The organism is Burkholderia sp. Bp8998 (assembly GCF_003854235.1).
Lineage (GTDB): Bacteria > Pseudomonadota > Gammaproteobacteria > Burkholderiales > Burkholderiaceae > Burkholderia.
In genome coordinates this window covers 169,976-226,868 of sequence record NZ_QTQF01000005.1, presented here as the reverse complement: position 1 = coordinate 226,868, position 56,893 = coordinate 169,976, and the positions used below count along the sequence as shown (strand labels likewise).

Below are 56,893 nucleotides of genomic sequence, written 5' to 3'. Positions count from 1 at the left end.
CATGCCGATTACGAAGAAATCCTGAAGTGGCTCGGCACGATGCAGTGCGCGCCCGTGCGGACGTTCATCACGCATGGCGAACCCGCCGCCGCGGATGCGTTGCGCCGGCGCATCTCGGAGAGCCTGCATTGGCCGTGCGAGGTGCCGACTTATGCGCAGTGCGTCGATCTGGACGAGATCGAATCACCCAACACGCAGGAGCCCGCCGCGCTGTCGTCCTGACTGGCGGCCATTGGGGCGCAAACGCCGGACGCGCGTGACGGGAAGCGGAAGCCCTACCCGGTTCCCGTCACGCGCCGCCCGGCCAATCAGGCGACTTCGATGATCACCTTCAACGCATGGGTTTGCGCGGCACTCCCGAACGTGTCGTAAGCGCGTTCCACGTCGTCGAGCGAGAACCGGTGCGTGATCAGGCGCGTCGGATCCAGGCGCCCGGCGCGCACGGTCTTCAGCAGCATCGGCGTGCTGACCGTGTCGACGAGCCGCGTCGTGATCGCGATGTTGCGATCCCACAGCTTCTCGAGGTGCAGGTCGGCCTTGACGCCATGTACGCCGACGTTCGCGACCACACCGCCGGGCGCCACGAGCGACGTGCACATCTCGAACGTCGCCGGAATGCCGACCGCTTCGATCGCGCAATCCACGCCGACGCCATCGGTCAGCCGCATCACCTCCGCAACCGGATCGCCGCCGTGGCCGTCGAAGCAGTCGGTCGCGCCGAAGTGCCGCGCGACCTCGAGCCGGTTGCTGTCCGGGTCGATCATGATGACCTGCGCCGGCGAGTAGAACTGCGCGGTCAGCAACGCGGCCAGCCCGATCGGGCCCGCGCCGACGATCGCCACCGAGCAGCCCGGCTGCACCTTGCCGTTCAGCACACCGCACTCGAATCCGGTCGGCAGGATGTCGGACAGCATCACGAGTGCGTCCTCGTCCGCGCCGGCCGGAATCCGGTACAGGCTGGTCGGCGCATGCGGGATGCGCACGAACTCGGCCTGCGTGCCGTCGATCCGGTTGCCGAGAATCCAGCCGCCGGTCGTGCAGTGCGAATACAGCCCGCGGCGGCAGTACTCGCAGCGGCCGCACGACGAGATGCAGGAAATCAGCACGCGATCGCCCGGCTTGAACGTATCGACCGCGGCGCCGACCTGCTCGATGATGCCCACGCCTTCATGGCCGAGAATGCGGCCCGGTTCGCAGCTCGGCACGTCACCCTTGAGGATGTGCAGATCGGTGCCGCAGATCGTCGTGCGCGTCACGCGGACGATCGCGTCGGTCGGCGACTGCAGTTCCGGCATGGGCCGCCGTTCGAGCGCCTTGCGCCCCGGCCCCTGGTAGACGAGTGCTTTCATCAGAATTTGCTCCGAGAAACCCCGCCATTTCCCCCAAGGGGACTTCCTTCGGGGCGAATGGCGGGAAGGAAAGGAGTGCTGTTGACAGGCAGCTTCTTCCACGGGTTAGGATCACCAGCATGATCGTTGTCTACCGCTACCGGGTGAAGTCGCTCAACGGACTGCTTGACAAGCAGAGCCGCGCGGTGAACTACGTCTGGAACTTCTGCAACGATACGCAGAAGCACGCGCTCAAGTGGAGCAAGAAGTGGCCGACGGGTTTCGACTTGAATGTGCTCACCACCGGCAGCAGTAAGGAACTCGGTATCCACTCCGGCACGATCAACGCGACGTGCGAGCAATACGCGAAGTCGCGCAGTCGGAACCGTCGGCCCTACCTGCGCTATCGTGGCAGGAAATCGCTGGGCTGGGTGCCGCTGAAGGGCCGAGACCTGAAGCGCGAGAGCGATGCGTTTCGCTTTGCCGGCAACACCTTTCGCGTATTCAATAGCCGACCGCTTCCCGACGGAAAGATCAAGGACGGAACCAACTTTGCGCAAGACGCACGGGGCAACTGGTTTCTCAACATCGTGATCGAGATGCCCGATGTTCAGGCGCGCCCGATCCGTTCCGGCGTCGGTATCGATCTCGGCCTGAAAGACTTCGCCACACTTTCGACGGGCGAGACGCTGCCTAACGATCGGTTCGGCCGACGCGCGGCCGAGAAGCTCGCGAAGGCGCAACGGGCGCGAAAGCACAAGCGACATATCGCGAAGCTGCACGCCAAGGTCGCGAATGCCCGTGTCGATTTCCAGCACAAGCTCGCGCTCGATCTGGTCCGTCGCTTCGATTACATCGCGGTCGGCAACGTGTCGCCCGCCAAGCTCGCCAGATCCAGGATGGCGAAGAGCGTCTACGACGCATCCTGGTCGTCCTTTCGGGACAAGCTCCGTTACAAGGCGATCGCGCACGGAGCCACGTTCGAGGAAGTCGACGAAAGCGGTTCCACCCAGTCCTGTTCGGCGTGCGGGTCGAAAGACAGCACGACGCGGCCGAAAGGTATCGCGGGACTGCGAGTAAGAGAGTGGGTTTGCAGTGACTGTGGTGTCGTGCATGATCGTGATACCAACGCTGCTATGAACATTCTCCGATGCGGACGTGCATCGCCAGGTGTGGGAATCCTCCGCCTTTAGGCGCGGAGGAGGACGTCAATGCGGTTCCTCCATCGAAAGGGTGGCCTGTTCAACCATCGGGGCGGCGTCATGCCGAACCTGTGCCAGCAACACCGCGAGCGCACAGGAAGCGACCCGGACGGCGACGCCGTCGGCGCGGCTCGTCAGCACGATCGGCACGCGCGCGCCCACGACGACGCCCGCATTCGCGGCACCGCCCAGGTATTCGAGCTGCTTCGCGAGCATGTTGCCCGCTTCGATATCGGGCACGACCAGGATGTCGGCGCGGCCGGCAACCGGCGAATCGATCCCCTTCTCGCGCGCGGCCCGCAGCGAAATCGCGTTGTCGAATGCGAGCGGACCATCGACGATCGCCCCCGTGATCTGCCCGCGCTCGGCCATCTTCGCGAGTGCCGCCGCGTCGAGCGTCGAACGCATTGCCGGATTGACCATCTCGACCGCGCACAGCACCGCCACGCGCGGGCACGCGACGCCCAGCGCATGCGCGACGTCGATCGCGTTCTGCGTGATGGCCGCCTTCTGCGCGAGATCCGGTGCGATGTTCACCGCCGCGTCGGTCAGGATGAACGGTCGCGGATACGCCGGCGCCTCGATCAGGAAGCAGTGCGACATGCGCTTGTCCGTGCGCAGGCCCGATTCCGCGGCGACGACCGCGCCCATCAGCTCGTCCGTATGCAGGCTGCCCTTCATCAGCGCGCCGACCCGGCCGGACGACGCGAGTTCGACCGCGCGGGCCGCCGCCGCATGGCTGTGCGGTACGTCCTCGATCGTCCATTTCGCCAGATCGACACCCGCCTCGTCCGCCACGCGCAGCACCTTCGCGCGCGGCGCGACGATCAGCGGCGCGATCGATGCGCCCAGCGGCGACGCGTTGATCGCGGCAAGCGCGACGAGGCTGGCCGTGTCGCACGGATGGACGACGGCGACGGCAAGCGGCGGCGCATGGCGCGCACGCTCGATCAGCGCGGGCAGCTCGCCGTCCGCACGCGGCAACAGGCCGGGCAGGCACGCGCCGCCGGGCGGGTCGGGAAGCAGGTTCCTGTTCATGTCTCGAGCACGTAGCTGCCGGGCGCCGCCGCGAAACCGGCGGCCGGCACGCGTGCCGGCACGGCACCCGACGAATGCGCGTGCAGCCAGTCGCGCCAGCACGTCCACCACGATCCGTCGACCGCGGGCGTATCGCGCACGAAGTCGTGCCGGCTGCGGTAAGGCGCGCCGGGCTCGCGCGTCGCGCAGCGATAGTGGCGGCCCGGATGGCCGGGCTCGGACACGATCCCGGCATTGTGGCCGCCCGACGTCAGCACGAAGGTCAGCGCGTGGTGCGTGAGCAGATGGAGCTTGTAGACCGAACGCCACGGCGACACGTGATCGCGCTCGGTCCCGACCACGAAGGTCGGCACGTCGATATCCGACAGCGCGACCGGCCGCCCGTCGACGCAGTAGCGACCGGCCGCGAGATCGTTGTCGAGAAAGAGCCGCGTCAGGTATTCCGTATGCATGCGATACGGCATGCGCGTGGTGTCCGCGTTCCACGACATCAGGTCGTTCGGCTTCGTGCGCGTGCCGAGCAGGTATTCGCTCATCATCCGCGACCAGATCAGGTCGCGCGCGTTCAGCAGCTGGAACGCGGCGGACATTTGCGCGCCGTCGAGGTAGCCCTGCCGCCACATCAGCGCGTCGAGCGCGGACAGTTCGCTGGCGTCGACGAAGAGGCCCAGTTCACCGGGTTCGCTGAAATCGGTCTGCGCCGCCAGCAACGTGATCGAGCGCAATGCGTCGTGCTGCCGCCCGTCGCGCGCGAGCGCCGCCGCGCCGATCGCCAGCAGCGTGCCGCCGAGGCAATAGCCGACCGCGTGGACGGCCTCGCCGCAGATCGACCGGGCGGCGTCGAGCGCCGCCATGCAGCCGTCGCGCAGATAATCGTCGAGCCCGCATTCGCGCGCTTCCGCGCCGGGATTGCGCCACGACACGGCAAACACCGTATAGCCGGCATCGACGAGGAAGCGGATCAGCGAATCGTGCGGCTGCAGGTCGAGGATGTAGTACTTCATGATCCACGACGGGACGATCAGGATCGGCTCGCGTGCGACGTCGGCCGTCGCCGGGTCGTATTGCAGCAACTCGCACAACGCGTTGCGCCAGACGACGCGGCCCGGCGTGATCGCCACGTCGCGCCCCGGCAGATAGGTGCGCGCGTCGCGGGCCAGCGTGCCGCCCGTGCGGTCGAGCAAGGCGTTCGCGTCGTCCAGCCAGTTCCTGAAACCGGCCGCGAGATTCGCGCCGCCGCTGCGCATCGTCGCATCGAGCACGACCGGGTTGGTCGCCGGGAAATTGCCCGGCGAGCACGCGTCGAGCCACTGTCGCGCGGCGAAGCCGACCAGTTCCTCATGGTGCCGTTCGACGCCCGGCACGCCGCGCGTCGCGTCGCGCCACCAGCGCTGGATCGACAGGAAGCCGTCACGGTACATGTGAAACGGCCATGCGGCCCACGCGGGCGCGGCGAAGCGCGGATCGGCTTCCCCGGCGTGCACGGCCACGCCGGTCGTGTCCGCCTCGTCGGCCTCGCCCGCGCGCTGGCTGGCCGCCGGTGCAACGGCAGCCAGCCATGCCTGCATCGCGAGCTCGAAGCATTTTCCTGGCGCCACCGCCAGATGCGCGCCCCAGTCGAGCATCGCCAGCGCCATCGACACGGGCGACAACCCGAAGGTCATCGCGGCCACGTTCGCATGGGCGGCGCGGTTCCACTGTTCGGCGGGCGCCGGACGAACCGGCGCGCATTCGGTCGCGCCCGGCACCGGTTCGACCGTGCGCGGCGGCCGCCTCGATTCGCGCACGAACGGTGTGCGGATGACGGGCGCTTTCATCGCATGTGCATCCCGCCGTTGACGTCGAATTCCGCACCGGTCGCGAATGCACCCGCGTCGGAGCACAGAAAGGCGACGAGCTCGGCGATTTCGCCGGGATCGCCAAGGCGACCGACCGGAATCTGCGGCAGGATCTTCGTGTCGAGCACGTCCTTCGGCACCGACTCGAGCATCGCGGTCGCCAGGTAACCGGGCGCGACCGTGTTGACCGTCACGCCGTGGCGCGCGAGCTCGAGCGCCAGCGCCTTCGTGAAGCCATGGATGCCCGCCTTCGCGGCCGCGTAGTTCGCCTGCCCGTAAGCACCGCGCGAACCGTTCACCGAGCCGATGTTCACGATCCGTCCGAAGCCGGCTTCGATCATGCCCGGCACGAACGGCTTCGTCATGTTGAACATGCCGTCGAGATTGGTGCGCAACACCGCATCCCACATGCTCTTGGTCATCTTCACGAAGGTGGCGTCGTGCGTGATGCCGGCGTTGTTGACGAGCACGTCGACGCGCCCGAACTCGGCCAGCACGCGTGCCGCGCAGTGCTGGCACGAATCGTAGTCGGCCACGTCGACCTCGAACGCATGGAACGTCCGGCCCGCGTCGCGTTCGTGCGTGAGCCACGTCGCGACGTGGTCGTTGCGCTCCGTATGCGACACCGCCACCGTCATGCCGGCCGCGTGCAGGCGCCGGCTGATCGCGGCGCCGAGGCCGCCCATTCCGCCCGTGACGAACGCGACACGCTCAGCGTGCATGGTCGTTCTCCCGTGCATCGGTCATGCCGTTCAGGCGCCGCGGCGCGACCGGCGCCCCGTCGTTCGCGCCCTCGATCCCGCGCTCCAGTGCCGTCATCCAGTCGGCCCACGGCATGCTGGCCTCGTTGATCACGGCGAGCCGCTCCAGATCGGGCAGCCAGTCGATCTGATAACGCGACAGCGCGCCGGCGCCGTATTCGCGCAACCAGCCGCGCCACGCGCCGGCGCTCTCGAATTGCGCACGCATGCACAGCTCGGCGGCGTCCTGCCAGAGCGCGACGCTCGCGAGCGCATAGTCGCGCATCACCTGCCGGGTGGCGTCGCCGAAGCCCGTCCACTCGGTCGTGTCCGCCAGCGCCTGCTGCAGCTGGCGCACCGCGGCGCGGTCCCGCTCGATGCGCCGCCCTGCCAGCGCATGCCATTCGTGCTGCCAGTCGCGGTTCAGCGCGGCCGTGCGCAGCGCGAGATCGCAGCCCGCGCGGCAAACGTCATTCGGTGTCGTCAAAGCGTACGTGCTCATCGGCTTCCCTCCTTCGATCCGATCCATGGTTGGCATCCCGCCTCATGCCGCCTGCCCGTGACCGGCATCGCGACTGCTTCACTGTGCGGGCATCGCGCGCGGCAGCCGTTGATCTGAGTCAAGCGCGCGGAAACCCTGCTTCGTAGACTGGATGGCACTGGCGGATCACCCGTCGATGGAGCGATTCCGATGAGCTACAAGAGCATGGTCGTGCACCTCGATACGAGCGTCCGCGCGCATTCGCGCCTCGAACTCGCATTGCGGCTCTCCCGGCGCTTCGGTGCGCATCTGACCGGCGTGTACGCGGTCTACACGCCGGAACCGCATTCGTTCTACGTGATGGCCGGGTCCGCCGATTACTTCCGTGAGCACCGCGAGCAGCGCGACGAACGGCTCGCGGCGCTGGAACGCCTGTTCCATGCGGAGACGGCACGCGCGAAAGTGCCGGCAGCCTGGGTGCATGCCGACGAGCGCGCGAACCTGGCCGTGCCGCGCGCCGCACGTCTTGCCGACCTCGTGATTGCGGGCCAGAGCGACCCGAACGATCCCGAGACCTATGTCGACGACCAGTTTCCGGAGACCCTCGTGTTGTCCGCGGGCCGCCCGGTGCTGTTCGTGCCGTACACCGGGGAATTCCCGTCGATCGGCGAGCGGGTGCTCGTCGCCTGGGACGGGAGCCGGGAAGCCGCCCGCGCCGCGCATGACGCGATGCCCTTTCTCGAGCATGCGAAGCGCACGACGGTCGCCGCCGTGGTCGACGGTGATTCGGAAGCGGCGACCACGCGGATTCCGGCCGCCGATGCCGCGCTGATGCTGGCGCGCCATGCACGCGACGTGACGGTGCTCGACATCGATACCGGTGCCGGCTCGACGATCGGCGACACGCTGCTGTCACGGGCGTATGAAACGGGTTCCGACCTGCTCGTGATGGGCGCCTACGGCCATCCGCGCTGGCGCGAGCTGGTGATGGGCGGCGCCACGCGCACGGTGCTGGCGTCGATGACGCTGCCAGTGCTGATGTCGCACTGAGCCGGTCGATGCGTACGCTCGCGCTGCTCGTCGTCAATGCCGGTTCGTCGAGCGTGAAGTTCGGCGTCTTTGCGTATCCGCCGCACGGCGATCCCGCGCGGCGGCCGCTGCACGACGGCGAAGCGGTCGCGACCGGCGACGGCGTGTCGATCCGCTTCGACGCCGAGCCGGGCGATTCGCTGCCGCGGGTCGCGGGCGACCCCTACCGCGCCGTGCTCGCGCGGATCGCGACGTGGATCCGCGAGCAGCTGCCGCACGTCACGCTCGGCGCGATCGCGCATCGCGTCGTGCACGGCGGCGCGCGGTACGTGGAGCCGGTGGTCGTCGACGACGCCGTGCTCGACGCGCTGCGCACGCTGACGCCGCTGGCGCCGTTGCATCAGCCGCACAGCCTGGACGCGATCGACGCGCTGCGCGACGCATTTCCCGATGTCCCGCAGATCGCCGTGTTCGACACGGCGTTTCATCGCACGCTGCCGCGTGTCGAGCAACTGCTGCCCTTGCCGCATGCGTGGTTCGACCAGGGCGTGCGTCGCTACGGGTTTCATGGGTTGTCTTACGAATACCTGGCCGTCGCGCTCGAAGAGTCGTTCGGCGCGCGCGCGCACGGCCGCGTGATCGCTGCCCATCTCGGCAGCGGCGCAAGCCTGTGCGCGCTGCGCGACTGCCGCAGCGTCGCGACGACCATGGGCTTCTCCGCGCTCGACGGATTGATGATGGGCACCCGTTGCGGGACGCTCGATCCGGGCGTCGTCCTGCACCTGCTCGAGGTCGGGAAGCTGTCGGGCGACGACCTGGGTCACCTGCTCCATCACGAGTCGGGGCTCAAGGGCGTGTCGGGCGCATCGGGCGATCCGCGCGTGCTGCTCGCGCGCGAGGCGGCCGGCGACATGCCGGCCCGCGATGCGCTGGCGCTGTACGTCCATCGCATCGTGCGCGAGACCGGTGCGCTGACCGCGCTGCTCGGCGGCCTCGACATGCTGGTCTTCACGGCCGGCATCGGCGAACACTCGGCGGCATTGCGCGAGCGGATCTGCGCGTCGCTCGGCTGGCTCGGAATCGAACTCGACGCGCGCGCGAACGCCGCCGACGCGCATGTCGTGTCGTCTGCATCGAGCGCGGTCACGGTCGTCGTGGAGCCGACCAATGAAGCGTGGGTCGCCGCGCGCGCCGCGGTGCGCGTGCTGCGCGGCAACCGCGACGGTTGATCCAGATCAGCGCGATCGGCGCGCATGCGCCGATGATGATTTCATCGATATCCGTTGAAGGGAAACACCATGTACTCGAACATTCTGGTTGCGCTCGACGGCAGCGACACGTCGTCCCGCGCACTCGACGCCGCGCTGGATCTCGCGTCGGAGACGGGTGCACGGCTGACCCCCGTCTACGTCGTCGATTTCCTGGTGCCGGCCTACGACACGTACGGATACGATCCGTCGATCCTGATCGACGCATTCCGCGAGGAAGGGCTGCGCGTCACGGAGGACGCGGCGAAGCGCATGAAGGCGCGCGGCGTGGCCGGCACGCCGCAGATCTCCAATGTCGCGCCGTCAGGTGAAGACGTCCCGCAGCGAATCGTCGTTCTCGCCGGCGAGATCGGTGCCGACCTGATCGTGCTCGGCACGCACGGCCGACGCGGCTTTCAGCGCCTCTTCCTCGGCAGCGTGGCCGAGCGCGTGCTGCGTCTTGCCACGCGCCCGGTCCTGATGATTCCGGCGAGCTGCGCAGTGAAGGCATCCGCCGAGACCACCGCGGCATCAACCGAAAAGGAGCCGTCATGAGCTACAAGACCCTGCTCGTCCATCTCGACGACAGCGAGCGCTGCAAGACGCGCGTCGATCTCGCGCTCGAACTCGCGGGCCGCTGGAACGCCCATCTGATCGGCCTCTACGTGGTCTGCCAGGACCTGTTCGAACCGTTGCGGCGGCCTGACGAGCCACTCAAGCTGGCCGTCTACGAACGCCTGTGCGAGCAGCGGCGCAAGGAAGCGGAAGAAAGATTCCTGATCGCCGCCGAACGCGCCGGACGCAACGTCGAGTGGCAGGCGCCGGCCGGCGACGCGACCGAGGCCGCGATCCTGCATGCGCGCCACGCCGACCTGCTGGTGCTCGGCCAGGAGGACCCCGACGACCGCATGACCTACGTCGCACGTCATTTCATCGAGGATGTCGTGATGGGCAGCGGCCGGCCGGCGATCGTCGTGCCCTACGCGGGCGACGTGCGAACGCTCGGCGAGAACGTGCTGATCGGCTGGGACGGCGGACGCGAGGCCGCGCGCGTGATGGCCGATGCGCTGCCGCTGCTCGCCCGCGCGCGCTTCGTCAACGTCGAGACGGTCTCCCGCGGGCAGCCCGATCCCGACAAGACGCCGGCGGGCGTCGATGTCGCCGCGTATCTCGAACGTCACGGCATTCGCGCGTCGTTCTCCACCACGCCGCGCGAACGGTCGGTGAGCGTGGGCGCGACGCTGCTGAACCGGGTGACCGATCTGCATGCGGATCTGCTGGTGATGGGCCTGTACAGTCATACCCGCATGCACGAACGCGTGCTGGGCGGTGCGACGCGCACGATCCTCGAGACGATGACGGTGCCGGTCCTGCTGTCCCACTGAGATCCCGCCGAGCGCATGAAAACGGGCAGCCGCCTGCGGCTGCCCGTTTCTTGTGACGCCCCTCCGTCACGACCCTCACAACATGCAGGCGCACGCGCCCGGCCCTTCCCGTACGACCAGCACCGGCCGGTCCGCGATGCGCACCAGCGATTCGGCGACGCTGCCGAGCAACGCCCGGCGCACGCCGCGACGGCCATGCGTGCCCATCACGATCAGGTCCGCATTACATTCGGCGGCGGCGCGCGCCAGCACGTCCGAAATGTCCTCTCCGCACGCGTCGATCGTTTGCGCGATGCCGCGCACGCCGGACAGCTGAAATGCGGTTTCCGCGTCCGAGACCGCGATCGCGGCCTTGTCCGCGTCGAGTCCGGCCGGGTCGCGCTGGTCGATATAGCCGCTGTCGACGTCGGCCAGCCGGGGCGCATCCGATACCACGCACATGGCGATGACCAGGCTGCCCGAATCGCGGGCGAGCGAAATCGCCTCGTCGAGCGCGAGCCGCGCGCCGCGGCTGCCGTCGAGCGCCGCGAAGATCCGTTGGTACATGATGCCTCCCTGCCGTCGTCCGGATTCGATGGGTTCGTCAAGCCAGTCTGATCCCGGCGAACGCCTTTTCGTTGACACGGGTCAAGCCCGCACGGCGGCGCCCGTACGCATCGGTCCCGATTGGCGGGCGTCGTCAAAACGCGCACAATCCGGACAACATCGCAGTTCCGGCCCGCCCCGCTTTTCGTGCCTCGCGTCCGGCCCGCCGCCAGTCCGCCAGCCGCCGGCGAAATCCGTCAGGATGAACGGCAATGACAGTGAATGCGCCCTCCTTCGAGGCCGGGCCGGCTCCGCACCGGATCCGGCCCGGCCGATACGCAGCCGTGGCCGCGCTGCTGATGCTGGCGCTGGGTCTGGCCGCAACGTTTGCGGCATCCCGGCTATTGCAGGAAGAGACCCGACAAGCCGCCCAGGCCAGCTTCGAGCAAACCGCGACACTCGCGACCGCCGACCTCCGGCGCGGCCTCCTCGGCGCCGCAGCCGTATTGCACGGTGCGCGCGGCTTCGCGTCGACACTGGCCCCCCCGCAATCCGGGCCTGCGTGGCGCGGCTATCTCGGTAGTCTCAATCTGGACGGATTGCAATCTCCCGTCCGCAGCCTCGGCAGAATCGAACCGAGCGCCGCCATCGACGATCAGCCGACCCGGCACGCGCTGCAGCGGGCGGTGGAAACCGGCAAGGTCGCGATGGCCGCGAACGCGACCCAGGACAGCACCGACGCGTCGATCGCCCGGACGGAACTGACGCTGTACCTGGCGATTTACGCGAAGGCTGACCACGGGGCGCTGTCCGGGCCACGGCACGCGAGCGCGACCGGATACGTTTACGCGTCGCTGAACCCGGACCGTCTCGTCGATTCGTCCCTACTCAACCGCCTGCGCATGGAAATCATGGCCGACGATCCGGCGGCCCCCGTCTATTCAGGCGGCTTCGGCGGCGGTGACACCTCCTCCGGCGCACGCGATACGTTCAGGCGAATCGATTCGCTGACCTTCGGCGGCACGCCGCTCTCGCTGCACTACAGCGCGCCGCACCCCGCCATGTCGGGCACCGCGCTGGCCGTGCTGCTGGCCGGCGTCGCCCTGTCGCTGACGCTGGCCACGCTCGTGCGGCAACTCGCCGCGAAGCGCGCGCACGCCGATATCCACGCGGGCGACACCGCCCCCACCGAGGCCCGGATGATGGGCATCATCCGGTCGTCGATGGAGGCCATCATCACGGTCGACGAAAGCCAGACGATCGTGATCTTCAACCCGGCCGCCGAACAGGTATTCGGCGTCTCCGCGATGGAGGCGGTCGGCGCGCCGCTGTCGCGCTTCATCCCCGAGCGTTCTCGCGCCGCGCACGCGCGACACGTCGAGCAATTCGGCGTGACCGGCGTGTCGGAGCGCCAGATGGGGCGGCAACGCGTGCTGTTCGGCTTGCGCGGCGACGGCACCGAGTTCCCGATCGAGGCGTCGATCTCGCAGATCCGCGACGGCACCGGCAAGCTGTACACGGTCATGCTGCGCGACGTCACCGAGCGGGTGCGGGCGGAAAACGCGCTCAAGCAGTCGCGCGAGGAACTGCGCGACCTGTCCGCCAACCTGCAGAACGTGCGGGAGGAAGAGAAAACGCGGATCGCGCGCGAATTGCACGACGACCTCGGCCAGCAACTCACCGCGCTCAAGATGGATCTCTCCGCCGTCGAGCTGGGGCTCGCCGGCATCGTCGCCCCCAACACCGGTGTGCGCGAGCAACTGGGCGGCATGCACCGCCTGATCGATTCGACCGTTGCGTCGGTTCGGCGCATCGCGGCCGATCTGCGCCCGGTGATGCTCGACGACCTGGGCCTCGTCCCGGCGATCGAATGGCTTGCAAACGATTTCACGCGCCGCTACCGGATCACGGTCGAGCGCGCCATCGCGCCCGTCGATACCGCGTTCACCGGCGCCGGTGCGACCACGCTGTTCCGCATCGTGCAGGAGGCGCTGACCAACGTCGCGCGGCACTCGGACGCGACGAACGTGAAGCTGTCGTTGAAAATGGAAGACGGTTATTGCATGCTGCGCATCGAGGACAACGGTCACGGCGCGCAGGAGCCCCCCCGCGGCAATGTGCAGGAGCGCCCGTCGTTCGGCCTGATCGGCATCCGCGAGCGCGCGCACATGCTCGACGGCACGGTGACGATCGACAACCGGCCGGGAACGGGATTCACGATCACCGTGGCGCTGCCGCTTCACGCCATCCAGCAAGGAGATGTGCATTCATGATCAGGGTACTCGTCGCCGACGACCACGCCCTCGTCCGGGACGGCCTGCGGCACATCCTGCAGAACGCAAGCGGCTTCGACGTCGTCGGCGAGGCGCAGGACAGTGCGTCGACGATCGCGCTCATACGCGACAAGGACGCGAACGTGCTCGTGCTCGATCTGTCGATGCCCGGCCGCAACGGTGTCGAACTCATCAAGCAGATCAAGGACGAGAAGCCGGCGTTGCATATCCTCGTGCTGACGATGCATGCCGAGCAGCAGTACGCGGTGCGTGCATTCCGCGCGGGGGCCTCGGGGTACATGACCAAGGAAAGCGCCAGCGCGGAACTGGTCGCGGCGCTCACCAAGATCGCCGCCGGCGGCGTCTACGTCAGCCTGACCATGGCCGAGCAATTCGCGCAGAGCCTGAACGAGCCGACCGATCTCCTGCCGCACCAGCGCCTGTCCGACCGCGAGTTCGACGTGTTCCGGCGCGTCACCACCGGCGAGTCGATTTCCGAAATCGCGCAGGCGCTCTGCGTGAGCGTCAAGACCGTCAGCACGTACAAGACGCGGATCCTCGAAAAGATGCAGATGCCGAACGACACGGCGCTCGTGCGCTACGCGATGCGCCACAAGCTGTTCGAGGACCCAGACGAGCTCTGACGGCGGACGGCATCGGGCACGGTCGAGTTCCCGCCCCGCCCCGCCCGCCGTCCGTATCCGGCACACGCCAGCGACGATCGCGACAAGTTGCCGCGCCTCTGTAGGAAACGTCCTACAAGACTTCCCTCTCTCCTACCGCAAGTTCAATTCCGGCTGATTTTCTTGACGTCGCGCAACATCCATACTGCAGATCAGAAAAAACGAGCAAACGTGCCTCCCGGAGCAAGGACAGCATCACCGTCGAGACCGGCGTATCGGTCCCCCTGCGCGTCCGATGAGGCTTTCCCGACACGAAGGCGGCAGAAACCAAGGCCGCCGGTACAACGGCCAGCGCGACCCCGCCCGATGGCGAGCCGCCGCTGTCCCCAAACGGAGCCGATCATGCAGAGCAGTGCCGAAGTCTCGACGACCATGCCGTCACGCCCGTTCATCCCGCTGCATCCGGTCGAACCGGCGGATCAGCCCAAGCGCGCCGCGTCCCGCTGTTCGACGTGCGCATTGCGCACCGTCTGCCTGCCATCCGATCTTTCGACCGACGACTTCGCGCGCGTCGACGCGATGATCTGCACGACGCGCCACGTCAAGCGCGGCGAAACGCTGTTTCGCGCGGGCGACGCGTTCAACAGCATCTACGCGGTGAGAACCGGCTCGTTCAAGACCATCGTGATGCATCGCGACGGCGACGAGCAGATCACCGGCTTCCAGATCGTCGGCGAGTCGCTCGGGCTCGACGGCGTGCACACCGGGCACCACAACGGCGACGCGATCGCGCTCGAGGACAGCACGGTCTGTATCATCCCGTTCGGCCAGCTCGAGCAGATGTGCCGCGAAGTGCGGCCGATGCAGCATCACGTGTACCAGATGATGAGTGGCGAGATCGTGCGCGAATCCTCGCAGATGCTGCTGCTCGGCACGATGACGGCCGAGCAGCGCGTCGCCGCGTTCCTGCTGAACCTTTCCGCGCGCTTCAAGGCGCGCGGCTACTCGGCCGCGGAATTCGTGCTGCGGATGACGCGCGACGAGATCGGCGAATATCTCGGGATGAAGCTCGAGACGGTCAGCCGCATGCTGTCGAAGTTCCAGCACAAGGGGCTCGTCGCGGCGCAGGGCAAGCAGATCCGGATCGTCGATTCGGAAGGCCTGCGGCAGATCTGACCGCGCCGCGGATCCGTCGAGCCGAATCCGTCGAGCCGATCAACCGCGCATGCCCAGCACGGCGGCGCCCGACACGCGCCCGCCGCGCAGGTCGTCGAGCGCGCGGTTCGCATCGGCCAGCGCGTAGCGCACCGCCTCGACCCGCAGCGGCATCGCGGCCGCGATCCGCATGAACTCGACCGCATCCGCACGCGTCAGGTTGGCCACCGACGCGATGCGGCGCTCGCCCCACAGCGACGCGTACGGAAAGCCGGGGATGTCGCTCATGTGAATGCCGCCGCACACGACGATCCCGCCTTTGTCGAGCGCGCGCAGCGCGGCCGGCACCAGTGCACCCACCGGCGCGAAAATCAGCGCGGCATCGAGCGGCTCGGGCGGCGCTTCGTCGCTGCCGCCGGCCCATGCGGCGCCCAGCGACAGCGCGAGCTGCTGCGCGACCGTATCGCCGGGCTTCGTCAACGCAAACACCTTGCGTCCCTCGCCATGCGCGACCTGCGCGACGAGATGCGCAGCTGCGCCGAAGCCGTAGATGCCGACGCGGCGCGCGTCGCCCGCCATGCGCAGGGTGCGATAGCCGATCAGCCCGGCGCACAGCAGCGGCGCGGCTTCCAGATCGGAATAGCGCTGCGGCAGATGCACGCAATACCGATGGTCGGCGACGGCGCACTCGGCATAGCCGCCGTCGATCGTATAACCGGTGAATCCCGGGCTGTCGCACAGGTTTTCGCGGCCGGCCCTGCAATACGCGCAATGCCCGCACGTCGAGCCGAGCCAGGGCACGCCCACCCGGTCGCCGACGGCGAAGCCCGTCACGCCCTCGCCCAGCCGGCGCACCGTCCCGACGATTTCGTGCCCCGGAATCAGCGGCAGCTTCGGGTGCGCGAGCTCGCCGTCGACGACGTGGAGATCGGTCCGGCATACGCCGCACGCATGGACGTCGATCAGGAGCTGGCCCGCCCCGGGCGACGGATCCGGCACGCGCGCCTCGCGCAAATGCGGTGTCGTGCCGTCAAACATCATCGCAAGCATGCTCGCCTCCCCGCGCGATCGTGTTCGCGCGCTTCGCTTTCCAAGGCTACGCGTCAGTCTCGGCGTGCGTTCGTCCCGATGACACGCGCTTGATGTGGGTCAACGGCCACCGAACGGTTGCTGACACGATGAAGTGGCGTTGCGCCGCCAGAGCGGCGACCTGGAGATGATCGATGATATCCGTTCCCCCGCTTGCCGCAAGCACCCGCCCCGACCATGATCTGAGGTCGCTGCTGGGCTACGCGGTGCTGGCGCCGTCCAGCCACAATTCCCAGCCATGGCGCTTCCTGGTCAACGGCGCCACGATCTCGGTGTGCGCGGACCGCATGCGCGCGCTGCCCGTGGTCGATCCGTTCGATCGCGAGCTGATCATCAGCTGCGGGGCCGCGTTGCTCAATCTGCGTGTCGCGCTCAATCATGCCGGGCTCGCGCACACGATCAGCACGTTTCCCTCCGAAGTCGATCCCGATCTCCTGGCGCAGGTGCGGATCTGCGACGACGGCTATTTCGACGCGTCCCTCGGCACGCTGTTCAACGCGATTCCCGATCGCGTCACGACACGCGCACCGTTCGAATCGACGGCTGTTCCGGACGAGATCCAGCATGACCTGATCGCAGCCGGCGTCGCGGAAGGCGCCGACATCGCGTGCGTCGATTCGATCGCGCATCGTGCACGCGTCGCCGAGCTGGTCGCCGAGGCCGATCGTCAGCAGTTCGCGGACCCGCGCTTCCGGCGCGAACTGGCGAGCTGGATCGATCCGCGCCGGCACGTCGACGGCATGCCGGCATTCGCGGCGGGCGTGCCGGCGTTGCTGGATTTCGCGGCACCGGTCGTGACGACGGCGGTACGGACCTTCGATCTCGGCAACGGGCTGGCCGCGCTGCATCACCAGCTCGTCGGCGCATCGCCGCTGATCGTGTGCATCGCGACCGTGCGCGACGATCGCGAAGCCTGGCTCGCCGCCGGCCAGGCGCTGGAGCGGATCCTGCTCGTCGCGACGCGCGCCGGTTATACCGCGTCGTACCTGAACCAGCCGATCGAGACGGCCGGGCTGCGCGCGCATCTTCGCCACATGCTCGGGCTGCGCGGCGAGCCGCAGTTGCTGCTGCGTGTCGGGCGCGGTCCGCATACGCCGCATTCGCCGCGTCGCCCGCTCGACGACGTGATCTCCTTTTCCTGATCCCGACGAGGAAACGACCATGAGCATCATGCGTTGCGCCGCCCTCTGCGTGATTGCCGCGACGGCCGGCATGGCCGCCGCGCAAACGACCGTGCCCGAGCCGACCGAACTCGTCAACGCGCAGCACTGCATGTTCTGCCATACGCCCGACGTGACGTTCCTCGGGCCGTCATTCCACGAGATCGCTGAACGCTACCGCGGCGATCCGAAGGCCGCCGCGCAACTGGAGCGCAAGCTGCGCGTCGGCGGCCGCGCGCACTGGGGCGACACGCCGATGCCGTCGGCGATCGATCGCGGCGGCCCGCTGTCCCGCGACGACGCGCATCGGCTCGTGCAATGGGTGTTGAGCCAGTAACCGGCGCTCGGCCCGTCCGTTCATGTCGACCATCATCAAACGCATTTCCACGGGTGTTGCGACGGGCCACGCACTCCCCCGTACCGTATCCGGCGGGTCGGCGGCAAAGACGCGCGGCAAGCGGCTGCGGACACGGCCGGATGCGATAGTCGCCAACGACGACAGCCGGCGCATCCCGCGTCGCACACGGCGCGTCGCCAGACGCCCGAGCCGCCCCCCTGTCGCTGACGACGCAACGCTGCTGCAGCGCCCGAGCATGCGGGGCATCCGGCTGCAACTGGACTACTGGAAAGCCGAAGAGCGCCTGCAGATCGAACGCATCGGCTTCAATATCGAGCTGCCGCGCGAACAGGCGCCGAATCCGTACCTCACGCCGGATCTCTGCTTCCGGTTTCACTACTTCGCGATCCGCAAGCTGCACCTGCTCGAGCGCGCGAAAGCGGCGGTATTTTTTCCCGGCGGCTACGGTACGTTCGACGAGCTGTTCGAGGTGCTGACGCTGCTGCAGACGCGCAAGATCGCGCCGTTGCCGGTCATCCTCGTCGGCGAGGCGTACTGGCGCCGCGCGGTCGACCTGGCGTTTCTCGCGGACGAAGGGATGATCGACCGCCGCGATCTGGAGCTGTTCACGTATTGCGAATCCGCGGCCGAGATCTGGCACGCGATCGGAAGCTGGTATGCCCGCCGTCGGGAACGTGCGCCGGCACGCTGCCGCTAATGCTTCTTGGGGTGCCCTCAAGAAACGGATTTTTTCGTACGCTAAGACCGCCCAGTCGATTTTTTGACGCGCAGCGGCCGGAATCGCCCCTTGGCGACGCGTTTGTTGGCGTGCCACACGTAGTCGCCGGTGAGGTTAATGTGATTCCAGCCGAGCGGCGCGACGTGCGAGATCAGGCTGTCGTCGATTTCGCGCTGCTGCCGTAGGGCGGCAATCGACCGCTCCAGGTACATCGTGTTCCAGAGCGTAATCGCTGCCACCACGAGGTTCAGGCCGCTTGCCCGGTAGCGCTGGTTTTCATACGAACGGTCACGAATCTCGCCCAGCCGATAGAAGAACACCGCCCGCGCGAGTGAATTACGAGCCTCCCCTTTGTTCAGTCCGGCGGATACGCGGCGCCGCAAGCCCGGGTCCTGCAACCACTTCAGCGTGAACAGCGTACGTTCGATGCGGCCGAGCTCGCGCAGGCCGACCGCAAGACCGTTCTGCCGCGGATACGCGCTCAGCTTGCGCAGGATCAGCGAGGCGGTCACCGTGCCTTGCTGGATTGATGCGGCCAGGCGCACCACGTCGTCGAACTCCCGTTCGATCAGTTTGCGGCAGATCGAACCGCCTATCAGCGCCGACAACGCCGGCCAGTCGCCCGGTTTGCCTGGAACGTACAGATTCTTGTCGGCCAGATCGGCAATGCGCGGCGCGAACTCGAAGCCGAGGAAGTGGCACAGCGCGAACACGTGGTCAGTGAAGCCGGCAGTGTCGGTATAGTGCTCCTCAATACGCAGCTCGGATTCGTGATACAGCAAACCGTCGAGCACATGGGTGGCGTCCCGCACCGGCGAATTGATGACCTTGGTGTGAAACGGCGCGTACTGATCGGAGATGTGCGTATAGAACAGCACACCCGGTTCGTTGCCGTACTTCGCATTCCGATACCCGCCGGCCTGACCATGACCGCCGGCGCGGAAGCGCTGGCCGTCCGATGACGAGGTGGTACCCTCGCCCCAGTATGCAGCAAAGGGCAGGCGATGCTGATAGTTGACCAGTTCGGCCAGTCCCTTCTGATACGTCTCGTCGCGGATGTACCAGGCAACCAGCCACGACAGCTTGGCGGCGCTGGTCCCCGGACAGGCGTCGGCCATTTTTTCAAGGCCCAGGTTAAAGGCGTCAGCGAGGATCGCGGTCAGCAACAGAGTCCGGTCAGGCGGCTCCGCATCGCTTTTCAGATGTGTGAAGTGCCGCGTGAAGTCGGTCCACTGGTCGACCTCGAGCAGCAGATCCGTGATCTTCACGCGCGGCATCAGGTCATAGGCCTGCTGCGTGAGCTCGTCGGCCTCTGCCGGCGTCGCGTCATCCAGTGGCGTGATCTTGAGTCCCTTGTCGTTCAGTTCAACGTCCGGCAACTCGCCCGCTGCCGCGAGCCGGGCTGTCTCCTCCAGCGCTTCGCGCAGGCGCTCGATGCGCGCGTCGAGATAGCTTGCCGCCGACGTTTCCACGGCGAGTCCCAACCGGCTCTCCCGATGCTGCTCGTCATACGTTGCGCGCGGCATCAGGTATTCATCGAAGTCCCTGAACTGGCGGCTGCCGATGACCGACACATCACCCGAGCGCAGCGCGTTCTTCAGCTCACTCATCGCGGCCAGTTCATAGAACTTGCGGTCGATGCCGCCTTCCCTGAAGACGAACCGTTCCCAGCGCGGCTTGACGAAGCCCCTCGGTGCGTCGGTGGGTACCTTGCGCGCTTCGGTACGGTTCAACTCGCGCAGCTGAGCGATCGCGTCCATCAAATCCTGGCGGGCCGGTGCGGCGCGGAAATCGAAGGTGTCCAGGAACGTCGGGGAATAACGCCGCAACTGCGTGTAATGGTCAACGAGCAAAGCCGTCGAATCGAATTCCGCGTCACGCGCAAGCTGCTCCGCTTCACGTACGCTGGCCGTGAAGGTTTCCCAAGGCACGGTGGCTTCGATGGCCTGGAATGGATCGGCGCCGGCTTCCTTTGCGGCGATCAATGCCGCGCCAACCTTCGCGTAGAGACGCACCTTGTCATTGACCGCCTTGCCCTCCGCCGCAAAACGCTTTTCGTACTTGTGCTTCGCCTTGGTGAAGAACGAGCCGATCAGCCGGTCGTGGAGGTTCAGAATCTCATCAGTCAGCGTCGCGGTCGTGTCAAGCAGGATCGCAACGAGCGTGGCATGACGCCGGTCCGTTTCATATTCCTCGATCTGATAGACGGCCGTCTGTCCGCCTTCCCGTGCCAGACGCAGTAGCCGGTTCTGATGGACGTTGCGGCCGATGTCCAGCGGCAGGTCGAGCGCGCGGATCGCCTGCAAGCGCTCGATATGGGCCAGCACGGCCTTTGCGCTTGGCTCGCCTGGTGATTGCCGCAGCCAGGCCAGCTTGCTGATGGGCCGGCCGCTGAGCGGCAACAGAAGCTGATCGAGCGCCGCGCGCTGCCCAGTCGTCAGCGGCTCGGTGAGCAACCGATACACTTCGCGCTGCGCGCGCGTGGCGACGGCGGCGCATAGTTTTTCGAGCGCAGCAACCGGTGGCAGCAGCACGTGCCGGCGCCTGAGTTCATCGACAGCGGCCTGGGCAAGCACGATGCCTTGCGTGGTCTGCATCGCCACCGGCAACAGCAGCTCGACCAGTGCACGATAGTGCTGCCGCCCGAATTGCGTGAGGCCGAGTCTGGCCAGCAGTTCTTGCAAATGTTCGCGGCGGGTTTCGTCGCGCGCCGCGTACAGGTCCCACACCGCCGGTGTGACGCCTAGTTGGGCAGCCACGATGCCGATGATCGGCGCATGTGGCTTCTCGGCCGGTCCTAATACGCGGCCTGGGTAGCGCAGATAGATCATCAGCACCGCAATGCCGAGGCGGTTGTGACCGCCCCGGTGCTGACGCACGAACGCGAAGTCCTCCGCCGACAATGTGGCAAGGCGGATCAGCTCGCCTTCGTCGTCCGGAAATGCGAACAATTGAAAACGCTGCGCAGGCGTGAGCAGTTCGCGGCGGGGCATGGTTCACCTTGCCGAGCGAAGATACTGGTACAGCGTTTCGCGGCTGATGCCGTAATCGCGCGCGATCTGTGCCTTGCGTTCTCCGGCCTCCACGCGACGCCGCAGATCCGCGACCTGCGCGTCGGACAGCGCGGGTTTGCGGCCGCGATACGCGCCTCGCTGTCGCGCGAGCGCAATGCCCTCGCGCTGGCGCTCGCGAATCAGTGCGCGCTCGAACTCCGCGAATGCCCCCATCACGGACAACATCAGGTTGGCCATCGGCGAGTCTTCGCCCGTAAACGTCAAGGATTCTTTTGCAAATTCGATCCGCACGCCGCGATCGGTCAGCGACTGGACGATGTGACGCAGATCATCCAGGTTCCGCGCGAGCCGGTCCATGCTGTGCACGACCACCGTGTCGCCAGCACGCACAAAGCCGAGCAGCGCATCGAGCTGCGGGCGTTTCGTGTCCTTGCCCGACGCCTTGTCGGTAAAGACGCGATCCAGCGCGACGCCGTCGAGCTGACGCTCGGCGTTCTGCTCGAACGTGCTGACCCGCACATAGCCGACCCGTTGACCATTCATGACGGACGCCTAGTGAAATGTCAGCTTGAAATCTATGACGTTAGCGGCAAGGCGTCAAACAAATGAGAAGACGGCTCTATCCTGACGGTTCTGACAGAGCTTACCTGACGTCAGGATGGGGTATGCCTCAACTGGACGACAAGCTGGGTTGCAAAGCGGCATTTGGCCCGGTGAAGACGCACAGTTGGCTATTCGCCGATGGTCGCGGACGTTGCCGGTACATAAACCACCCCGTCAGAAAGACAAAATCACTCGTCTTAACAAGAGTCTAGAAAACCTTACCTTTAAAATGCCATTGTCGAACAAAAAAGATTAAATTTCACCTGCCTGTCGCCCTGAAACTGATGGCCTTTGAACGAGGCGCGACATGCATCCTTACGAATTCGCAGTTCTTCTTCTGGCTGGCTTCTGTGGTGGCGTCGTGAACGCCGTCGCGGGCGGCGGCAGTTTCGTTACGCTGCCCACGCTACTCTTCTTTAACGTGCCTCCCACTATCGCGAACGCCACGAGCGCCGTCGCCGCATGGCCGGGTTTGATGACGGCAGCATACGGTTATCGGCGCCGCCTGCTAACCGATCCTCGTACGCTCACGCGCTACGCCGCCACCAGTCTCGCCGGCGGCATGACCGGCGGCGCTCTGCTCATCCTGACACCAGCTGCCGCCTTCGCACGGGCTATCCCCGTGTTAATGCTGTTGGCAACATCACTGTTCCTATTTGCACCTTGCATGCCTGGCTCCGCCCGAAGCAACAACGATGTCCCTGACGCGAGCCACCGCCGCACCGCGCTTAGGCGAACATTGATCCTGGTTGGCGCGAGCGTAATGGTCGGCTATTTCAATGCCGGCAGTGGAATCGTCGTGATGGCTGCCCTGAGTCTGTGTGGGATGCGCGAAACCCAGCTGTTGAACGGCTTCAAGAATTTGCTCGGCGCGATGGCGGCAGGGGCCTCGATCACCGCGCTCGCGATCGGCGGACAAGTTGCATGGACCTCGGGGGGCTTGATGATGGTCGGCTCGTTGGCTGGCGGCCTGTGGGGCGCGCGCGTCGCTCAGCGTATCGACGCCGGACTTCTGCGTGTTCTTATCCTCTCTTTCAGCCTGCTCATGACCGTATATTTTTTCTGGAAATTCTGGTAGTGACATCCCCTTTGGTAACCAACCCAATCCACTCCAATCAGCCACGGAGATCTGGCATGAAATTCATCGTCGCATTAGCATTGTCATTCGCGCAGATCGCTGCGTACGCACAGGCTCCCGCTTCCACGCTAACGCGTGTCATACAGAGCGGCGTCCTGCGCGTGTGCACAACCGGCGACTATAGGCCTTTCAGTTTTCAGCGTTCGCCGGGCGAATTCGAAGGACTGGACATCGATCTGATGAACTCTCTTGCAAGCGAACTCGGCGCGAAGCCCCAATTCGCTAAGACGACATGGGCGAACCTTCTGCCCGACTTCGTTGCGGGCAAGTGCGACATTGCCGCCGGCGGCATCTCCGTTTCGCTCGAACGCCAGAAGCAGGCGTGGTTCAGCACTCCCTACATGGTGAATGGCAAGACGCCCATTACACGCTGTGAGAACGTCGCGAAGTATCAGACTATCGAAGCAATCGACCAGCCGAACGTCCGCGTGGTGGTCAACCCGGGCGGCAGCAATGAGCGCTTTGCAAGGGCGAGGTTAAGCCATGCGCAGTTGATGATCCATTCCGATAACCTTACGATCTTCGATGAAGTCATCAAGGGCACCGCCGACGTGTTCGTCACCGAGGGGGCCGAAGCGATCGTGCAGAGCAGGGTCCACCCGGAACTGTGCGCGGTCAATCCCGACAAGCCGCTGCAATATGGAGAAATGGCTTATTTGTTGCCGAACGGTGACGAGATCTTCAAGAGTTTTGTCGACCAATGGCTGCATTTGAGTTCGGCCAACGACGAGTATGCAAAGTCGCATGCGAAATGGCTCGGCAAGTGACTAGCTCTTCGCGGGCCGGCACCGTCAGCGCCGCATGACAGAGGATACTTTCGTCGTCAATTGTGTACGTCAGTTTGTTTCAGGTTCGACGCGGTTGGTGGACCATCGCGTCCGAATCGGATGTCACGGAATTTGCCGATCTGCGGGCAAAGATCGTCCGGTCGATGCCGACGTGCCGCTCAAAGTATCGACTCGACCACCTCATTCGACTCGGCTCGCATCTTCTTGATCCGTGCCGTAGAGCGCCCTCTATTCACCCGACGCTAGATTTCTTGAGAGACCGCTGTTTAGGGGAATATCGGTGAGGAATCGAAAATCCTGGCCGCCCCTCGTATCGGCCGCGCGCGGCCTCAATATTCACACTTGTACTGAGGATTACATATGTTTTCACATGTCCTACCCTTTCCCGGCGATCCGATCCTTGGCCTCGTGGAAACGTACGCACTTGATCCACGGGCACAGAGAGTGAATCTCGGCGTCGGCATCTACTACGACGAGACAGGCTGCATTCCTGTACTGCCGTCGGTGCGCGCGGCCGCAACGCGCGTTTTCGAAACGAACGCCTCGACCTCGTACCTTCCAATAGAAGGCGATCAGGTGTACCGCGCCCACGTGAGTGAATTGCTGTTCGGCGAGCAGTTACCTTCGCCTTGCGATTCCCTCGCCATTGTGCAATCGGTCGGAGGAAGCGGCGCATTGGCGGTGGGTGCCAATTTCCTGAAACATCATTTCCCCACAAGTACCGTCTATGTGACGGATCCGACCTGGGATAATCATATCGGCATTTTTGAGGGGGCGGGTTTCACAGTTGGCCGCTACCGCTACTACAGTGCGTTGTCCAAGGGACTCGATTTTCAGGGAATGATGGCCGATCTGCGGAACATGAAGCCGCGGGACATCGTCCTTCTGCATCCGTGCTGTCACAACCCGACCGGCGTCGACCCGACTCGCGAACAATGGCTGCTGATCCTCAACCTGATCGAAGAGCGCAACCTGATTCCGTTCGTCGACATTGCCTATCAAGGATTGGGAGCTGGTCTTGAGGACGATGTTTTTGTTGTGCGAGACCTTGCGCGCCGACGTCTGGACTTCCTCGTCAGCAGCTCGTTCTCGAAAATTTTTTCGCTCTACGGTGAACGATGTGGCGCGCTGACTGTTCACTGCTCCGATTCGGCGCACACAGCCAATGTGCTCGGGCAGCTAAAGCTCACGATTCGCCGCAACTACTCCTCGCCACCGACGCAGGGGATGCGCCTGATCTCGACAGTGCTCTCGGATAGCGTGCTGCGGCAGCAATGGACTGATGAGCTGGCGACAATGCGCACGCGTATCGTGGCGATGCGCCAGAAACTGCATTCAGCGCTGGCAGCCACCGTCCCGGGACGTAACTTCGACCACATCGTCAAACAGCGCGGCATGTTTGCATATACCGGTTTGACCACAGAGGAAGTCGCGGCGCTGCGGACGGACTTTGGCGTCTACGCAGTGTCGACAGGCCGCATTTGCGTCGCAGGCCTCAACGAATCGAATCTGGACTATGTTGCGGATGCGTTCGCCAAGGTCGTGCGGTAGCCAGCGCGCTGATTTCCAGATGGGGGGCGAAATCACCCGGATGTCGAAGCCGACGGCTACGGAAGATAACTGCCCGCCGTTTATCCGGACCGAATATCCGGTCCGGACGATTGCCGACTTACGGAAGCAGTGCGTGATTGACGACAGCTTGATCTCGCACGTCGCGCCGCGGATCTAGAGCCACGCGAATCTGACGGGCGTTTGTATGTGGTTGCCAACAAAGGCGCAGCCACGGAGCAATTGCGGCCGCTGCGTGGCAGGAGATCGACCGTGACCCCTTAGCGTACGAAAAAATCCTTTTCTTGAGCGCACCCCCATCTGAGCAAAGTTGAAATGTCGTAGTTCGAGGGTTTCGGCGCATGCTGGCGGCAGTTCGAACTGCCGGAGCGCATCGTGGGCCAACCTGGACTGATCACCATGAGCATGCGGGAGCTGGATCGTCTGAAGGTCGTGGAAGCCGTGATCGAGCAGCGTCTGATGCCTTGGCGAGCCGCGGAGCGGCTCGGGATCAGTCGACGGCAGATTGAACGGCTGGTCGCCCGGTATCGGGTTGCTGGCCCGGCCGGGCTGCTTTCGCAGCGCCGTGGTCATGCGAGCAACCATCAGTTGCCCGAGGATTTGGCGCATCGTGCCTTGAGCCTGATTCGGGATCGCTACGCCGATTTCGGGCCGACACTAGCGTGCGAGAAGCTTCGGGAATGCCACGGCATCCAGCTCGCCAAGGAAACGGTACGGCGGCTGATGACGGAAGCTGGTTTGTGGGTGCCACGCCGGCAACGACCGCCGAAGGTCTATCAGCCACGAGCACGGCGGGCGTGCCTGGGTGAACTGATCCAGATCGATGGCAGCGACCATCGGTGGTTCGAGGAACGGGCGCCGGCCTGCTCGCTGCTGGTGTACGTGGACGACGCGACGAGCCGGCTGATGATGCTGCATTTCACGCAGACGGAATCGACGTTCAGCTACTTCGAGGCGACACGGGCATACATCGAACGCCATGGCAAGCCGGGGGCGTTCTACAGCGACAAGTACAGCGTGTTTCGTAACGTGAAGCCGGGCTGCAGGCAGTACGACCGGCTGGCCGAGATCGATCAAGCCGCCGTTGTCGAACACAAGCGCCTGAGTCACGTGCTCCAGGTCGCGCAGGCGATCCAGGCACAACGCGATAGCAGTCGAATCGGTAAAGCGCCGTCTCGAACGCATCGAGGCGACGCGACCCGGACCAATCGAAACGAGGCCGAACCGGCCAAAAAGAAGCAACGCAAGATCACGCAGGCCGACGTCGAGCATGTGATCGTGGATCTGGCTCAACGTCGGCAAACCGCAAAGCCAGCAGACAAACCTCGCCGTCGGTCTGCAAAAGCTGGGGAAACGGACGCGAACGCCCTGCCCGTTCAGGCGCCGACCTTCGACACTGCGTAACGGTCAAGACGAGAAAGCAGAAGCAGCAAAACCAACCTAAAAACCGGACATTTTTAAATAGCTGGACGGTGGACATCTGAATCCGGGTATGACAGCCGATTATATCGTTGAGTATATTAGCGCCACACGACGGCCATGCATCTATTGCAGTCGGGTGTCGATATGAACGTGATCGCGCTTTGGCTCGGCCATGAGCATCTCGACACGACACACATCTACATGGAAGCCGATCTCGCACTGAAGGAGAAGACGCTGAATCGGCTACAGCCGGCGGGGCAGACTGCTCCGCGGTTTCGCGCGACCGACGGGGTGATGGCATTCCTCGAGAGCCTGTGATTATATTCACCGCGGCGGTCCAAGACGTCCGTCACTCAATACGTTCCGGCCGCCGCTGTGCATAATCCGGCACTGAGCATAATCGTGAATATGCGAAGCTTCACATATTAGTGAATCCCGGCCGGCCCTCTAGCGTGCGCTCGTCAACTTGACAGAGCCATTTCGTCTTCTTCATCGCTTCATTCTCCCGCCGCCTCTTCACCAACTTGACAGAGTCTTTGCGTGGCTTTCAAGAGTTGGGCGGCAAGAAAATCGATAGTCGTGCTCGCATCCCCGCACCGAAAAGATTTCAATTAGATTTCAGGCGATTCGATCATGCGTCATTGTTCCGCATTGCAGGCCGCCGGCGCCCGGTCGTCGGCCGGCCAGCCGAAACACCGGCAACAACCTACCCCTGCGTCCTTTCAAACTTCCGCAAACGTCTGCGTATTGACCTATCTTTAATGGGATGAAAAAGCATCGCTCAATGCGTAAAAAATTCGATTGCGATCAGACGCGCCGCATGACAGCATGCGGGGCGTCGGCAATCCGACGCCCATCCGGAACGATTCGATCGATCGCGCCGACCCGCGACTGAATCGTTTTCTCTGCACTTCGCGCCGCCGGATCCAGACGACCCACGCCCTACGGGAGATAGACATGGCCACTGTGACGCCCCGCGCCGGCACACCCCCTTTGCCCGCCATGCTGCGCGGCGGACGCTTCACGCTCGGCACGCGCATCGTGCTCAGCTTCGGTGCGATCTTCGTGCTGATGCTGGTCATGGCCGTGATTTCATACACCCGATTGACGGCGATCGACGCTGCTGCCGACAGCCTCCAGCGGGATTCGGTGCCGGGCCTGTACCTGTCGACGTCGCTGCGCACCGCGATCAATCAAAGCTATACGGTGGTCGAACGCGCGATCTTCATCGACAGCGATGCGGACGGCACGAAGCGCGATCTCGACCGGATTCCGGAAGCGCTGCGGCGTTTCGACCAGGCGTCGACGCAATACGAGGCGACGCTGTTTCGCGACGACGACAAGGCGCGCTTCGCCGCGCTCCGGGCCGCATACGACCAGTACCTGCCGCTGTTGAACGACGCGGCGCATGCGGCGGCGAGCGACCGCGCGGCTGCGCAGGCCAACTTCGCGCACGTGACGACGGCGTGGGAGAACGTAGTCCGTGCCGCGGACACGCTGGTCGACGAAAACCGCAGCGCGGCCGACGATTCGGCACGGCAGATCCGCATGTTGGTCAACACGGCGGAAGCGACGCTCGCGACCGCGCTGAGCATCGTGCTGCTGGTCGCGCTCGCGACCGGCTATGCGCTGTTCCGCGCGATCACGGGGCCGATGGCGCGGCTCGTCGAGGTGCACGACGCAATGCGCACCGGCAACCTCGCGCAGCGGCTCGACCTGCGCCGCAGCGACGAATTCGGCACGCTGCAGGACGGCTTCAACCGAATGGCCGAACAGCTCGCGAGCCTCGTGTCGCAGGCGCAGCAGTCGTCGCTACAGGTGACGACGTCGGTTGCCGAAATCGCGGCGACATCGCGCGAGCAGCAGGCGACCGCGAACGAAACCGCGGCGACGACGACCGAGATCGGCGCGACGTCGCGCGAAATTTTCGCGACGTCGCGCGACCTGCTGCGCACGATGAACGAGGTGGCCGGCGTGGCCGAGCAGTCGGCGACGCTCGCGGGTGTGAGCCAGAGCGGCCTCACGCGGATGGGCGAGACCATGCGCAGCGTGATGGACGCGGCCGGCTCGGTGAACGCGAAGCTCGCGATTCTCAACGAGAAGGCGCTGAACATCAACCAGGTCGTCGCGACGATCACCAAGGTAGCCGACCAAACGAACCTGCTGTCGCTGAACGCGGCGATCGAGGCCGAAAAGGCGGGCGAGTACGGCCGCGGCTTCGCGGTCGTCGCGACCGAGATCCGCCGCCTCGCCGACCAGACGGCCGTGGCGACCTACGACATCGAGCAGACGGTGAAGGAGATCCAGTCGGCCGTGTCGGCGGGGGTGATGGGGATGGACAAGTTCTCCGAGGAAGTGCGCCGCGGCATGCTCGACGTGCAGCAGGTCGGCGGGCAGCTGTCGCAGATCATCGCCGAGGTGCAGACGCTCGCGCCGCGCTTCCAGATGGTCAACGAAGGGATGCAGACGCAGGCGAACGGTGCCGAGCAGATCACTCAGGCGCTGTCGCAGTTGTCGGAAGCCGCGCAGCAGACGGCCGAATCGTTGCGCCAGTCGTCGCAGGCGATCGACGACCTCACGCTCGTCGCGAACCACCTGCGCACCGGCGTGTCGCTCTTCAAGATCGACGGCTGACGCACGCGGCCTTCGGGCAGACGACACGATGCTCTTCCTTCTTTTTGAACTCGACGGCGAACGCTATGCGCTCGATGCGACGCGGATCGTCGAGGTGCTGGCGCTCGCGCCCGTGAAGTCGATGCCGGGTACGCCGCCATGGCTCACCGGCGTGATCGATCACCGGGGCACGCTGGTGCCGGTGATTGACGTGCCGCGGTTCGCGCTCGGGCGCGCGGCGCACGCGCTGCGATCGACGCGGCTCGTCGTCGTGCGCTATGCGCAGCAACACGAGGCGGACGGCGCCGATCGATGGCTCGGGCTGATCGTCGAGCACGCGACGCAGGTGCGCGAGTTCGCGCCCGCGCAATTCGCCGACAGCGGGATCGCGATGCCGCACGCGCGCTGGCTCGGGCCGGTCGCCGCCGACGCGACGGGATTCGTGCAGCGGATCGACGTAGAGCAGATGCTCGATGACGACGCGCGCGCATTGCTGTTTCCGCCCGCGCAGGCGCTTGCCGGATGATGACCGTGATGAACGCCAACGACCCTCGATTCGAAGCGTGGCTCGCGCGTGAAACCGGGATGGACGCGGCGACGCTTGGCAATCGTGCGCTCGCGCGCGCGGTTGCCGAACGCGCACGCGTCACGCAGCCCAATGCACCGGACGCGCCCGACACACCGCTGCCCGCCGGCGGCATGCCGGGCGACGTCGCCGAGGCCGCCGCTGGCGCCGTGATCGATGCGTACTGGCAGCGGCTGAATACGTCCGCGGACGAACGGCAGGCGCTGATCGAAACGCTGGTCGTGCCGGAAACGTGGTTCTTCCGCGACCGCGAGGCATTCGTCGCGCTTGCGCGGATCGCCGACGCGCGGCTCGTGCGCGAGCCGGCGCGCACGCTACGTGTGCTGAGCGTGCCGTGCTCGACCGGCGAGGAGCCGTATTCGATCTCGATGGCACTGCTCGACGCCGGCATCGGCCCGTCGCGCTTCGCGATCGACGCGATCGACATCAGCGCCCGCGCGATCGAGCGGGCGCGGGTCGGCGTCTACGGACGCAACGCGTTTCGTGGCCACCCGCTCGAATTCCGCGACCGCCATTTCAGTGAAACGGCCGGCGGCTGGCAACTCGACCCGCGGGTGCGCGAACCGGTACGCTTCGTGCAGGCAAACCTGTTCGACCTGCCGCTCGACGCGGACACGCGCTACGACTTCATCTTCTGCCGCAACGTGCTGATCTATTTCGACCGACACGCTCAGGACCAGTCGATCCGGCTGCTCGACCGGCAACTCGCGGACGGCGGCACGATCTTCGTCGGCCCGGCCGAGACGGTGCTGATGATGCGGCATGCGCTGGTGCCCGCGCGCATTCCGCTCGCGTTCGCGTTCCATCGCGCGCCGCCGGTTGATGCTCCGGCTGCGGGCGTGAACGGTGGCGAGCGGCTGTCCACCGTATCTGCGGCATCTGCGAAACCGGTGGCGCCGCGAACGTTGCCGCTCCGGCACCCGGTCGCGGCGCCCTCCACGGCAAACCATTTCGCAACGGCAACCCTGTACCGCCCGCCGGCCGTGCCGCAGCGGCAGCCGGCGACACGCATCGCGCACGCGGCGCCCGATGCCACGGATTCCACGCCGAGCGCACCCGCCGCCCCGGCGCCCACGCTCGCCGACGCCCGCCGGCTCGCCGACACGGGCCGCCTCGACGACGCCGAGCGCGCCGCGCACGCGTTCGCGCTCGCGCACGGCCCCGACGCGGACGCGTTCTACCTGCTCGGCCTGATCGCCGATGCGCGCGGCCTCGATGCGGACGCGCAGGATTTTTATCGCAAGACGCTGTATCTCGACCCGGCTCACTACGAGGCGCTGACCCATCTCGCCGCGCTGCGCGACGCGGCAGGTGACGCGGCAGGTGCGCGGCAACTGATGCTGCGTGCGCAGCGGGCAAGCGCGCGACGCGGCGCGTCAGCCGTGCCGACGGCGGACCGGACCAGCGAACCCGGGAGGAACCTATGACCCACGCCGCTCGTGACGACCGCGCTCCGGCGAGGGCCGTCGACGATTGCTGGAATCGCATCGGCACGCGAGGTGACGGCTCGTGCCCGCGGCTTGTCGAGCACACCCGCTGCCTGAACTGCCCGGTGTTCGAACAAGCAGCCGGGAAGCTGCTCGACCGGCCGCTCACCGACGCGGATCTCGCCGAAACGGCGCGCGCCGCACGCAGCGCGTCGCAGCCAGCCCCTGCGGACGCACGACTCACTGCATCCGCCGCATCTGCCGACGATGCGCAAGCGCTGCAGTCCGCGCTCGCGTTCCGCGTCGGCGACGAATGGCTCGGCCTGTCCGCCGCCGCGCTGCGGCAGATCGACGGGCCGCGCCCGATCCATTCGCTGCCGCACCGGCGCGACGGCGCCGTGCTCGGGCTCGTCAACGTGCGCGGCACGCTGACGATCGCAGCATCCCTCGGCGTACTGCTGAATCTGGAACGCAACGCAGCCGGACCGCACGAGTCGCGCAACGCGTATGCGCGGATGCTGGTCGTCGAGCATCGCGGCGACGCGGTCGCGCTGCCCGTCGACGAGGTCGAGGGCGTGCTGCGATTTGCGGTGCACGCGCTGCTGCCGGTGCCGACGACGCTCACCCACGCGACCGCGATGCACACGCGCGGCCTGCTCGCGTGGCGCGATACGACGATCGGCGTGCTGGACACCGAGCGCGTGTTCGACTCGCTTGCGCGGAGCCTGCGATGAGCACCGACGACGACCTGATGCGCCTGTCGCTGCTCGACCTGTTCCGCGACGAAGCACACACGCAGACGCAGGCGCTCGCGAGCGGCCTGCTGACGCTCGAACATGCGCCCGGCGACGCGCCCGCGCTGGAAGCGTGCATGCGCGCCGCGCATTCGCTGAAAGGCGCCGCGCGCATCATCGACCTGCAGGACGGCGTCGACGTCGCGCACGCGATGGAGGAATGCTTCGTCGCCGCGCAGCGTGGCGAGCTGACGCTGACGACCGCGCACATCGACGCACTGCTGCATGGCGTGGACCTGCTGCTGCGCGTCGGCAACGCCGATCCGGCGGCGGCGGTTTCGCGCGCGGACATCGAGGCGCTGGCCGCACTGGGTCCGACCGACGCGTCGGACGAGAGCGCCGAACGCGCGGTGTCGCTCACACCGCTTACACTGCCCATACCGCCCGCGCCGGAACCAGGCGCCGCAGCGCCGCACATCGGCTCCGCGCCCGACGCTGCCGCCTTTGTCTCAATATCGCCGCGCACCGGCGACGGCCCCCCGCGCCACCCGCCCGCCGATCCGTCGCCGGGCTTGCATGCCGTCGCGCCCGACGCCCCGCCTTTGCACACCCAACCGCCCCCCCGGCACGATCCGCAGCGGATGCTGCGCGTACGCGCCGAGCAGCTCGACCAGCTGTTGAGCCTGTCCAGTGAATCGCTCGTCGAATCGCACTGGCTGAAGCCGTTCACGGGCTCGATCCTGCGCATCAAGCGGATGCAGCGCGACGTCGCGCGCGCGCTCGACATGCTCGTCGAAACGCTCGCGGAGCGGCTCGACCCGCCCGCGCTCGCGTCGCTGAACGATGTGCGCCAGGGGCTCGGCAACCTGCAGCTGCAGCTCGGCGCGCGCCTGGACGAGCTCGACCGTTTCGACCGCCGCAGCACGCATCTCGCGCAGCAGCTTTACGACGAAGCGTTGCGCTGCCGGATGCGGCCGTTTGGCGACGCGACGCACGCGTATCCGCGCATCGTCCGCGATCTCGCACGTTCGCTCGGCAAGCGCGTGCGGTTCGCGATCGTCGGCGAAACGACGCAGGTCGATCGCGACATCCTCGACATGCTCGACGCGCCGCTCGGCCACCTGCTGCGCAACGCGCTCGACCACGGCGTCGAGACGGCCGACGAGCGCATCGCGCGCGGCAAGCCGGCCGAAGCGAGCGTGACGCTCGAAGCGCGCCACAGCGCGGGTCAGTTGCTGATCTCCGTCAGCGACGACGGCGCCGGCATCGATCTCGACGCGCTGCGCGCAGCCGTCGTGCGGCGCCAGCTCGCCGACGCGGACACGGCCGCGCGGCTGTCCGACCACGAGCTGCTCGACTTCCTGCTGCTCCCCGGCTTCTCGATGCGCGACCGCGTCACCGATGTATCGGGCCGCGGCGTCGGCCTCGACGCGGTGCACGACATGGTCAAGGCCGTGCGCGGCACCGTGCGGATCTTCACCGAGCCGGGCCGCGGCGCGCGCTTCGTGCTGCAACTGCCGCTCACGCTGTCGATCGTGCGCAGCCTGCTCGTCGAGGTCGGCGGCGAAGCGTACGCGATCCCGCTTGCGCACGTGCGCCGCACGCTCGAACTCCCGCGCGCCGACATCGACACGCTCGAAGGCCAGCAGCATTTCCGCTTCGACGGTCGCCCGGTCGGGCTCGTCACCGCGCACCAGCTGCTCGGCGCACCGCCGCCGGAACAGGCGCGCGACAGCGTCGCGACTGTCGTGATCGGCGACGAATGGGAGTCGTACGGGATCGCCGTCGACCGGTTCCGCGGCGAGTGCATGCTGGTGATCCAGCCGCTCGACCGCCGGCTCGGCAAGGTCAAGGACATCGCCGCGGCCGCGCTGATGGAGAATGGCGAACCGGTGCTGATCATCGACGTCGAGGACTTGCTGCGCTCGGTCGACAAGCTCGTGCGCGGCGGCCAGCTCGCCAAGGTGCAGCGCGCGCAGCAGACGGCCGTCGCACGGCGCCGGCACGTGCTGGTGGTCGACGATTCGCTGACGGTGCGCGAACTGGAGCGCAAGCTGCTCGAAAAGCGCGGCTACGCCGTCACCGTCGCGGTCGACGGGATGGACGGCTGGAACGCGCTGCGCGGCGCCGATTTCGATCTCGTCGTGACCGACATCGACATGCCGCGCATGGACGGCATCGAGCTCGTCACGCTGATCAAGCGCGATGCCGCGCTGAAATCGCTGCCGGTGATGATCGTGTCGTACAAGGACCGCGAGGAGGACCGCCGTCGCGGACTCGACGCGGGCGCCGACTACTATCTGGCGAAGAGTAGCTTCCACGACGAAACCCTGCTCGACGCCGTACGAGACCTGATAGGAGAAGCCCGTCCGTGAACATCGGCATCGTCAACGACCTTCCGCTCGCCGTCGAGGCGTTGCACCGCGCGGTGGCGCGGCGGCCCGAGCACCGCGTGCTGTGGGTCGCGACCGACGGCGTGCAGGCCGTCGAGTTCTGCGCCGCGCAACCGCCCGACGTCGTGCTGATGGACCTGATCATGCCGAAGCTCGACGGCGTCGAAGCGACGCGGCGGATCATGTCTTCGGGCAAATCGTGCGCGATCCTGATCGTGACGAGCAGTATCGGCGCGAATGCATGGCGCGTGTACGAGGCGATGGGCGCCGGCGCGCTCGACGCAGTCGATACGCCGCGGCTCGGCGCAGGCGCGAACGGCGACACCGCGCAGCTGTTGCTCGCGAAGATCGACCAGATCGGCCGGCTGCTCGACAAGCCGACGGGCGCCGCCCGCCCCGCCGGCGCGACGGCGCGCGGCGACGGCGGGCCGCTCGTCGCGATCGGCGCGTCGGCCGGCGGCCCGACCGCGCTTGCGTCGATCCTCGGCGCGCTGCCCGCCGATTTCCGCGCGCCGATCGTTATCGTGCAGCATGTCGACCAGGCGTTCGCGGACGGGATGGCGCAATGGCTCGACGGCCAGACGCCGCTCAACGTGCGCATCGCGCGCGAAGGCGACCGGCCGCAGCCGTCGTTCGTGCTGCTCGCCGCGACCAACGACCACCTGCGGATCACGCGCGCCGGCACGCTCGAATACACGCGCGAGCCGGCCGAGACGCCGTACCGGCCGTCGGTCGACGTATTCTTCAGCAGCGTGACCGAGCACTGGCCCGGCGACGTGATCGGCGTGCTGCTCACCGGGATGGGGCGCGACGGCGCGATCGGGCTGAAGGCGATGCGGATGAAGGGCTACCATACGATCGCGCAGGACCAGGCGACGAGCGCCGTCTACGGAATGCCGAAAGCCGCCGCGACGCTCGGCGCTGCGCGCGCGATCCTGCCGCTCGAGCGCATTGCGGGCGAACTGGCGGCGCTCGTCAGGAACTGAATGAAATGGACTTGCGTGACAGCAATGGCAACAACAGGTGTCGACATGACGAGTGACTCCACGCGACGCCCGGGCCACGATAACGGCACGTCCGCCGCGGACGGCGCGGGCGCGGCGCTCGAAGCCGCGCGCGCGACCCTGCAGGCGCCGCCGGCGACCGACGTGCCGGTGATGGTGCTACTGGTCGACGACCAGACGATCGTCGCCCAGGCCGTGCTGCGCGCGCTTGCCGACGAGGACGGCATCGACTTCCACTACTGCCCGCGCTCGGACGACGCGCTCGCCGCCGCAGTCGAAACGCGGCCGACCGTGATCCTGCAGGACCTCGTGATGCCCGGCACCGACGGATTGAGCCTCGTGAAGGCGTACCGCACGAATCCCGTGATCCGCGACGTGCCGATCATCGTGCTGTCGAACAAGGAGGAACCGGTCATCAAGAGCGCCGCATTTGCGGCCGGCGCGAACGACTACCTCGTGAAGCTGCCGGACCGCATCGAGCTCGTCGCACGGATCCGCTACCACTCGCGCTCGTACGTCAACCTGCTGCAGCGCGACGAAGCCTACCGCGCACTGCGGCAATCGCAGCAGCAATTGCTCGAAGCGAACCTCGAACTGCGCCGCCTCACGCATTCCGACGGGCTCACCGGGCTGTCGAACCGGCGCTATCTCGACGAATACCTGAACGCCGAATGGCGGCGCGGCACGCGAGAGCGCAGCGAGCTGTCGCTGCTGATGATCGACGTCGACAACTTCAAGCTGTACAACGACACGTACGGACACGTGTCGGGCGACGACGTGCTCAAGCGGGTCGCCTCGACCGTCGAAAGCTGCCTCGGCCGCCCGGGCGATCTCGCCGCACGCTTCGGCGGCGAGGAATTCGCGGTGGTGCTGCCGGGCACGTCGCCGGGTGGCGTGCGCCTGCTCGCCGAGAAGATTCGCCTCGCGATCGAAGCACTGCGGCTCGAGCACGTGCATTCGTCGACCGGCCGCTACGTGACGATCAGCATCGGCGGCGCGAGCGTCGTGCCGGCGGCCGGCACGCCGATGACGTCGCTGATCGAAGCCGCCGACCGCGCGCTGTATCGCGCGAAGCACCAAGGCAAGAATCGCGTCGCGATCGATGCGGGGCCGGCAATGGCGAGCGACGGCGGCGGGCAACCGGCCTGATCCGTATGCGGCAGCGTCTTGCTACGGCTATGTCAAGTTGACGAGCGCAGGCTACGTGCTTTCCTCAAGAGTCTTATCCTTATCAGATCACTTCGTTGGCTGCGGGAGAGACAGTCCAACCATGCCATGTGGCGAGGCGTTCTTTGAGTATGGCGCGATGACATACCGCGTTCATCTGATGTCTGGGCAACGCGAAGTGCTGCCGGATCGGGCCGAAGCATGAGAGATCGAACTGCAGCGTTGTAGAGATCACGACGCTGCCGGCGGTCGCCGTCGTTCGCTCGCCCTGCTTCCTCACGACCGGCTTCACGTTCAGTCGGTACACCGCTTCCGAGGCGACCGCGCGCAGAGGCTTCAGCGTGATGGTCTTGGTCTGGCCCGGCGCGAGACTGAACCGGAATGGATACGCATACAGCGCCGGATGCGCGCTATCGCCGACCTCCTCCAGCCTTTCGTCTTTCAGGGGAACGCCAGGATCGAGCAGGCGCGACAACGAAATCTCGACATATTCGGGGTGCCAGCCATGGTTGACGACCCGGGCAAACACGGCTTTGTCACGAACGACCGCCTCCTACGGGATCAGATCGATTGCCCCCGCCAGCGTGACGGTCGGCGGCTGAAACACCAGACTGTCGTTCGCCTGATTGCGAATCTGCAGCGGCTCATCCAAGCGACCCTCGAATCGGGCGGCGCGTGGCCAATTACTCAGTCGTTCGGGGCAGCCTTTCCAGCTCGCGATGCACCGCGTCCGTCCGGGCCGTAACCATCAGTTTGCGATTTGCTCTCTTGAGCAGCGACGGCAGCTTCTGCTGAAGCGATATTTTGCGGATAGGCGTAAACGTCTGTTGTGCCGGGGAGATAGCCAGCTTTCTCCACTTGCACCAGCTGCGCACGGACTTGAGCGCGCGTCAGCGGCTGGCTCGTCTGCGCAAATGACGTGGCCGGCACGATGATAGCAACCGTAACAGCAACGGCGTTGATGAGTCTGTTCATGATCAGTGGCCTCCAGAGGTAGACGTCGCATTCGCGAAAGATTGTGTTCGAATCCTATGAATACAGTCTATCGAAGCGGCAATACCAGGGAGAACACACAAGTCGGCAACTGGACGTTTCATTACCTGAAACAGTGATACCAGCCTGCACCGCTGCGAACTGGCGACATGAAGTGATGTTGCATCGCCGACTTGATGCAAGAGTTGATGGGGATGAGCCACATGCGCGCCAGCCCTAATTCGATTTCCACCGATCACGTGGCGTCAAAAATCTGCTTCTTGTACCAGGACGCAGCATCCAGGATATCCGCCTTCAACGCCGCACTCGCTGCTTCTGCATCGCCCTTTGCCAACGCAGCGAGTACATTGAAGTGATGCATCGCGCCGCGGTCGTGCAAGGCTTCCGGTGAGGCCTGCATCCGATTCATGACCGCTGCAATGTATGGTCCGCTTCGCAACCATAACCTTTCGATGATCGAAATCACAAGGTCCGATTGCGCTGCGCGATAAATTGCGAAATGCATTCTCTCGTTCGCCATCACCGCTGCAGGCACATCGGCCGAGTCGACCGCGCGGCTGTAGATTTCGTTTGCAGTCTTGATGGCAGAGAACTGAGCACGGGTCATGCGCTCGGCTGCCCTGAATGCAGCGTGAGATTCAATTGCGATCCGTGCGTCGATGAGTTCGTCGAGTCCCGCGATCGATACCACCGGAACCCGAAGCGACCGATTGGGCAGCATCTCGAGCGCGCCCTCCGTGACAAGTCGGCTGACGGCTTCTCGAACCGGCATTGTGCTGATGCCCAACGAAGCGGCGAGTCCCCTGATCGTCAATGTTGTCGCCGGCGCAAAGCGCCCTGAGCGCAGCGTATTGCCAAGTTCAGCGTAGACGCGCTCACGTAACGCAACCACGGTCAGGCGCGGCACCGCCGGAGCGCCGGCCTCAGCAGCGTCAGCATTGTCCGCGGTATCCGCGAGTCTGGTCTTCAATGAGTTCTCTCCCTCGAGCAAACGGTCGGTGTGTCGATGTGCAGACTATCGACGCGACGTGTTGTGATCACGCAATTCATATCGTGGCCGCGAGTTTGCGTAAAGACGGGCATTCGCCCCGCCACGGCAGGCCAGCGAGCAACCGGGCCATCACATTGGCAGAACCGGAGCAAAATCAAGAAAAAACGCGATTTCTCGCGAGTTGACATACGCACTTGCAACCGATGACCGGCAACCAACGTCCTCATCGATCGGCAATCCTCACAGCGAAGGTGACTTCCCGCATAGTATACTCTGTGATCACAGATCGCACATATTGCATTCTGATGGCTTCCCCCTACGTCCGGGCGCCGGATTCCAGTCCTCCGGCAGTGGTTGCATCGAGGCCAGCGCCGGCCGGCCGCAGGGGCGCACGTGTGTATCCAGTGGCTTCACCATGCAAGGTCAAAGTTGCCCGGAAACACGCACGGGCAAGACATTGCGTTATTTCATTCGCAGCAAACTGTACGAGGAATCGATTGGACCGACTGTTCACCATGCGGGTATTCCTGCAAGTCGTCGATAGCGGGAGTTTTGCGAGCGCGGCCCGGACTATGGAGCTCTCCAGGCCGACGGTGACACGTGCGGTGGCGCAACTGGAGGCGCATCTGAGAGCGCGCCTTCTCCAACGCAGTACCCGCAAAGTCACGCCAACCGAGGCAGGCACCGAGTATGCCGAACGCTGTAGAGAGATACTCGCGGCGACTGTCGAGGCTGATACCCGAGCGGGCCTCGAACGAAACACACCTTCCGGCACGTTGCGTGTTGCGATGCCATCTGCGCTCGCGCTTGCCCTTCTTGCGCCACTTGTTGCGACCTATTGCAAGCAGTATCCCGATGTGTCGATCGATATCACCCTCGTAGACCGACCAATCGATCTCGTCGAGGAAGGCATCGATGTTGCAGTCGTTGTCGACAACATGTTGAACAGCGATGACGTCATCACTCGCGAGGCAAGCGGCAGTCGGTTTGTTGCTTGCTGTACGCCGGCCTACCTGCAAGGTGCGCACCCGAAGAACTTTGCCGAATTGCGTGAGCAGCGGATCCTGTGTCTGAAGCGCTTTGCCAGGAGACTCTCATCGGCCGGATGCATGAATCTTCATGTCACGACGAACACGGCCATGCTGAGATTGCTCGCGCGTGAAGGACTGGGAATCGCGATCCTGCCCGAGTTCCTGATCAGCGGCGATCTCGTCGACGGCAGCCTGCTCAAGGTGCTTGAAGACGAGAAACTCGAGCCGATTGGCATACAGGTGGTCTATCCAACCCGGAAATATGTCCCGGCCAAAGTGATGCACTTCGTCGACATGAGCCTTGCTCGGCTCGCCACGCTCAATCCGGACGGTCGGCAGCGAGCGTCGTGAGACTGTCTACCCGGTTGCCACTGCTTCCGACATGGAAAATACCGATGCCGCCAGGCGCATGCGTGCGGACGCGAATTCGGTCGACATGAGAATCAGGGCCGTGATGCTCGCAACGCGCGGCAGCCAAAGTCAGCGGGAGAAGGTCATCGTGTCGAGTGGAAAAGTTGACCGAGGCTGCGCGATGTCGACCCGGCTGCGGCGCGAAGGCTTCAACGCCTTCGCGTACCGCGCCCGCCAACAGTCGAAGACTTATCGTGGCGGCCTCAGCTGCATGATTTCCCGCGCCTCGGCAGGCGTAGCGACCGACATGCCGAGATGATCAATGATGGTGCGTGCTCGCTCGACCAGTTGGCCGTTGGTCGCGAACACGCCGCGGCTCAGGTACAGGTTGTCTTCAAGGCCGACGCGCACGTTGCCGCCGAGCAATGCGGACTGGGCAACCATCGGCATTTCGTCGCGCGCGATACCGAACGCCGCCCACTGCGCGTGCTCCGGCATCAGGTTGCGCTGATAGAGCATCGTTTCGGTCGTGGCCGGTGCACCCCAGAGGACGCCCAGCACCATCTGGAACAGTGGCACGCCGTCGATCAAACCATCGGCGATCAGCGATTTGCCGAACAGGATGTCGCCGGCGCTGAAGACCTCCAGCTCGGGCTTGATGCCAAGTTCCTGAAAGCGCCTCGCCATGGCGCGCAACGTGCGGGTCGTATTCAGGTAGACGAACTCCAGCTTGCCTTCGACCTGGTTGCCGGTCGTGATGTCGAGCGACGCGATTTCCGGCAAGCACTCCTCGAGGTGACGCACCCGCTCTGCAACCGGGATGACGTCGCTTTCGGGCAGCGCGCGTGCCTCGTCTTCCGGGTCCGGCAGGAAGAAGGCACCGAGACCGCAGGTCAGGTTCAATACGATATCCGTGCCCGACTGACGCACGCGGTCGACGACTTCCTTGAAGAGCCGCGGGTCGCGACTGCCGCCGCCCGTTTCGGGATCGCGCACGTGGATGTGCGCCACCGAAGCGCCCGCCTTCGCTGCTTCGATACACGCATCGGCGATTTGCGCCGGGGTGATCGGCATCGCGGGATGCTTCGGGTTGAAAGGCGCATTGCCGGTGACCGCACAGGTCAAGATGACTTTTCTGGACATATCAGATTTCCCATTCAACATTGCCGCTGACGGCGATCAGTTCGCCCGTGACCTTCGACGCTGCACGGGAAGCGAGGAACAGGACCATCTGGGCCAGATCGTCAGGCTGCACCTTGGAGCGCAGCGAGATGAATTTCAGGTAGTCGGCCTCGACCTCATCGGCGGTACGTCCGCTTTCCGAGGCGATCTGGGCGACGATGCGCTGCATGCGCGCGTTGTCGATCATGCCCGGGAGGATTGCATTGCAGCGGACGTTGAACGGCCCGAGCTCCCGGGCGGCATTCAGCGTCAGCGATTCGACCGCCGCCTTGGACACGACATAAGCGGTCCGCATCGGCAGGCGCGTACGGGTCGAGCCGGTGGAAAAATTGACGATGGCGCCGTGACGGTTGCGCTTCATCGCGGGCACGACATGTTTCATGAACTGGAACATGCCGCCGAGGTTGATATCGAACGTCTCGCGCCAGGCGTCGTCGCTGATGTCCTCGAGCGCGGCGCGGGGCCCGGCGACGCCCACGTTGTTGACCAGCACCGACGCGTCGCCGAAGGCGCGCCGGGCATCTTCGACGACCTGCGCGACCTGCGCCGGATCGCCGACATCGGCCACGGTCCCGGTCATGCCGGGATTTGCCGCAAGTGTGGCCAGGACGGCGTCGGCACGCACGTCGCAGATATGCACCCGGTCACCGCGTGCGACGAACTGCTCCGCGATCACGCGGCCAACGCTGTCCGCGCCGCCGGTGACGATCACTGTTTCCTGCATGGACATCCTCTCGATCCAGGGCGCTCGCCACGTTTCCTCAGGCGGGCGCCGTTGTTCATTCACGTCGCGATCCGCTGCACGCGCATGGCTCATGGCAGCGACCCTCGCGTCATCGATATTCAGAGACCGGCGGAGATGCCTTCGTCCATCAGCAGGCAGCTACCGTGCATCGCTCGCGCGGAATCGGAGGCAAGAAAAGCGATGGCGCCAGCGATGTCCGTTGGCTCGGAGAAGGTCCGCGTGCTCGGCGTGCGGGCCGCCATGAAGTCGCGCAGGCCTTGCATCCCGGGATCATTGCGAATGTCATCGTTCATGCTGGTCGCGGTATTGCCGGGTGCGACGCAGTTCACGTTGATGTTTTCGCGCCCGAGTTCGCAGGCAAGCGCGCGGGTCATCATCACAATGCCGGCTTTGGTCGCGCAGTAGATCGCGTAGGTACCAAAACCCGTAAGCCCCGCAACCGATGCGATATTGACGATCCGGCCGCCGCCATTCGCCTTCAGGCGAGGTACCACGGCGTTGATCGTGTTCCACGTGCCACGCAGATTGATGTCGATCATCTGGTTGACGTCCTGCAGCGCGGCGCTGCCGGCCGGCGTCGGCTTGAACACGCCTGCGGCGTTGACCAGCACGTCGATCCTGCCGAATGTGTCGACGACGCTGTCCACCAGGCTTTGTACCGCCCCGGCATCGCGTACGTCGCAGGCAAAGCCGCTTGCATTTCCCCCTTCCGCACGAATCGCGGCTGCAACCTTCTCCGCCTTCGTCACATTCGAGCTCGACACGACCGCCACGCGATAGCCGTCGCGCGAAAGACGATGCACCACCGCTTCGCCGATTCCGCCGGATCCACCCGTCACTACCACCACCTTGCCTTCAACACTCATCACTTGCCTCCTCCCGGTTCAGGCGATGACATCGACCGCCGGACGCATTCGGGCGCAGCGGTCACTTGCCGAAAGGCTATGCGTTTTGTGATCACAGATCAACATAATTTTTTCTCAAACACAGAGCCGTCACACATTTACCGGTGTTTTATGGGGGATTACCCCAACAAATCGCGTAGGACATCGATTTCCACTTGTGATCACAAAAAACAAAAATTATGCTTTGGCGCAATGACGGTCGATCGGCGCCCAAGACGATCGACGAATCCGCAATTTGTCTATCAGGAGAGGCTCATGCGTTTTGCAGTCGACACCGGTGGTACGTTTACCGACCTTATCGTCGAGGATGACGACGGTAGTCTTCACATGTTCAAGTCGCCGACGACACCGGCGGACCCGATCAGCGGCGTGCTCGACGCCTTGCAGGTGGCCGCCGACGGGCTCGGGCTCGATCGCATGACGATGTTGCGCCGTGGCGAGATGTTCATCTACGGCACCACCCATGCGATCAACGCGATCATCACCGGCAACACGGCGCGTACAGCGTTGATCGTGCCGGCCGGGCACCGGGACATCCTGACGTTGCGCGAGGGCGGACGACTCGAGCCGTTCAACTTCACGGTCCCTTACCCCGAGCCGGTCGTGCCGCGTGCACTGACGTGGGAAGTGCCGGGCCGGATGCGGGCCGATGGCAGCGCGCTGCACCCGCTCGACGAGAAGGCGCTCGAGAAAATCTGCGCCGAGATGCGGGATGCCGGCGTCGAAGCCGTGGCAGTCTGTCTCTTGTGGTCGGTCGTCAACCCGGCGCATGAACTGAGAGTCGGCGACTTGCTCGCGAAGCACCTGCCGGGCGTGCCATACACGCTGTCACATCAGCTCAATCCGATTCCCCGCGAGTTCCGTCGCGCGTCGTCTGCCTGTATTGATGCGTCGCTCAAGCCGATGATGCGTGCCTATATGCACACGCTGGTCGACCGTCTGGGCAAGGCCGGCTTTCCGGGGCGAGTCGTCGTCGTCACGTCGCAGGGCGGCGTGATCGACGCCGCCCACGTCGCCGAAGCGCCCATTCACCTGATCAACTCCGGGCCGTCGATGGCGCCGGTATCGGGCCGCTATTTCGCCCAGGCTGATGAGCAGAGCGACACGGCCATTATCGCGGACACCGGGGGCACGACCTACGACGTGAGCCTCGTGCGACGCGGGCGAATTCCATCCTCACGCGAGACCTGGATTGGCGCGCCCTACCGCGGCATCATGACGGGCTTTCCCTCCGTCGACGTCAAGAGTGTCGGCGCAGGCGGCGGTTCGATTGCCTGGGTCGACGATGGCGGCATGCTGCACGTTGGACCGAAAAGCGCGGGTGCCGTGCCTGGCCCCGTGTGCTATGGGCGCGGAGGCACGCAGCCGACCGTGACGGACGCGTCGCTCGCGTTGGGCTACATCGATCCTGACTTTTTCCTGGGCGGCTCGATGAAGCTCGATGCCCAGGCATCGCGCGACGCCATCGAGCAATTCGTGGCGACGCCGCTGGGCCTGTCGATCGAAGAAGCGGCGGCCGCGATCATCACGATCGCAACCGAGAACATGGTGCAGGCGATCTTCGATATCACCATCAACCAGGGTATCGACCCGCGCGACGCCGTGTTGATCGGCGGCGGCGGAGCCGCGGGTTTGAACTCCGTGCTGATTGCCCGGCGCCTCGATTCTCCGCGTCTCGTCATCCCGCAGGTGGGGGCAACGATGAGCGCCGCCGGCGCGATGATGTCCGAATTGACATCGCAGTTCTACGCAACGCACTTTGCCCGTAGCGGCGCATTCGACTATGACGGCGTGCGCGAGGTGTTGGCGGGTCTCCACGCCAGGTGCGTCGAATTTATCGAGGGTCCCGGCGAGGGCTCGTTCGAACAGACGATCACCTTGCTCGCCCAGGCACGTTATCCGGAGCAGGTGTGGGAACTCGAAGTGCCGCTGCGCGGCTTCACGATCGAAACCGCGGAAGATGTCGACGCGCTCATCGAAGGGTTCCACCAGGCTCACGAAGAAGTCTTCGCCATTCGCGACAGCGGTTCCCAGATCGAAGTCGTTGGCTGGAGCGCAAACGTCTCGTGCCGGATTCGCAAGCAGGAAGGTGCCACGCTCGCCAACTCGAGCGCGAAGGCTATCTCGATTCCTCGGCGCAAGGCCTACTTCGCCGGCAAGGGTTTCCTCGACAGCGCCGTGGTCCGGTTCGAGGCAATGCAGCCTGGCGAGCCTGTATCAGGACCCGCCATCGTCGAATCGTCGTTTACGACGGTGGTCATCAATCCGGGATCGATTGCGGAGCGCCGCCAGAGCGGCAGCCTGTCGATCATCCCCGGGCGCGATTAATCGAGGAGAACACACATGAACCAAGCGAACCAACGACCGACTACCGATGGCGTCCAGCTCGCGCTGCTGACCAATCGCCTGGAGGGCGTCGCCCGCAAGATGGCCAACACCCTTCTACGCAGCGGCCGCTCGGGCGTGTTGAACATCGCGCGCGACTTCTCGTGCTGCATCGTGACCGCCGACTGCCAGTTGCTGGCGGCAGCGGAAAGCCTGCCCATCCACGTGCTGTGCGGCCCGGACATGATGGCCGCCTCGATGAAGTCATTCCATCCGGAACTGCGCCGCGGCGATGCATATCTGCACAATTCGCCGTACCACGGCTGCTCGCACGCTGCGGACCACACGATTCTCGTGCCCGTGATGGACGACGACGGCGTGCATCGCTTCACGGTTGTCGCGAAGGCCCACCAGGCGGACTGCGGCAATTCCGAGCCGACCACGTACATGGGGTCCGCGCGCGACGTATATCACGAAGGCGCACTGATTTTCCCGGCCGTGAAGGTGCAAGAGAATTACAGGAACATCGACGACATCGTGCGCATGTGCAAGATGCGGATTCGCGTGCCTGAACAATGGTGGGGCGACTATCTGGCGATGATGGGCGCGGCCCGCATCGGCGAGCGCGAACTGATGAATCTCGCTCGGGAAATCGGCTGGGACGCGCTGGACGACTACGCGCGCGACTACCTCGACTATTCCGAGCAACGTATGATCGGCGCGATCAGCAAGCTCGCCTCGGGACGGGCGACCCGCTCCAGCACGCACGACGCACTGTTCCCCGGCATGCCTTCGGAAGGCGTTACGATCCAGGCCGCCGTGGTGGTGGACGCCGAGAAGGGTCGCATACAGGTCGACTTGCGCGACAACCCGGACTGCCTGCCCTGCGGGCTGAATCTGAGCGAAGCGACCGCACGCACGGCGGCAATGGTCGGCATATTCAACAGTGTCGAGCACACCGTTCCGAAGAACGCCGGGTCGTTCCGGCGCATCGACATCCTGTTGCGCGAAAACTGCGTCGTGGGCATCCCGCTGCATCCGACGTCATGCTCGGTGGCGACCACCAACATGGCCGACCGTGTCGCCAATTCGGTGCAGACGGCAATGGCTGAAATGGACGACGGCGCGGGTCTCGCGGAATGTGGCGCCGTGATTCCACCAGCCATCGGCGTCATCTCGGGTATCGACCCGGCGACGGGCCACCGCTTCATCAACCAGCTCTTCCTCGGCTTCACCGGCGGCGCCGCCGGACCGCGCGCGGATGCGTGGCAGACCATCGGGCACGTCGGGAATGCGGGCCTGTGCTTTCAGGACAGCGTCGAACTCGATGAAATGCGCCACCCGCTTCTCGTCCGGACCCGCAGCTTCGTGCAGGATAGCGAGGGCTCGGGCCGCTACAACGGCGCTCGCAGCATGTACGTCGAATTCGGCCCGGTCGGTTGCGACATGGAAGTCGGCTACGTCAGCGATGGCACGATCAATGGCCCCAGGGGCGTGCGAGGTGGCCTGTCGGGCGCGCGCTCCAAGCAGTTCAAGCGGCTTGACTCCGGCGAGCTCGTCGAGCTTCCCGGTGGCGCCATGCTTCACTTGGCGGATGGAGAGACGGTCCTTTCGTATTCGTGTGGCGGCGGCGGTTACGGGCGCCCCGAATCCCGCGATCCTGAGCGAGTTCGCCACGACGTGGCGGAGGGCTACCTGTCGCGCGAACGAGCCCGAGCCATCTTTCAGGTGGTCCTCACGCCCGCCGGCAAGGTGGATGCCGGAGCAACGGCCGCATTGCGCGCCGCCGCGCCCGAATCGATCGCCGCTTCCACCGGGGCATGACAATGATGCTGACTTATCAGGGCGTCGCACCGACAGTCGGCGCGGCATGCTTCGTGGCGCCGAATGCGATCCTCGTCGGCGCCGTCCGGGTCGAAGAGAAAGCGTCGGTCTGGTTCGGGGCGGTCCTGCGCGGCGACGTCGCGGCGATTCGCATCGGCGCGGCCAGCAATGTGCAGGACGGAGTCATCATCCACGCCGATCCGGGGTTTCCCGTCGATATTGGTCGGGGCGTGACCATTGGCCATGCGGCGAAGCTGCATGGCTGCACGGTGGAAGACGGCGCGCTCATCGGGATCGGGGCGACCGTGCTTGATGGCGCCGTGATCGGCAAACAGGCGCTGATCGGCGCGAACGCGCTCATTGCGCCGGGAAAGGTCATTCCTGAGCGGGCGCTCGTCATGGGGTCACCCGGCAAGATCGTCAGAATGCTGACGGAGGATGAAGTCAAGCAGCTGGCATGGGCCGCGGAGGAATATGTACGCACCTCGGCGGATTACTTGTCGGCGCCGGCCGTGCCGCTTGCCTGATACCTGATGACGGCCGGCGCCATTCAGCGCCGGCTTGCTCCACCTCCCGCCGCGGTTCGCAAGTCCGACGGCGGGATCTACTTGCGTTTGCGCGACTTGGCCAGTACGGGCTCAAGCGCGCCCTCGACGAAGAGTTGGCGCTTGTACCACTCCGCGGCATCGCGGATATCGGCCTGCACTGCGGAATTGGCGGCATCCGGGTCCCGCTTTGCCAGGGCCGCCAGGATGTTGAAGTGGTGCATCACACCACGGTCATGCAACGAGTCCGCGGCGACGCTCATCCCTTTCATGACCGCCGCCAGGTAGGGGCCACTCTGGAGCCACAACGTTTCAATGATCGACAGCAGGAGTTCCGACCGGGCGGCACGATAGATGGCGAAATGAAGCTGCTCGTTCGCTGCCACGGCGGCGACCATGTCGCCCGCGTCCAGCGCGTGACCGTACGCTTCGTTGGCCGCCTTGATCCGCGAGAACTCCGCAGGGGACATCCGTTGCGCGGCAAGCGCGGCCGCATGGCCCTCCACGTTGGCGCGTATGTCGATCAGTTCATCGAGCTTGTCTGACGAGATGATCGGCACGCGCAGGGTGCGGTTCGGCAACATTTCCAGCGCGCGCTCCGTCACGAGCCTGCTGACGGCTTCGCGAACCGGCATGGTGCTGGTACCCAGCATTTCTGCAAGGCCACGGATGGTCACCATCGTTGCCGGAGCGAAGCGCCCCGCACGCAGTGCATTGGCCAACTCGTCGTAGACGCGCTCGCGCAGCGCGACGTTGCTCAGTTTTGATACTGCAGGCTGGTCGTCTTCATTCGACGCAGGCGGCTTCTCCTTGTCGGTAATCAGACTGTCCATATGTGCTCCATTAGTGATCTTCAATCACGCATGACTGCCGTCAAAAGACAATCAGGCGGCTCGCGCGACGCCTGATCTTACCTGATTTTGTGATCACATGGAGTTGAGCGGCCGTTTGCGGCGCAGGAGCAGGGCCGCCTCCGCGGCAGCGTCGCAAGCCGGTCGATCCGTGGCGACGCAACTTGCCCGGCGGCGCGCTGCCCCTTGCGCCGCCATGCGCGGATTCATTTACGCAAGCAGCTGGCGGCCGGTCGACTCCAACATTGATCGATACAGCCGACGCACCGGACGGCTGTTCTCGTAATTGCGCTCCTTGATCGCGCCAAAGCCACGAATCGATGCCGGCACCTGCAGCAACGCGATGGCCGTCTCGAGTGTCCGGGGCGCGAGGCTTTGAAGCACCAGGCTGACGTCTTCCTCGAATTCGCCGATCATCTTGCGTTCGATCACCCGGTCAATCTGGCGGCCAAACGGGTCAAGCGGTGTGCCCCGCAGCACCTTGCCGTACTTGAGCACGCGCAGAATCGGATCGAGCCACGCGGCGCGCAAAGCGATCTTGGTTCTGCGTCCGGTGTGGGGCGAGCGTCGCGTGAGCAGCGGCGGCGCCATGTAATAGGTCTTCTTGCTGCCACCTTCGAACGCGGCGGACAGATAGGAACGGAAGATGCCATCGGTATGAAGCCGCGCCACTTCATACTCGTCCTTATAGGCGAGGACCTTGAAGTAGCTGCGGGCGACAGCTTCCGTCAATGCTCCAGCGGCGCCCGCCACGCGGCGCTCCGCTTGCTGCACGCTGTCGACAAGCGCCTGGTATCGACGACCATAGGCGGCGTTCTGGTAACGCTCGAGGTCGCGCACGCGATCGGCCACGAAGCGGTCCCAGATGAACGCCTCCGATTCGCTCGCCAGCGTGCTGGATACCTGCTCGATCACACTGGCATCGTGCGCCATCAAGCGTCCCCAAAAGAACGCGCGCGCATTCATCTCGACGGCGGTGCCGTTCAATTCGATGGCCCGTCGGATTGCGCCTTCCGAGAGCGGAATCAGTCCCAGTTGGTACGCATAGCCCACCATCATCATGTTCGATGCAATTGCGTCGCCAAAAAGTGTCTCGGCCGCGCCGGAGCCATCCCAGAAAAATGACGGAGCACCGCTGGTCGCGCTGTCGATCGCGACCTGATGAATTGCCTTGCTGACCGGCAGGTCGCCATCACGGACGAAGTCCGAAGTCGGCGTAATGCGTTCGTTCACGACCGCCCGCGTCACGCCGGAAGCCACGCGTGAGAGCGCGCCGGCGGACGCCGCGACGACCGCGTCGCAGCCAAGCAGAACATCCGCGGCATGCGCGCCAATCCGGGATGTGAGGATCCCGGTCCGGCTGCTCGCGATCTGTACGTGACTGATCACCGCCCCGTTCTTCTGTGCAAGACCGGTGAAGTCCAGTGTGGACGCCCCCTTGCCTTCCAGATGCGCGGCCATGGCGAGAATGGCGCCGATCGTGACGACCCCCGTTCCGCCGATACCCGTGACGACAATGCTGGCGTGGCTCCGCATGGCCTCCGGCACAGGCGCTGGCGCAGGAAGTCTCTGGCGCCATTCGGCTTCGATCGCGCCGATGCGCTTTTCGTCCGGACGTTTGGGTTGCAGTCCTTCAACCGTGACGAAGCTCGGGCAGAATCCCTTGAGGCACGACGTGTCCTTGTTGCAGGTCGACTGATTGATCGCGCGCTTGCGGCCGAGCTCCGTTTCGAGCGGTTCGATCGCAATGCAATTCGATTGCGTGGAGCAATCGCCGCAGCCTTCGCATACAGCGGGGTTGATCACGACGCGCTGCGGCGGATCGATCAGCGTTCCACGCTTGCGGCGACGACGCTTTTCGGCAGCGCAGGTTTGGTCATAGACGATGACGGAAACGCCCGTGGCTGCGCGCAGGGTTCGCTGGAGCGCGTCGAGCGCGTCCCGATGCTGCACCTCCACGTTCGCCGGCAACCGCGATTGGCCTTCATATTTTTCCGGTTCGTCCGTCACCACGACCACCTTGGCCACCCCCTCGGCGACCACCTGATCTACCACGCGCCGGACGGTCAGGCTGCCTTCGGCCGGCTGCCCTCCCGTCATCGCCACCGCGTCGTTGAACAGAATCTTGTAGGTAACGTTCGACTTCGCCGCAACCGACTGGCGAATCGCAAGGCTCCCCGAATGCTGGTATGTCCCGTCACCAAGATTGACGAACATGTGCGGGATGTCCATGAACGTCGACATCCCGACCCACTGGACACCCTCCCCGCCCATCTGGCAAAAGGTCGCGGTGTCGCCTGCATCACCCAGCGCCATGATGTGACACCCGATGCCAGCCGCGGCGTACGAGCCGTCCGGCAATCGAGTCGACGAATTGTGGGGACACCCGGCGCAGAAAAACGGCTTGCGGGTGAGCGGTTCCGCATCCTTGCTGATCGCAAGCGGAATGACGCGCGCGCCGCCGCTTCGAACAGTCGCGGTAGCCGGGGCTGCCGCTGTCAGCTCGACGTGGGTGTGCACAAAGAATCGCCGCAGCGCAGCCGCGATCTGCTCAGGTGCGAATTCCATCGCTGCGGGCAACAGTGGACCCGCTTCCCCGAGGTCCTTGCCGAACACCGCAGGACGTTCATCAGCGCGCACATTGAACAGCGCGTCCTTGATCTGCCGCTCGACAAACGAGCGCTTCTCCTCGATCACGATCAGTGCCTGCATGCCGCGTGCAAATGCGCGCAAGCCGTCTGCCTCGAGCGGCCAGATCATGCCTATCTTGTAGATGCCGATGCCAAGGCGTGCCAGCTCCGTCGGCGAGAGCCCGAGGAGGTTCAAGGCGGTCAGCACATCGCCGTGCGCCTTGCCGACGGTGACAATGCCCACGCGCGCACCTTGCGGGCGTACCAGTGCGCGATCGAGCGGATTCGCCCGGAAAAATCCGAGCGCGGCGGGCAAACGCTCATCGAGCACGCGTCGCTCGAGTTCGCTACGTTCGGCTGGCCAACGAAGATTCGGGTCGTAGTTGAACCCTCGGCCAGCCGGAACCTCGATGTCCGAGGGCAACCTGAAACGAGACGCCGTGTGTGCTCGATGTCCGTGCACGGTCATCGAGCGGCCGCTTTCGACCGTTTCGGTAATCGCCTTGAACGCAACCCAAAGGCCCGAAAAACGCGACATGGCGTAGCCTGTCAAACCGAACTCGACGTATTCCTCGACGGACGCCGGAAAGAGAATCGGCATCATCGCACCTTCGAAGACATGGTCCGTCTGGTGCGGGAACATCGACGATTGCGCGGCGTGGTCGTCGCCGGCGACCGCCAGCACACCGCCATGCCGCGACGTGCCGAGGATGTTGGCGTTGCGAAAGACGTCCCCGGTGCGGTCAACGCCCGGGCCTTTGCCGTACCACATCGAGAAGACGCCTTCGACGCGCTTGCCCGGGAACGCGTCGACCTGTTGGGCCCCCCACAGCATGGTCGCGCCCAGGTCTTCATTGAGGCCCGGTTCGAAGCGGATGGCGTGTTCCGCGAGCAGTTTCTTCTGACGCCACAGTTCCTGATCGAATCCACCCAGTGGTGAACCGCGATAGCCCGACACCAGCCCGCCGGTGTTGATCCCCGCTGCGCGATCGCTACGCGCCTGTTCAAGCAGGATTCGCACAAGCGCCTGGGTCCCGGTCAGGAAAACGGCACCGTTTTCCCTCCGGTAACGATCCTCAAGACGGTACTCCATGTCGAGTTGGCGCTCGACCTCGACTGCTCGCATGTTCATTGCCTGTCTCCGCTGCTGTGATAGGTGGAATGCGAGTCATTTTAGGTAGCCGATAGCGGTGATTTGTGTCAAACTCGACCATCGAATTGCTGAAATTTAGCAATATCAGCCGGATATACCCGCCTTATAGGGAAAGTTGGCCAATGAAATTCGATCGCAACGATGTCAGCATCCTGCACGCCCTGCAACGCGATGCCCATACGAAAGCAACCGATCTTGCGGAATCGCTCGGTCTGTCGCTTTCTCCGTATTACCGTCGCGTCCGGCTCCTTGAAGAGGCCGGCGTCATCACGCAATATGTGACGCTCCTCGATCAGGAAAAGGCCGGATTTCCGGTCAATGCATACGTTTCGGTCGCGATTGAAAAGAAGAGTGAAGTCCGGCTCGCAGCGTTTGAGCGCGCGATCGCGAACTTTGAGGAGGTGATGGAGTGTTACCTGATGACGGGCGCCTTCGACTACATGCTTCGTGTCGTCGCTGGCGACATTGCAGGTATCGAGCGCTTCGTGATGACCAAGCTCACGAAGATTGACGGCGTGCGCGACATCCACACGTCTGTCGCGCTTCGCCGTGTCGAATACAAGACAGCACTACCTGTTCGCATCCGCGACGAGTGATGGGCCTGAATGGCCCATACTTCGAGCGCCGTGGTCGGACACCGGAAAAGCGTGATTGCTATCGGGTTGAAAAGACCGCAATGCCATTCGAAGAAAACGACCCCGTGCCACTCCCTGCAAATGGCACGTAGATCTGGTGCGACGCGCCATCAATCGCGATGGAATGCGCGCCTTTTCGCATCGGCAGTTGTGCGATCACTGAACGTGACGAAGCATCGACTACGCCAAGCGTCGGCGTGGCGGACGCGGCAGGCCCAGCCACTCCACTCTTTTGCTCGCGAAACGCAGCGATAATGTATCGGTTCGTCACCATTCGGCTATGCGCTGAGTAGCGCCAGTGCATGACCGTGCAAAGTCTTGTTTGCAGATGCGATGACGCGCCCATCCGAGTGACGCCTGAGCGGGCGCCCGTCCCAATCAGTGATGACCCCTCCCGCCGCTTCGACAACGGGGACCAATGGAAGGTAGTCATAGGGCTGCAGACCAGATTCAATAACCAGATCCACTCGACCTATGGCCAAGAGTGCGTAGTTGTGACAGTCTCCGCCGTAGCGACGCAACGCGACTTGCTTGGCAACACGCTCGAACGCCTTGCGGGCCCGCCGATCAAAGATGTCAGGCGACGTGGTGCACAGCCTGGCTTTGGCAAGATTGTCACAGCTGCTGCTCGAAACCTTGCGTCCATTCAGAACGGTTCCTGCAGACGAGCCGATCCAGCGCGCTTTCAGGATGGGCATTTCGATCGCCCCGACCCACGGCTCACCATTGCGCAACACCCCGATGAGCGTACCGAAAAGTGGGCTGCCGATGGCAAAGCTCCCCGTGCCGTCCACCGGATCGATAATCCACGTGAAGCGGTCCGTGGATGGCGGCGCGCCGGCTGCCGACTGCTCGCCGTACTCCTCGCCGATGATGTCGTGCTTGGGAAAACGGCGCGATATCGCGGCGGTGAGCGCCATTTCAATATCCCGATCTGCCTGTGTCACAGGTGTCCTGTCCGCTTTCTGCTCGATCGACGGCGGCTCGCCGAAATACCTGCCGGCAATGGCCCGCGCCTCGTCGGCGAGCGAGTCGATCGCCTGCAGAACAATATCCATGTCCATCGCGTATATCTGGTCCGGATGTAAAGGGAGAAAGAAGACGCCCTCACGAGGCGCCTTCGAAATACGACGTCTTAAAACAACGTCCGGATGCCCGCGGTAATCGCGATCTGATTGTGTCCGATCGTGGCCGGGCTCGACAGTAGGATCGTGTCGCTGCCAGCGCCGAGCATGCCCTGCACCTTGTTCATCGAGTAAGCGATGTCCGTGTACAGGGTCGTGCGCTTCGATAACGAATATTGCGCACCCACCTTGAACAGTTGCGCGCCCGCCGCGCTGTTCTGCAGATCTTGCAGATACATCCAGTCGGCCGTCGCGCGCAAAAACGGAGATGCCTGCCAGGCCGCGCCAAGATAGTAGTAGTTCTGGTTCGCGCCGGTTGTCGGATTCCGGAACTTGGCAAAATCGAAGCCCGTCTTGACGGGACCGATTACGTAAGACACACCGACCGAGAGCGCGCGCAGCCACGGGTTGCTCGTCGCGCCGGTCGGATCTCTTGCATCGAAGTATGCGGACGTCAAGCCGAGTGTGCCGTTGGTCCAGTTGAGGTTAGCAGACCAGGTCTGCTTGTTTGCGAAGCTACCGGCGGTACCGCCGAACGAATAAAGAACGCCGCCGCTCAGGCCATACGTATTGTCAGGCAGCATGTATTTCACGGAGTTGTTGACCCACGTGTACAGCAGCCCACCGTTCACGGGGCTGTTCGCCCCGGATGCGATGCCGGCCAGGCCGAGCTTCGGGTTCACGTTCGACGAGTTCTGGAACACTGCGTTGGCGAGCGAGCCGAAGTTCATGAAACCCGTCGCGTCCCCTGCGGAAATGCCGTCGAAGAAAGGCGACCAGTTGCGGCCCATCAAGACCTTGCCCCAAGGTGCTACCACGCCGATAACGGCCCCGCGGTCGAACAGCGCGTTCGTGTCGTTGGGGAACGGCACCGCAAAATTCCCGTTGCCGGTCGTCGGACTAAAACCGCTCTCGATCTTGAAGGTGGCTTTGTAGCCACCACCAATGTCCTCGAATCCAAGCAGGCCCCAGCGACTCGTCAATTCGTTGCCGGACGCGAGCAGGACGGCGCTGGCCGCTTTGCCGTTACTGACTCCGGCCGCCGTCCTGTATTGCAGGCCAACGTCCATGACGCCATAGAGCGTCACGCTCGATTGCGCGTAAGCGACGCCAACCGGTGCGCATGTCAGGCCGACGAGTCCCGCCGAAATCGCTGCGGCTCGCGCAATCTTCCGGGTATGCCTTCCCTTCCGGCCATCTACAGTTCTTGCTGCCATTTCCGCATTCTCCAAACGTGGTTGATCGGGTTGGGCGGCACCTGGAAAACGCCGCCCGAATCGTTTTGTTCACTTCGTTTGATTCTTCTGATCCGTGTTCGCAGAGAGGTGCACGCCGAGATGGACGTCCATCAAGCGCGCGTGATTGGTCAACTCCGCCGCAGTACCGGCGAAGACGACCTTGCCGCTCGAGAGAAGCGCGGCATCATCTGCGACGGAGAGTGCGAGACGGCTGTTCTGCTCGACGAGCAAGATCGACAGGCCGTCGTCCCGGAGCTTCCCGATGATTCGCGCCACCTCGCCGATCATCTGCGGCGACAGCCCCTCCGAGGGTTCGTCCAACAGCAGCACGCGAGGGCATGCCATCAGGGCCCGTCCTATCGCCAGCATTTGCTGTTCACCTCCGGACATCGTCCCGGCCCGCTGTCCGAGACGCTCGCCCAGCCGCGGGAAGAGCGCGATGACGTCGTCGATTCGCCATTGCCTGCCGGCACACGGCGCCACGGCCGGCTGAACGATCGCGAGGTTCTCCCTGACCGTGAGCAGCGAAAAAATCCGCCTTCCTTGCGGCACGATGGCGATGCCCCTGCGAATGACTTCTTCAACAGGCAACGCCGCGACCGATTCGCCGAATACCCGCACGGCGCCGCTGTACGACCGGAGCATTCCGGCGATGGCGTTGATACAGGTCGTCTTGCCCGCGCCGTTGCGCCCCAGCAGCGCGAGTACGCTGCCGAGCCGCACCGCGAGGGACACGTCCTGAAGAATTTCGCTGCGGTCGTAGCCGGCCGTGACGCCCGATAGCTCGAGCGCGAGCGTGTCGTTAGTGGCCAAGGTAGATCTCCTGCGTCCGTGGATCGTCCAGCACGGCCTGCTTTTCGCCGTCCACGACAACCCGCCCGCCTTGCAACACGGTCACCGTGCCGGCATAGGCCAGCGCGACATCCATATCGTGTTCGATCATCACGATCGTGAGCTCACGCGGCAGCGCATGCAGCAATTCGCCCACTCGTTTGCGCTCCGGGCCCGACAAGCCTGCGAGCGGCTCATCGAGCAGCAGGATGCGCGGTGACTGAGCCAGTGCAAGCGCGATTTCGAGTCGTCGCATCTCGCCATAAGAGCAATTGGCGACGACAGCGTGCGCCTTGGTGTCCAGCTCGACCTGGGCGAGCACGTGATGGGCCCGACTCGCAAGCGACGCGTCATCGAACGACCGCCACGGATTCCAGCGTCGACGCGTGCCCGCGGTCAGCGCGAGCTGGACGTTGCGGAGCAAGGTCGCCTCACGGAACAGCGTGATGATTTGATAGGTACGCGCCAGGCCCAGGCGTGCCCTGCTCGTCGTCGGCTCGGCGGTCACATCCTCGCCAAAGAGCTTGATAGTGCCCGCGGTGGCGCGCAGGTCGCCGGCAATCAGATTGAACAGTGTCGTCTTGCCCGCGCCATTCGGGCCCAGCAGCAAACGACGCTCGCCGCTGGCGATGGACAGGTCCACGCCGTCGACGACCTTCAAGCCGCCGAACTGGATGCCCAGACCGCATGCGCTGATCACGGGCTGTTGCGCGTGCTTGCCGGAAACGCCGCCGGACGTGGGCGTCGACAGCGCCGACGAAAGACCGGCTTCGCTCATCGCAACCTCCTCGTGACACGACACATGCCGGGCACCACGCCCTCGGGGAGCAACACGACGACCGCCACGAACAGCACGCCGAGCAGCACCGGCCAGTGATCGAAGTAGCTGCTG

Annotated in this window: 50 protein-coding genes and 1 pseudogene (2 of these 51 cut by a window edge); 29 read left to right on the top strand and 22 right to left on the bottom strand. The window is 64.9% G+C overall.

The features are described from left to right. Positions 1–222: the final stretch of an MBL fold metallo-hydrolase RNA specificity domain-containing protein gene (locus DIE06_RS08630; RefSeq protein ID WP_124661037.1), read on the top strand. 1,182 nt of this gene lie to the left of the window's left edge; 222 of the gene's 1,404 nt are visible here — the last part of the coding sequence; its start codon lies beyond the left edge, outside the window; its stop codon occupies positions 220–222. Positions 223–308: 86 nt separating this feature from the next. Here the strand turns inward: DIE06_RS08630 and DIE06_RS08625 are convergent, their stop codons facing one another. Continuing rightward, complete coding sequence (locus DIE06_RS08625; RefSeq protein WP_124661036.1) at positions 309–1,349, bottom strand: zinc-dependent alcohol dehydrogenase family protein; 1,041 nt, start codon at positions 1,347–1,349, stop codon at positions 309–311. Between the two features lie 119 nt (positions 1,350–1,468). Here DIE06_RS08625 and DIE06_RS08620 point away from each other — a divergent pair, with 119 nt between their 5' ends. Beyond that, a complete protein-coding gene (locus DIE06_RS08620; protein ID WP_124661035.1) occupies positions 1,469–2,521 on the top strand; it encodes an RNA-guided endonuclease TnpB family protein in 1,053 nt (350 codons plus the stop codon). A 15-nt stretch (positions 2,522–2,536) separates the two neighbouring features. Here DIE06_RS08620 and DIE06_RS08615 read toward each other — a convergent pair whose 3' ends face one another. The 4 genes from DIE06_RS08615 to DIE06_RS08600 are packed head-to-tail and all read right to left on the bottom strand — an operon-like array spanning position 2,537 to position 6,648. Continuing rightward, a complete protein-coding gene (locus DIE06_RS08615) occupies positions 2,537–3,568 on the bottom strand; it encodes a bifunctional enoyl-CoA hydratase/phosphate acetyltransferase (RefSeq protein WP_124661034.1) in 1,032 nt (343 codons plus the stop codon). Continuing rightward, on the bottom strand, positions 3,565–5,385 hold the full coding sequence (locus tag DIE06_RS08610; protein WP_124661033.1) for an alpha/beta hydrolase: 1,821 nt from the start codon (positions 5,383–5,385) through the stop codon (positions 3,565–3,567). The genes DIE06_RS08615 and DIE06_RS08610 overlap by 4 nt, the downstream gene beginning before the upstream one ends. Next, complete coding sequence (locus DIE06_RS08605; RefSeq protein ID WP_124661032.1) at positions 5,382–6,128, bottom strand: beta-ketoacyl-ACP reductase; 747 nt, start codon at positions 6,126–6,128, stop codon at positions 5,382–5,384. The genes DIE06_RS08610 and DIE06_RS08605 overlap by 4 nt, the downstream gene beginning before the upstream one ends. Then, entirely contained in the window at positions 6,118–6,648 is a 531-nt protein-coding gene (locus DIE06_RS08600; protein WP_124661031.1) for a hypothetical protein, read from the bottom strand. The genes DIE06_RS08605 and DIE06_RS08600 overlap by 11 nt, the downstream gene beginning before the upstream one ends. A 189-nt stretch (positions 6,649–6,837) precedes the next feature. Between DIE06_RS08600 and DIE06_RS08595 the strand changes: the two genes are divergently transcribed. The 4 genes from DIE06_RS08595 to DIE06_RS08580 all read left to right on the top strand — a co-directional run bounded on the left by DIE06_RS08595 (position 6,838) and on the right by DIE06_RS08580 (position 10,288). Continuing rightward, positions 6,838–7,677 (top strand): universal stress protein, encoded by an 840-nt coding sequence (locus DIE06_RS08595; protein ID WP_124661030.1) that lies wholly within the window; start codon positions 6,838–6,840, stop codon positions 7,675–7,677. 8 nt (positions 7,678–7,685) lie between these two features. Next, entirely contained in the window at positions 7,686–8,885 is a 1,200-nt protein-coding gene (locus DIE06_RS08590) for an acetate/propionate family kinase (protein WP_124661029.1), read from the top strand. A 69-nt stretch (positions 8,886–8,954) separates the two neighbouring features. Next, positions 8,955–9,458 carry a universal stress protein gene (locus DIE06_RS08585; RefSeq protein WP_124661028.1) on the top strand — a complete coding sequence of 168 codons (504 nt, stop codon included), beginning with the start codon at positions 8,955–8,957 and terminating at the stop codon, positions 9,456–9,458. Beyond that, positions 9,455–10,288, top strand: coding sequence for a universal stress protein (locus DIE06_RS08580; RefSeq protein ID WP_124661027.1), 834 nt, complete (start codon positions 9,455–9,457; stop codon positions 10,286–10,288). The genes DIE06_RS08585 and DIE06_RS08580 overlap by 4 nt, the downstream gene beginning before the upstream one ends. A gap of 75 nt (positions 10,289–10,363) precedes the next feature. Here the strand turns inward: DIE06_RS08580 and DIE06_RS08575 are convergent, their stop codons facing one another. Then, positions 10,364–10,834, bottom strand: coding sequence for a universal stress protein (locus DIE06_RS08575; protein ID WP_124661026.1), 471 nt, complete (start codon positions 10,832–10,834; stop codon positions 10,364–10,366). A 251-nt stretch (positions 10,835–11,085) separates the two neighbouring features. On the opposite strand from DIE06_RS08575, the gene DIE06_RS08570 reads away from it, so the two are divergent. The 3 genes from DIE06_RS08570 (at position 11,086) to fnr (ending at position 14,885) form a co-directional block, all read left to right on the top strand. Beyond that, a complete protein-coding gene (locus tag DIE06_RS08570; protein WP_124661025.1) occupies positions 11,086–13,086 on the top strand; it encodes a PAS domain S-box protein in 2,001 nt (666 codons plus the stop codon). Then, positions 13,083–13,730, top strand: coding sequence for a response regulator transcription factor (locus DIE06_RS08565; RefSeq protein WP_124661024.1), 648 nt, complete (start codon positions 13,083–13,085; stop codon positions 13,728–13,730). The genes DIE06_RS08570 and DIE06_RS08565 overlap by 4 nt, the downstream gene beginning before the upstream one ends. Positions 13,731–14,111: 381 nt before the next feature. Continuing rightward, complete coding sequence (fnr, locus tag DIE06_RS08560; protein ID WP_124661023.1) at positions 14,112–14,885, top strand: fumarate/nitrate reduction transcriptional regulator Fnr; 774 nt, start codon at positions 14,112–14,114, stop codon at positions 14,883–14,885. 39 nt (positions 14,886–14,924) lie between these two features. Here fnr and DIE06_RS08555 read toward each other — a convergent pair whose 3' ends face one another. After that, entirely contained in the window at positions 14,925–15,914 is a 990-nt protein-coding gene (locus tag DIE06_RS08555; protein ID WP_124661022.1) for a zinc-dependent alcohol dehydrogenase family protein, read from the bottom strand. Positions 15,915–16,087: 173 nt separating this feature from the next. Between DIE06_RS08555 and DIE06_RS08550 the strand changes: the two genes are divergently transcribed. From DIE06_RS08550 to DIE06_RS08540, 3 genes are read left to right on the top strand one after another with little or no spacing between them, the layout of a single operon-like run. Beyond that, positions 16,088–17,095, top strand: coding sequence for an Acg family FMN-binding oxidoreductase (locus DIE06_RS08550; protein WP_124661021.1), 1,008 nt, complete (start codon positions 16,088–16,090; stop codon positions 17,093–17,095). Between the two features lie 19 nt (positions 17,096–17,114). Continuing rightward, positions 17,115–17,450, top strand: coding sequence for a c-type cytochrome (locus DIE06_RS08545; protein WP_124661020.1), 336 nt, complete (start codon positions 17,115–17,117; stop codon positions 17,448–17,450). Between the two features lie 22 nt (positions 17,451–17,472). Continuing rightward, entirely contained in the window at positions 17,473–18,168 is a 696-nt protein-coding gene (locus tag DIE06_RS08540; protein ID WP_124661019.1) for an LOG family protein, read from the top strand. Positions 18,169–18,209: 41 nt separating this feature from the next. Here DIE06_RS08540 and DIE06_RS08535 read toward each other — a convergent pair whose 3' ends face one another. Both DIE06_RS08535 and DIE06_RS08530 read right to left on the bottom strand, forming a co-directional pair. Continuing rightward, positions 18,210–21,182, bottom strand: coding sequence for a Tn3 family transposase (locus tag DIE06_RS08535; protein ID WP_124661018.1), 2,973 nt, complete (start codon positions 21,180–21,182; stop codon positions 18,210–18,212). Positions 21,183–21,185: 3 nt separating this feature from the next. Then, entirely contained in the window at positions 21,186–21,746 is a 561-nt protein-coding gene (locus DIE06_RS08530) for a recombinase family protein (RefSeq protein ID WP_124661017.1), read from the bottom strand. A 367-nt stretch (positions 21,747–22,113) separates the two neighbouring features. Here DIE06_RS08530 and DIE06_RS08525 point away from each other — a divergent pair, with 367 nt between their 5' ends. The 12 genes and pseudogenes from DIE06_RS08525 (at position 22,114) to DIE06_RS08465 (ending at position 36,629) form a co-directional block, all read left to right on the top strand. Further along, positions 22,114–22,884 (top strand): sulfite exporter TauE/SafE family protein, encoded by a 771-nt coding sequence (locus tag DIE06_RS08525; RefSeq protein WP_124661016.1) that lies wholly within the window; start codon positions 22,114–22,116, stop codon positions 22,882–22,884. A gap of 56 nt (positions 22,885–22,940) precedes the next feature. Further along, on the top strand, positions 22,941–23,711 hold the full coding sequence (locus DIE06_RS08520) for a transporter substrate-binding domain-containing protein (RefSeq protein WP_124661015.1): 771 nt from the start codon (positions 22,941–22,943) through the stop codon (positions 23,709–23,711). 381 nt (positions 23,712–24,092) lie between these two features. Then, positions 24,093–25,283 (top strand): amino acid aminotransferase, encoded by a 1,191-nt coding sequence (locus tag DIE06_RS08515; protein WP_124661014.1) that lies wholly within the window; start codon positions 24,093–24,095, stop codon positions 25,281–25,283. 417 nt (positions 25,284–25,700) lie between these two features. Beyond that, positions 25,701–26,327: pseudogene (locus DIE06_RS38940) on the top strand (ISNCY family transposase); the annotation flags it as partial. A 513-nt stretch (positions 26,328–26,840) separates the two neighbouring features. Continuing rightward, positions 26,841–27,041: a hypothetical protein gene (locus tag DIE06_RS08500; protein ID WP_124661012.1), complete on the top strand. Its 201-nt coding sequence runs from the start codon at positions 26,841–26,843 to the stop codon at positions 27,039–27,041. A gap of 639 nt (positions 27,042–27,680) precedes the next feature. After that, positions 27,681–29,357: a methyl-accepting chemotaxis protein gene (locus DIE06_RS08495; RefSeq protein ID WP_124661011.1), complete on the top strand. Its 1,677-nt coding sequence runs from the start codon at positions 27,681–27,683 to the stop codon at positions 29,355–29,357. A 28-nt stretch (positions 29,358–29,385) separates the two neighbouring features. Next, positions 29,386–29,862: a chemotaxis protein CheW gene (locus tag DIE06_RS08490; protein ID WP_124661010.1), complete on the top strand. Its 477-nt coding sequence runs from the start codon at positions 29,386–29,388 to the stop codon at positions 29,860–29,862. Between the two features lie 8 nt (positions 29,863–29,870). Next, a complete protein-coding gene (locus tag DIE06_RS08485) occupies positions 29,871–31,349 on the top strand; it encodes a protein-glutamate O-methyltransferase CheR (RefSeq protein ID WP_124661009.1) in 1,479 nt (492 codons plus the stop codon). Further along, positions 31,346–32,083: a chemotaxis protein CheW gene (locus DIE06_RS08480; protein WP_124661008.1), complete on the top strand. Its 738-nt coding sequence runs from the start codon at positions 31,346–31,348 to the stop codon at positions 32,081–32,083. Before DIE06_RS08485 ends, DIE06_RS08480 begins: the two co-directional genes overlap by 4 nt. Then, positions 32,080–34,458, top strand: coding sequence for a hybrid sensor histidine kinase/response regulator (locus DIE06_RS08475; protein ID WP_124661007.1), 2,379 nt, complete (start codon positions 32,080–32,082; stop codon positions 34,456–34,458). Before DIE06_RS08480 ends, DIE06_RS08475 begins: the two co-directional genes overlap by 4 nt. Then, positions 34,455–35,462, top strand: a complete 1,008-nt coding sequence (locus DIE06_RS08470) for a chemotaxis response regulator protein-glutamate methylesterase (protein WP_124661006.1) — start codon at positions 34,455–34,457, stop codon at positions 35,460–35,462. Before DIE06_RS08475 ends, DIE06_RS08470 begins: the two co-directional genes overlap by 4 nt. 45 nt (positions 35,463–35,507) lie before the next feature. Further along, positions 35,508–36,629, top strand: coding sequence for a diguanylate cyclase (locus tag DIE06_RS08465; protein ID WP_124661005.1), 1,122 nt, complete (start codon positions 35,508–35,510; stop codon positions 36,627–36,629). An 82-nt stretch (positions 36,630–36,711) separates the two neighbouring features. Here DIE06_RS08465 and DIE06_RS38935 read toward each other — a convergent pair whose 3' ends face one another. The 3 genes from DIE06_RS38935 to DIE06_RS08450 all read right to left on the bottom strand — a co-directional run bounded on the left by DIE06_RS38935 (position 36,712) and on the right by DIE06_RS08450 (position 38,610). Further along, on the bottom strand, positions 36,712–37,176 hold the full coding sequence (locus DIE06_RS38935) for a hypothetical protein (protein WP_260433563.1): 465 nt from the start codon (positions 37,174–37,176) through the stop codon (positions 36,712–36,714). 158 nt (positions 37,177–37,334) lie between these two features. Then, on the bottom strand, positions 37,335–37,622 hold the full coding sequence (locus DIE06_RS08455) for a DUF4148 domain-containing protein (protein ID WP_124661004.1): 288 nt from the start codon (positions 37,620–37,622) through the stop codon (positions 37,335–37,337). A 253-nt stretch (positions 37,623–37,875) separates the two neighbouring features. Beyond that, positions 37,876–38,610, bottom strand: coding sequence for a GntR family transcriptional regulator (locus DIE06_RS08450; RefSeq protein ID WP_124661003.1), 735 nt, complete (start codon positions 38,608–38,610; stop codon positions 37,876–37,878). 518 nt (positions 38,611–39,128) lie between these two features. Here DIE06_RS08450 and DIE06_RS08445 point away from each other — a divergent pair. Then, on the top strand, positions 39,129–40,013 hold the full coding sequence (locus DIE06_RS08445) for a LysR family transcriptional regulator (RefSeq protein WP_185733370.1): 885 nt from the start codon (positions 39,129–39,131) through the stop codon (positions 40,011–40,013). Between the two features lie 249 nt (positions 40,014–40,262). On the opposite strand, the gene DIE06_RS08440 is transcribed toward DIE06_RS08445, so the two are convergent. The 3 genes from DIE06_RS08440 to DIE06_RS08430 all read right to left on the bottom strand — a co-directional run bounded on the left by DIE06_RS08440 (position 40,263) and on the right by DIE06_RS08430 (position 42,806). Further along, on the bottom strand, positions 40,263–41,156 hold the full coding sequence (locus DIE06_RS08440; protein ID WP_057928661.1) for a 3-keto-5-aminohexanoate cleavage protein: 894 nt from the start codon (positions 41,154–41,156) through the stop codon (positions 40,263–40,265). 1 nt (position 41,157) lies between these two features. After that, positions 41,158–41,925 carry an SDR family oxidoreductase gene (locus tag DIE06_RS08435; protein WP_260433562.1) on the bottom strand — a complete coding sequence of 256 codons (768 nt, stop codon included), beginning with the start codon at positions 41,923–41,925 and terminating at the stop codon, positions 41,158–41,160. A 113-nt stretch (positions 41,926–42,038) separates the two neighbouring features. Then, positions 42,039–42,806, bottom strand: a complete 768-nt coding sequence (locus DIE06_RS08430) for an SDR family NAD(P)-dependent oxidoreductase (RefSeq protein ID WP_124661001.1) — start codon at positions 42,804–42,806, stop codon at positions 42,039–42,041. A 294-nt stretch (positions 42,807–43,100) separates the two neighbouring features. Here DIE06_RS08430 and DIE06_RS08425 point away from each other — a divergent pair, with 294 nt between their 5' ends. Genes DIE06_RS08425 through DIE06_RS08415 form a run of 3 tightly spaced genes read left to right on the top strand, consistent with a single transcriptional unit; the run spans position 43,101 to position 47,521 of the window. Next, positions 43,101–45,173: a hydantoinase/oxoprolinase family protein gene (locus tag DIE06_RS08425; RefSeq protein ID WP_124661000.1), complete on the top strand. Its 2,073-nt coding sequence runs from the start codon at positions 43,101–43,103 to the stop codon at positions 45,171–45,173. A 15-nt stretch (positions 45,174–45,188) separates the two neighbouring features. Next, positions 45,189–46,994 (top strand): hydantoinase B/oxoprolinase family protein, encoded by a 1,806-nt coding sequence (locus DIE06_RS08420; RefSeq protein ID WP_124660999.1) that lies wholly within the window; start codon positions 45,189–45,191, stop codon positions 46,992–46,994. Positions 46,995–46,996: 2 nt separating this feature from the next. Further along, positions 46,997–47,521, top strand: coding sequence for a gamma carbonic anhydrase family protein (locus DIE06_RS08415; protein ID WP_124660998.1), 525 nt, complete (start codon positions 46,997–46,999; stop codon positions 47,519–47,521). 77 nt (positions 47,522–47,598) lie between these two features. Here DIE06_RS08415 and DIE06_RS08410 read toward each other — a convergent pair whose 3' ends face one another. Continuing rightward, the gene (locus DIE06_RS08410) at positions 47,599–48,372 is read right to left on the bottom strand and encodes a GntR family transcriptional regulator (RefSeq protein ID WP_124660997.1); all 774 of its coding nucleotides are present in this window, start codon (positions 48,370–48,372) and stop codon (positions 47,599–47,601) included. Between the two features lie 228 nt (positions 48,373–48,600). Next, positions 48,601–52,152, bottom strand: coding sequence for an indolepyruvate ferredoxin oxidoreductase family protein (locus tag DIE06_RS08405; RefSeq protein ID WP_260433561.1), 3,552 nt, complete (start codon positions 52,150–52,152; stop codon positions 48,601–48,603). Between the two features lie 143 nt (positions 52,153–52,295). Between DIE06_RS08405 and DIE06_RS08400 the strand changes: the two genes are divergently transcribed. Continuing rightward, positions 52,296–52,769: an Lrp/AsnC family transcriptional regulator gene (locus DIE06_RS08400; protein WP_124660996.1), complete on the top strand. Its 474-nt coding sequence runs from the start codon at positions 52,296–52,298 to the stop codon at positions 52,767–52,769. 317 nt (positions 52,770–53,086) lie between these two features. Here the strand turns inward: DIE06_RS08400 and DIE06_RS08395 are convergent, their stop codons facing one another. The 5 genes from DIE06_RS08395 to DIE06_RS08375 form a co-directional block, all read right to left on the bottom strand. Continuing rightward, on the bottom strand, positions 53,087–53,866 hold the full coding sequence (locus tag DIE06_RS08395; RefSeq protein WP_260433560.1) for an inositol monophosphatase family protein: 780 nt from the start codon (positions 53,864–53,866) through the stop codon (positions 53,087–53,089). Between the two features lie 77 nt (positions 53,867–53,943). After that, positions 53,944–55,149, bottom strand: a complete 1,206-nt coding sequence (locus DIE06_RS08390; RefSeq protein WP_124660994.1) for a porin — start codon at positions 55,147–55,149, stop codon at positions 53,944–53,946. A gap of 69 nt (positions 55,150–55,218) precedes the next feature. Next, positions 55,219–55,983 (bottom strand): ABC transporter ATP-binding protein, encoded by a 765-nt coding sequence (locus DIE06_RS08385; protein ID WP_124660993.1) that lies wholly within the window; start codon positions 55,981–55,983, stop codon positions 55,219–55,221. Beyond that, a complete protein-coding gene (locus tag DIE06_RS08380; protein ID WP_124660992.1) occupies positions 55,973–56,779 on the bottom strand; it encodes an ABC transporter ATP-binding protein in 807 nt (268 codons plus the stop codon). The genes DIE06_RS08385 and DIE06_RS08380 overlap by 11 nt, the downstream gene beginning before the upstream one ends. Next, positions 56,776–56,893, bottom strand: partial view of a branched-chain amino acid ABC transporter permease gene (locus DIE06_RS08375; protein ID WP_260433559.1) — the end only. It continues 812 nt past the right edge of the window; 118 of the gene's 930 nt are visible here — the last part of the coding sequence; its start codon lies beyond the right edge, outside the window; its stop codon occupies positions 56,776–56,778. Before DIE06_RS08375 ends, DIE06_RS08380 begins: the two co-directional genes overlap by 4 nt.

What these genes read in the sequence shown, in the direction of transcription:
- DIE06_RS08500 (WP_124661012.1), top strand. Translation starts at nt 26,841, where the DNA reads ATGCATCTATTGCAGTCGGGTGTCGATATGAACGTGATCGCGCTTTGG.
- DIE06_RS08485 (WP_124661009.1), top strand. Translation starts at nt 29,871, where the DNA reads ATGAACGCCAACGACCCTCGATTCGAAGCGTGGCTCGCGCGTGAAACC.
- DIE06_RS08520 (WP_124661015.1), top strand. Translation starts at nt 22,941, where the DNA reads ATGAAATTCATCGTCGCATTAGCATTGTCATTCGCGCAGATCGCTGCG.
- DIE06_RS08465 (WP_124661005.1), top strand. Translation starts at nt 35,508, where the DNA reads ATGACGAGTGACTCCACGCGACGCCCGGGCCACGATAACGGCACGTCC.
- DIE06_RS08570 (WP_124661025.1), top strand. Translation starts at nt 11,086, where the DNA reads ATGACAGTGAATGCGCCCTCCTTCGAGGCCGGGCCGGCTCCGCACCGG.
- DIE06_RS08475 (WP_124661007.1), top strand. Translation starts at nt 32,080, where the DNA reads ATGAGCACCGACGACGACCTGATGCGCCTGTCGCTGCTCGACCTGTTC.
- DIE06_RS08585 (WP_124661028.1), top strand. Translation starts at nt 8,955, where the DNA reads ATGTACTCGAACATTCTGGTTGCGCTCGACGGCAGCGACACGTCGTCC.
- DIE06_RS08420 (WP_124660999.1), top strand. Translation starts at nt 45,189, where the DNA reads ATGAACCAAGCGAACCAACGACCGACTACCGATGGCGTCCAGCTCGCG.
- DIE06_RS08390 (WP_124660994.1), bottom strand. Translation starts at nt 55,149, where the DNA reads ATGGCAGCAAGAACTGTAGATGGCCGGAAGGGAAGGCATACCCGGAAG.
- DIE06_RS08540 (WP_124661019.1), top strand. Translation starts at nt 17,473, where the DNA reads ATGTCGACCATCATCAAACGCATTTCCACGGGTGTTGCGACGGGCCAC.
- DIE06_RS08605 (WP_124661032.1), bottom strand. Translation starts at nt 6,128, where the DNA reads ATGCACGCTGAGCGTGTCGCGTTCGTCACGGGCGGAATGGGCGGCCTC.
- DIE06_RS08600 (WP_124661031.1), bottom strand. Translation starts at nt 6,648, where the DNA reads ATGAGCACGTACGCTTTGACGACACCGAATGACGTTTGCCGCGCGGGC.
- DIE06_RS08425 (WP_124661000.1), top strand. Translation starts at nt 43,101, where the DNA reads ATGCGTTTTGCAGTCGACACCGGTGGTACGTTTACCGACCTTATCGTC.
- DIE06_RS08545 (WP_124661020.1), top strand. Translation starts at nt 17,115, where the DNA reads ATGAGCATCATGCGTTGCGCCGCCCTCTGCGTGATTGCCGCGACGGCC.
- DIE06_RS08620 (WP_124661035.1), top strand. Translation starts at nt 1,469, where the DNA reads ATGATCGTTGTCTACCGCTACCGGGTGAAGTCGCTCAACGGACTGCTT.
- DIE06_RS08495 (WP_124661011.1), top strand. Translation starts at nt 27,681, where the DNA reads ATGGCCACTGTGACGCCCCGCGCCGGCACACCCCCTTTGCCCGCCATG.
- DIE06_RS08440 (WP_057928661.1), bottom strand. Translation starts at nt 41,156, where the DNA reads ATGTCCAGAAAAGTCATCTTGACCTGTGCGGTCACCGGCAATGCGCCT.
- DIE06_RS08550 (WP_124661021.1), top strand. Translation starts at nt 16,088, where the DNA reads ATGATATCCGTTCCCCCGCTTGCCGCAAGCACCCGCCCCGACCATGAT.
- DIE06_RS08625 (WP_124661036.1), bottom strand. Translation starts at nt 1,349, where the DNA reads ATGAAAGCACTCGTCTACCAGGGGCCGGGGCGCAAGGCGCTCGAACGG.
- DIE06_RS08575 (WP_124661026.1), bottom strand. Translation starts at nt 10,834, where the DNA reads ATGTACCAACGGATCTTCGCGGCGCTCGACGGCAGCCGCGGCGCGCGG.
- fnr (WP_124661023.1), top strand. Translation starts at nt 14,112, where the DNA reads ATGCAGAGCAGTGCCGAAGTCTCGACGACCATGCCGTCACGCCCGTTC.
- DIE06_RS08400 (WP_124660996.1), top strand. Translation starts at nt 52,296, where the DNA reads ATGAAATTCGATCGCAACGATGTCAGCATCCTGCACGCCCTGCAACGC.
- DIE06_RS08455 (WP_124661004.1), bottom strand. Translation starts at nt 37,622, where the DNA reads ATGAACAGACTCATCAACGCCGTTGCTGTTACGGTTGCTATCATCGTG.
- DIE06_RS08580 (WP_124661027.1), top strand. Translation starts at nt 9,455, where the DNA reads ATGAGCTACAAGACCCTGCTCGTCCATCTCGACGACAGCGAGCGCTGC.
- DIE06_RS08515 (WP_124661014.1), top strand. Translation starts at nt 24,093, where the DNA reads ATGTTTTCACATGTCCTACCCTTTCCCGGCGATCCGATCCTTGGCCTC.
- DIE06_RS08565 (WP_124661024.1), top strand. Translation starts at nt 13,083, where the DNA reads ATGATCAGGGTACTCGTCGCCGACGACCACGCCCTCGTCCGGGACGGC.
- DIE06_RS08535 (WP_124661018.1), bottom strand. Translation starts at nt 21,182, where the DNA reads ATGCCCCGCCGCGAACTGCTCACGCCTGCGCAGCGTTTTCAATTGTTC.
- DIE06_RS08525 (WP_124661016.1), top strand. Translation starts at nt 22,114, where the DNA reads ATGCATCCTTACGAATTCGCAGTTCTTCTTCTGGCTGGCTTCTGTGGT.
- DIE06_RS08415 (WP_124660998.1), top strand. Translation starts at nt 46,997, where the DNA reads ATGATGCTGACTTATCAGGGCGTCGCACCGACAGTCGGCGCGGCATGC.
- DIE06_RS08555 (WP_124661022.1), bottom strand. Translation starts at nt 15,914, where the DNA reads ATGCTTGCGATGATGTTTGACGGCACGACACCGCATTTGCGCGAGGCG.
- DIE06_RS08480 (WP_124661008.1), top strand. Translation starts at nt 31,346, where the DNA reads ATGACCCACGCCGCTCGTGACGACCGCGCTCCGGCGAGGGCCGTCGAC.
- DIE06_RS08610 (WP_124661033.1), bottom strand. Translation starts at nt 5,385, where the DNA reads ATGAAAGCGCCCGTCATCCGCACACCGTTCGTGCGCGAATCGAGGCGG.
- DIE06_RS08435 (WP_260433562.1), bottom strand. Translation starts at nt 41,925, where the DNA reads ATGTCCATGCAGGAAACAGTGATCGTCACCGGCGGCGCGGACAGCGTT.
- DIE06_RS08590 (WP_124661029.1), top strand. Translation starts at nt 7,686, where the DNA reads ATGCGTACGCTCGCGCTGCTCGTCGTCAATGCCGGTTCGTCGAGCGTG.
- DIE06_RS08380 (WP_124660992.1), bottom strand. Translation starts at nt 56,779, where the DNA reads ATGAGCGAAGCCGGTCTTTCGTCGGCGCTGTCGACGCCCACGTCCGGC.
- DIE06_RS08405 (WP_260433561.1), bottom strand. Translation starts at nt 52,152, where the DNA reads ATGAACATGCGAGCAGTCGAGGTCGAGCGCCAACTCGACATGGAGTAC.
- DIE06_RS08410 (WP_124660997.1), bottom strand. Translation starts at nt 48,372, where the DNA reads ATGGACAGTCTGATTACCGACAAGGAGAAGCCGCCTGCGTCGAATGAA.
- DIE06_RS08615 (WP_124661034.1), bottom strand. Translation starts at nt 3,568, where the DNA reads ATGAACAGGAACCTGCTTCCCGACCCGCCCGGCGGCGCGTGCCTGCCC.
- DIE06_RS08490 (WP_124661010.1), top strand. Translation starts at nt 29,386, where the DNA reads ATGCTCTTCCTTCTTTTTGAACTCGACGGCGAACGCTATGCGCTCGAT.
- DIE06_RS08430 (WP_124661001.1), bottom strand. Translation starts at nt 42,806, where the DNA reads ATGAGTGTTGAAGGCAAGGTGGTGGTAGTGACGGGTGGATCCGGCGGA.
- DIE06_RS08530 (WP_124661017.1), bottom strand. Translation starts at nt 21,746, where the DNA reads ATGAATGGTCAACGGGTCGGCTATGTGCGGGTCAGCACGTTCGAGCAG.
- DIE06_RS08595 (WP_124661030.1), top strand. Translation starts at nt 6,838, where the DNA reads ATGAGCTACAAGAGCATGGTCGTGCACCTCGATACGAGCGTCCGCGCG.
- DIE06_RS08395 (WP_260433560.1), bottom strand. Translation starts at nt 53,866, where the DNA reads ATGGATATTGTTCTGCAGGCGATCGACTCGCTCGCCGACGAGGCGCGG.